This is a genomic window from Streptomyces sp. NPDC001056 (genome assembly GCF_053598955.1).
In genome coordinates, this window is the sequence record NZ_JBSFLI010000019.1 from 55,315 (window position 1) to 111,307 (window position 55,993).

52 protein-coding genes, 1 other RNA gene, 6 pseudogenes and 1 riboswitch (2 of these 60 running past the window's edge) are annotated in these 55,993 nt (G+C 72.0%); of the genes and pseudogenes, 34 read left to right on the plus strand and 25 right to left on the minus strand.

Annotated features, from left to right (window positions below; all coding sequences use genetic code 11):
* Positions 1 to 19, plus strand: partial view of a bifunctional glycosyltransferase 87/phosphatase PAP2 family protein gene (locus ACWDD7_RS22475; protein ID WP_450458635.1) — the end only. The gene continues 2,009 nt to the left of window position 1, outside the view; the window shows 19 of its 2,028 coding nt (coding positions 2,010-2,028); its start codon lies beyond the left edge, outside the window; its stop codon occupies positions 17 to 19.
* A 48-nt stretch (positions 20 to 67) separates the two neighbouring features.
* Here ACWDD7_RS22475 and ACWDD7_RS22480 read toward each other — a convergent pair whose 3' ends face one another.
* Positions 68 to 1,237, minus strand: a complete 1,170-nt coding sequence (locus tag ACWDD7_RS22480; protein WP_450458636.1) for a steroid 3-ketoacyl-CoA thiolase — start codon at positions 1,235 to 1,237, stop codon at positions 68 to 70.
* Between the two features lie 247 nt (positions 1,238 to 1,484).
* Here ACWDD7_RS22480 and ACWDD7_RS22485 point away from each other — a divergent pair.
* Positions 1,485 to 1,705 (plus strand): annotated as a pseudogene (locus ACWDD7_RS22485) (steroid C27-monooxygenase); the annotation flags it as partial.
* Positions 1,706 to 1,709: 4 nt separating this feature from the next.
* On the opposite strand, the gene ACWDD7_RS22490 reads toward ACWDD7_RS22485, so the two are convergent.
* The 7 genes from ACWDD7_RS22490 to ACWDD7_RS22520 form a co-directional block, all read right to left on the minus strand.
* On the minus strand, positions 1,710 to 2,423 hold the full coding sequence (locus ACWDD7_RS22490) for a YoaK family protein (protein WP_450458637.1): 714 nt from the start codon (positions 2,421 to 2,423) through the stop codon (positions 1,710 to 1,712).
* A gap of 149 nt (positions 2,424 to 2,572) precedes the next feature.
* Complete coding sequence (locus tag ACWDD7_RS22495) at positions 2,573 to 2,986, minus strand: lytic transglycosylase domain-containing protein (protein ID WP_450458638.1); 414 nt, start codon at positions 2,984 to 2,986, stop codon at positions 2,573 to 2,575.
* 295 nt (positions 2,987 to 3,281) lie between these two features.
* Complete coding sequence (locus tag ACWDD7_RS22500) at positions 3,282 to 4,118, minus strand: ECF transporter S component (protein WP_450458639.1); 837 nt, start codon at positions 4,116 to 4,118, stop codon at positions 3,282 to 3,284.
* Entirely contained in the window at positions 4,115 to 5,806 is a 1,692-nt protein-coding gene (locus tag ACWDD7_RS22505) for an ABC transporter ATP-binding protein (protein WP_450458640.1), read from the minus strand. Before ACWDD7_RS22505 ends, ACWDD7_RS22500 begins: the two co-directional genes overlap by 4 nt.
* The gene (locus ACWDD7_RS22510; protein WP_450458641.1) at positions 5,803 to 6,966 is read right to left on the minus strand and encodes an energy-coupling factor transporter transmembrane component T; all 1,164 of its coding nucleotides are present in this window, start codon (positions 6,964 to 6,966) and stop codon (positions 5,803 to 5,805) included. Before ACWDD7_RS22510 ends, ACWDD7_RS22505 begins: the two co-directional genes overlap by 4 nt.
* Positions 6,963 to 7,616 (minus strand): SCO2322 family protein, encoded by a 654-nt coding sequence (locus ACWDD7_RS22515; protein ID WP_351868912.1) that lies wholly within the window; start codon positions 7,614 to 7,616, stop codon positions 6,963 to 6,965. The genes ACWDD7_RS22510 and ACWDD7_RS22515 overlap by 4 nt, the downstream gene beginning before the upstream one ends.
* Positions 7,613 to 8,818, minus strand: coding sequence for a prenyltransferase/squalene oxidase repeat-containing protein (locus tag ACWDD7_RS22520; protein WP_450458643.1), 1,206 nt, complete (start codon positions 8,816 to 8,818; stop codon positions 7,613 to 7,615). Before ACWDD7_RS22520 ends, ACWDD7_RS22515 begins: the two co-directional genes overlap by 4 nt.
* A gap of 133 nt (positions 8,819 to 8,951) precedes the next feature.
* Positions 8,952 to 9,027, minus strand: a riboswitch (cobalamin riboswitch).
* A gap of 365 nt (positions 9,028 to 9,392) precedes the next feature.
* Between ACWDD7_RS22520 and ACWDD7_RS22525 the strand changes: the two genes are divergently transcribed.
* The 5 genes from ACWDD7_RS22525 to ACWDD7_RS22545 all read left to right on the plus strand — a co-directional run bounded on the left by ACWDD7_RS22525 (position 9,393) and on the right by ACWDD7_RS22545 (position 14,090).
* Complete coding sequence (locus tag ACWDD7_RS22525; protein ID WP_351868927.1) at positions 9,393 to 9,941, plus strand: toxin; 549 nt, start codon at positions 9,393 to 9,395, stop codon at positions 9,939 to 9,941.
* On the plus strand, positions 9,938 to 11,074 hold the full coding sequence (locus ACWDD7_RS22530; protein WP_351868907.1) for a DUF6545 domain-containing protein: 1,137 nt from the start codon (positions 9,938 to 9,940) through the stop codon (positions 11,072 to 11,074). Before ACWDD7_RS22525 ends, ACWDD7_RS22530 begins: the two co-directional genes overlap by 4 nt.
* 16 nt (positions 11,075 to 11,090) lie before the next feature.
* Positions 11,091 to 12,272: an MAB_1171c family putative transporter gene (locus tag ACWDD7_RS22535; protein WP_450458644.1), complete on the plus strand. Its 1,182-nt coding sequence runs from the start codon at positions 11,091 to 11,093 to the stop codon at positions 12,270 to 12,272.
* A gap of 90 nt (positions 12,273 to 12,362) precedes the next feature.
* On the plus strand, positions 12,363 to 13,769 hold the full coding sequence (locus ACWDD7_RS22540; RefSeq protein WP_450458645.1) for an FAD-dependent monooxygenase: 1,407 nt from the start codon (positions 12,363 to 12,365) through the stop codon (positions 13,767 to 13,769).
* Positions 13,770 to 13,811: 42 nt separating this feature from the next.
* On the plus strand, positions 13,812 to 14,090 hold the full coding sequence (locus tag ACWDD7_RS22545) for a hypothetical protein (protein WP_450458710.1): 279 nt from the start codon (positions 13,812 to 13,814) through the stop codon (positions 14,088 to 14,090).
* Positions 14,091 to 14,102: 12 nt separating this feature from the next.
* Here ACWDD7_RS22545 and ACWDD7_RS22550 read toward each other — a convergent pair whose 3' ends face one another.
* Positions 14,103 to 14,717, minus strand: coding sequence for a TetR family transcriptional regulator (locus tag ACWDD7_RS22550; RefSeq protein ID WP_450458646.1), 615 nt, complete (start codon positions 14,715 to 14,717; stop codon positions 14,103 to 14,105).
* 220 nt (positions 14,718 to 14,937) lie between these two features.
* On the opposite strand from ACWDD7_RS22550, the gene ACWDD7_RS22555 reads away from it, so the two are divergent.
* The 4 genes from ACWDD7_RS22555 (at position 14,938) to ACWDD7_RS22570 (ending at position 18,865) form a co-directional block, all read left to right on the plus strand.
* Positions 14,938 to 16,368, plus strand: a complete 1,431-nt coding sequence (locus ACWDD7_RS22555; protein ID WP_450458647.1) for a glycosyltransferase family 4 protein — start codon at positions 14,938 to 14,940, stop codon at positions 16,366 to 16,368.
* Positions 16,362 to 17,108: a class I SAM-dependent methyltransferase gene (locus tag ACWDD7_RS22560; protein WP_285554296.1), complete on the plus strand. Its 747-nt coding sequence runs from the start codon at positions 16,362 to 16,364 to the stop codon at positions 17,106 to 17,108. The genes ACWDD7_RS22555 and ACWDD7_RS22560 overlap by 7 nt, the downstream gene beginning before the upstream one ends.
* The gene (locus ACWDD7_RS22565; RefSeq protein ID WP_450458648.1) at positions 17,105 to 18,175 is read left to right on the plus strand and encodes a prenyltransferase; all 1,071 of its coding nucleotides are present in this window, start codon (positions 17,105 to 17,107) and stop codon (positions 18,173 to 18,175) included. The genes ACWDD7_RS22560 and ACWDD7_RS22565 overlap by 4 nt, the downstream gene beginning before the upstream one ends.
* Before the next feature lie 102 nt (positions 18,176 to 18,277).
* A complete protein-coding gene (locus tag ACWDD7_RS22570) occupies positions 18,278 to 18,865 on the plus strand; it encodes a hypothetical protein (RefSeq protein WP_450458649.1) in 588 nt (195 codons plus the stop codon).
* A 14-nt stretch (positions 18,866 to 18,879) separates the two neighbouring features.
* Here ACWDD7_RS22570 and ACWDD7_RS22575 read toward each other — a convergent pair.
* The 5 genes and pseudogenes from ACWDD7_RS22575 to ACWDD7_RS22595 form a co-directional block, all read right to left on the minus strand.
* Positions 18,880 to 19,062: pseudogene (locus ACWDD7_RS22575) on the minus strand (LLM class F420-dependent oxidoreductase); the annotation flags it as partial.
* A gap of 190 nt (positions 19,063 to 19,252) precedes the next feature.
* Positions 19,253 to 20,053, minus strand: coding sequence for a hypothetical protein (locus ACWDD7_RS22580; protein WP_351868888.1), 801 nt, complete (start codon positions 20,051 to 20,053; stop codon positions 19,253 to 19,255).
* 82 nt (positions 20,054 to 20,135) lie between these two features.
* Positions 20,136 to 21,050, minus strand: a complete 915-nt coding sequence (locus tag ACWDD7_RS22585; RefSeq protein WP_450458650.1) for an N-acetylmuramoyl-L-alanine amidase — start codon at positions 21,048 to 21,050, stop codon at positions 20,136 to 20,138.
* Between the two features lie 22 nt (positions 21,051 to 21,072).
* The gene (locus tag ACWDD7_RS22590; RefSeq protein WP_392215933.1) at positions 21,073 to 21,723 is read right to left on the minus strand and encodes a class I SAM-dependent methyltransferase; all 651 of its coding nucleotides are present in this window, start codon (positions 21,721 to 21,723) and stop codon (positions 21,073 to 21,075) included.
* A 183-nt stretch (positions 21,724 to 21,906) separates the two neighbouring features.
* Positions 21,907 to 23,649, minus strand: a complete 1,743-nt coding sequence (locus ACWDD7_RS22595; RefSeq protein WP_351868880.1) for an MFS transporter — start codon at positions 23,647 to 23,649, stop codon at positions 21,907 to 21,909.
* Between the two features lie 214 nt (positions 23,650 to 23,863).
* On the opposite strand from ACWDD7_RS22595, the gene ACWDD7_RS22600 reads away from it, so the two are divergent.
* Positions 23,864 to 25,294, plus strand: coding sequence for an MFS transporter (locus tag ACWDD7_RS22600; RefSeq protein ID WP_392215934.1), 1,431 nt, complete (start codon positions 23,864 to 23,866; stop codon positions 25,292 to 25,294).
* Between the two features lie 38 nt (positions 25,295 to 25,332).
* On the opposite strand, the gene ACWDD7_RS22605 is transcribed toward ACWDD7_RS22600, so the two are convergent.
* Genes ACWDD7_RS22605 through ACWDD7_RS22615 form a run of 3 tightly spaced genes read right to left on the minus strand, consistent with a single transcriptional unit; the run spans position 25,333 to position 27,884 of the window.
* On the minus strand, positions 25,333 to 25,959 hold the full coding sequence (locus tag ACWDD7_RS22605; protein WP_392215935.1) for a response regulator: 627 nt from the start codon (positions 25,957 to 25,959) through the stop codon (positions 25,333 to 25,335).
* Between the two features lie 25 nt (positions 25,960 to 25,984).
* Complete coding sequence (locus ACWDD7_RS22610; RefSeq protein ID WP_450458651.1) at positions 25,985 to 27,280, minus strand: sensor histidine kinase; 1,296 nt, start codon at positions 27,278 to 27,280, stop codon at positions 25,985 to 25,987.
* Positions 27,281 to 27,296: 16 nt separating this feature from the next.
* Positions 27,297 to 27,884, minus strand: coding sequence for an ATP-binding cassette domain-containing protein (locus ACWDD7_RS22615; protein ID WP_450458652.1), 588 nt, complete (start codon positions 27,882 to 27,884; stop codon positions 27,297 to 27,299).
* A gap of 172 nt (positions 27,885 to 28,056) precedes the next feature.
* On the opposite strand from ACWDD7_RS22615, the gene ACWDD7_RS22620 reads away from it, so the two are divergent.
* The 3 genes and pseudogenes from ACWDD7_RS22620 to ACWDD7_RS22630 form a co-directional block, all read left to right on the plus strand.
* On the plus strand, positions 28,057 to 28,926 hold the full coding sequence (locus tag ACWDD7_RS22620) for a MaoC/PaaZ C-terminal domain-containing protein (RefSeq protein ID WP_450458653.1): 870 nt from the start codon (positions 28,057 to 28,059) through the stop codon (positions 28,924 to 28,926).
* Between the two features lie 27 nt (positions 28,927 to 28,953).
* On the plus strand, positions 28,954 to 30,030 hold the full coding sequence (locus ACWDD7_RS22625; RefSeq protein WP_351868861.1) for a Zn-dependent alcohol dehydrogenase: 1,077 nt from the start codon (positions 28,954 to 28,956) through the stop codon (positions 30,028 to 30,030).
* An 18-nt stretch (positions 30,031 to 30,048) separates the two neighbouring features.
* A pseudogene (locus ACWDD7_RS22630) lies at positions 30,049 to 30,369 on the plus strand (SDR family NAD(P)-dependent oxidoreductase); the annotation flags it as partial.
* A 179-nt stretch (positions 30,370 to 30,548) separates the two neighbouring features.
* On the opposite strand, the gene ACWDD7_RS22635 reads toward ACWDD7_RS22630, so the two are convergent.
* Both ACWDD7_RS22635 and ACWDD7_RS22640 read right to left on the minus strand, forming a co-directional pair.
* Positions 30,549 to 30,707 carry a hypothetical protein gene (locus ACWDD7_RS22635; RefSeq protein ID WP_450458655.1) on the minus strand — a complete coding sequence of 53 codons (159 nt, stop codon included), beginning with the start codon at positions 30,705 to 30,707 and terminating at the stop codon, positions 30,549 to 30,551.
* A gap of 96 nt (positions 30,708 to 30,803) precedes the next feature.
* Positions 30,804 to 32,015: a hypothetical protein gene (locus ACWDD7_RS22640; RefSeq protein WP_450458656.1), complete on the minus strand. Its 1,212-nt coding sequence runs from the start codon at positions 32,013 to 32,015 to the stop codon at positions 30,804 to 30,806.
* A gap of 186 nt (positions 32,016 to 32,201) precedes the next feature.
* On the opposite strand from ACWDD7_RS22640, the gene ACWDD7_RS22645 reads away from it, so the two are divergent.
* The 3 genes from ACWDD7_RS22645 to ACWDD7_RS22655 are packed head-to-tail and all read left to right on the plus strand — an operon-like array spanning position 32,202 to position 35,013.
* Complete coding sequence (locus ACWDD7_RS22645) at positions 32,202 to 33,041, plus strand: Nif3-like dinuclear metal center hexameric protein (RefSeq protein ID WP_351868854.1); 840 nt, start codon at positions 32,202 to 32,204, stop codon at positions 33,039 to 33,041.
* Positions 33,042 to 33,054: 13 nt separating this feature from the next.
* Entirely contained in the window at positions 33,055 to 33,798 is a 744-nt protein-coding gene (locus ACWDD7_RS22650) for a zinc ribbon domain-containing protein (protein ID WP_351868924.1), read from the plus strand.
* Between the two features lie 12 nt (positions 33,799 to 33,810).
* A complete protein-coding gene (locus ACWDD7_RS22655; protein ID WP_450458657.1) occupies positions 33,811 to 35,013 on the plus strand; it encodes a bifunctional RNase H/acid phosphatase in 1,203 nt (400 codons plus the stop codon).
* Between the two features lie 106 nt (positions 35,014 to 35,119).
* On the opposite strand, the gene ACWDD7_RS22660 is transcribed toward ACWDD7_RS22655, so the two are convergent.
* Positions 35,120 to 35,800 carry a hypothetical protein gene (locus ACWDD7_RS22660; protein ID WP_450458658.1) on the minus strand — a complete coding sequence of 227 codons (681 nt, stop codon included), beginning with the start codon at positions 35,798 to 35,800 and terminating at the stop codon, positions 35,120 to 35,122.
* Between the two features lie 238 nt (positions 35,801 to 36,038).
* On the minus strand, positions 36,039 to 36,821 hold the full coding sequence (yaaA, locus tag ACWDD7_RS22665; protein ID WP_450458708.1) for a peroxide stress protein YaaA: 783 nt from the start codon (positions 36,819 to 36,821) through the stop codon (positions 36,039 to 36,041).
* 277 nt (positions 36,822 to 37,098) lie between these two features.
* On the opposite strand from yaaA, the gene ACWDD7_RS22670 reads away from it, so the two are divergent.
* The 3 genes and pseudogenes from ACWDD7_RS22670 to rnpB all read left to right on the plus strand — a co-directional run bounded on the left by ACWDD7_RS22670 (position 37,099) and on the right by rnpB (position 39,264).
* Positions 37,099 to 37,944 carry a helix-turn-helix domain-containing protein gene (locus ACWDD7_RS22670; RefSeq protein ID WP_351868843.1) on the plus strand — a complete coding sequence of 282 codons (846 nt, stop codon included), beginning with the start codon at positions 37,099 to 37,101 and terminating at the stop codon, positions 37,942 to 37,944.
* A 55-nt stretch (positions 37,945 to 37,999) separates the two neighbouring features.
* A pseudogene (locus ACWDD7_RS22675) lies at positions 38,000 to 38,743 on the plus strand (DMT family transporter); the annotation flags it as partial.
* A gap of 118 nt (positions 38,744 to 38,861) precedes the next feature.
* Positions 38,862 to 39,264: RNase P RNA component class A (rnpB, locus tag ACWDD7_RS22680), an RNA gene on the plus strand.
* Positions 39,265 to 39,364: 100 nt separating this feature from the next.
* Here the strand turns inward: rnpB and ACWDD7_RS22685 are convergent.
* The 4 genes from ACWDD7_RS22685 to ACWDD7_RS22700 form a co-directional block, all read right to left on the minus strand.
* On the minus strand, positions 39,365 to 40,843 hold the full coding sequence (locus ACWDD7_RS22685; RefSeq protein ID WP_450458659.1) for a CoA transferase: 1,479 nt from the start codon (positions 40,841 to 40,843) through the stop codon (positions 39,365 to 39,367).
* A gap of 114 nt (positions 40,844 to 40,957) precedes the next feature.
* Positions 40,958 to 42,544, minus strand: coding sequence for a long-chain-fatty-acid--CoA ligase (locus ACWDD7_RS22690; RefSeq protein ID WP_450458660.1), 1,587 nt, complete (start codon positions 42,542 to 42,544; stop codon positions 40,958 to 40,960).
* Entirely contained in the window at positions 42,541 to 45,648 is a 3,108-nt protein-coding gene (locus ACWDD7_RS22695) for a type I polyketide synthase (protein WP_450458661.1), read from the minus strand. The genes ACWDD7_RS22690 and ACWDD7_RS22695 overlap by 4 nt, the downstream gene beginning before the upstream one ends.
* A gap of 90 nt (positions 45,649 to 45,738) precedes the next feature.
* Positions 45,739 to 46,167 carry an acyl carrier protein gene (locus tag ACWDD7_RS22700; protein WP_450458662.1) on the minus strand — a complete coding sequence of 143 codons (429 nt, stop codon included), beginning with the start codon at positions 46,165 to 46,167 and terminating at the stop codon, positions 45,739 to 45,741.
* 610 nt (positions 46,168 to 46,777) lie between these two features.
* Between ACWDD7_RS22700 and ACWDD7_RS22705 the strand changes: the two genes are divergently transcribed.
* From ACWDD7_RS22705 to ACWDD7_RS22765, 13 genes and pseudogenes are all read left to right on the plus strand, one after another.
* Positions 46,778 to 47,707, plus strand: coding sequence for a diacylglycerol kinase family protein (locus tag ACWDD7_RS22705; RefSeq protein WP_450458663.1), 930 nt, complete (start codon positions 46,778 to 46,780; stop codon positions 47,705 to 47,707).
* A 61-nt stretch (positions 47,708 to 47,768) separates the two neighbouring features.
* Positions 47,769 to 48,623 (plus strand): maleylpyruvate isomerase N-terminal domain-containing protein, encoded by an 855-nt coding sequence (locus ACWDD7_RS22710; protein ID WP_450458664.1) that lies wholly within the window; start codon positions 47,769 to 47,771, stop codon positions 48,621 to 48,623.
* A gap of 177 nt (positions 48,624 to 48,800) precedes the next feature.
* Positions 48,801 to 49,571, plus strand: coding sequence for a thioesterase II family protein (locus tag ACWDD7_RS22715; RefSeq protein ID WP_450458665.1), 771 nt, complete (start codon positions 48,801 to 48,803; stop codon positions 49,569 to 49,571).
* A 161-nt stretch (positions 49,572 to 49,732) separates the two neighbouring features.
* Entirely contained in the window at positions 49,733 to 50,626 is an 894-nt protein-coding gene (locus ACWDD7_RS22720) for an SAM-dependent methyltransferase (RefSeq protein ID WP_450458666.1), read from the plus strand.
* A gap of 142 nt (positions 50,627 to 50,768) precedes the next feature.
* A pseudogene (locus ACWDD7_RS22725) lies at positions 50,769 to 51,085 on the plus strand (transposase); the annotation flags it as partial.
* Positions 51,062 to 51,535, plus strand: a complete 474-nt coding sequence (locus tag ACWDD7_RS22730) for an MmyB family transcriptional regulator (RefSeq protein WP_450458709.1) — start codon at positions 51,062 to 51,064, stop codon at positions 51,533 to 51,535. The pseudogene ACWDD7_RS22725 and the gene ACWDD7_RS22730, both read left to right, overlap by 24 nt.
* Positions 51,536 to 51,873: 338 nt before the next feature.
* Positions 51,874 to 52,299 (plus strand): WXG100 family type VII secretion target, encoded by a 426-nt coding sequence (locus tag ACWDD7_RS22735; protein WP_450458667.1) that lies wholly within the window; start codon positions 51,874 to 51,876, stop codon positions 52,297 to 52,299.
* Positions 52,300 to 52,356: 57 nt separating this feature from the next.
* Positions 52,357 to 52,668, plus strand: a complete 312-nt coding sequence (locus tag ACWDD7_RS22740) for a WXG100 family type VII secretion target (RefSeq protein ID WP_392219040.1) — start codon at positions 52,357 to 52,359, stop codon at positions 52,666 to 52,668.
* Complete coding sequence (locus ACWDD7_RS22745) at positions 52,668 to 54,362, plus strand: RNase A-like domain-containing protein (protein WP_450458668.1); 1,695 nt, start codon at positions 52,668 to 52,670, stop codon at positions 54,360 to 54,362. The genes ACWDD7_RS22740 and ACWDD7_RS22745 overlap by 1 nt, the downstream gene beginning before the upstream one ends.
* Positions 54,363 to 54,381: 19 nt before the next feature.
* Positions 54,382 to 54,870: a hypothetical protein gene (locus ACWDD7_RS22750; protein ID WP_450458669.1), complete on the plus strand. Its 489-nt coding sequence runs from the start codon at positions 54,382 to 54,384 to the stop codon at positions 54,868 to 54,870.
* Between the two features lie 51 nt (positions 54,871 to 54,921).
* Positions 54,922 to 55,065: pseudogene (locus ACWDD7_RS22755) on the plus strand (RNase A-like domain-containing protein); the annotation flags it as partial.
* A gap of 190 nt (positions 55,066 to 55,255) precedes the next feature.
* Complete coding sequence (locus tag ACWDD7_RS22760; protein WP_450458670.1) at positions 55,256 to 55,852, plus strand: hypothetical protein; 597 nt, start codon at positions 55,256 to 55,258, stop codon at positions 55,850 to 55,852.
* Positions 55,853 to 55,993, plus strand: the 5' end (the start) of a protein-coding gene (locus ACWDD7_RS22765) for an RNase A-like domain-containing protein (RefSeq protein ID WP_450458671.1). It continues 159 nt past the right edge of the window; the window shows 141 of its 300 coding nt (coding positions 1-141); it begins with the start codon at positions 55,853 to 55,855; the stop codon falls past the right edge of the window.

The window sequence follows — 55,993 nt, forward strand, 5'->3', positions numbered from 1 at the left end:
ACCGGTGCCGGTGAAGTAGCGGGCCGGTGGGCACCCGCCGGCCCCGTCGGCGGTGCCCGCCGGTCCGCTACAGGCGCTGGATGATCGTGCCCGTTGCCAGGCCGCCGCCCGCGCACATCGTGATCAGGGCGAACTCCTTGTCCGTGCGCTCCAGTTCGTGCAGGGCCGTGGTGATCAGGCGGGCGCCCGTCGAGCCGACCGGGTGGCCGAGGGCGATCGCCCCGCCGTTGACGTTGACCTTGGAGAGGTCCTGCTCGAAGACCTGGGCCCAGCTCAGGACCACGGACGCGAACGCCTCGTTGATCTCCACGAGGTCGATGTCCCCGAGGGACATCCCCGCCTTGCCCAGCACCGCGCGTGTCGCGTCGATCGGGCCGTCGAGGTGGAAGTGCGGGTCGGCGCCGACCAGTGCCTGGGCGACGATGCGGGCCCGGGGCCTGAGCTTCAGCGCGCGGGCCATCCGCTTGGAGGTCCACATGATCGCCGAGGAACCGTCGGAGATCTGCGACGAGTTGCCCGCCGTGTGCACCGCCGACGGCATCACCGGCTTGAGCCGGGCCAGCGCCTCCATGGACGTGTCCCGGAGCCCCTCGTCCCTGTCGACCAGGCGCCACATGCCCTGACCGGCGTACTGCTCCTCCTCCGTCGTGGGCACCTGCACCGCGAACGTCTCCCGCTTGAACCGCTCCTCCGCCCACGCGAGCGCCGCCCGCTCCTGGGACCGCAGTCCGAACGCGTCGACGTCCTCGCGTGTCAGCCCCCGATGGCGCGCGATCCGCTCCGCCGCCTCGAACTGGTTGGGCAGGTCGACGTTCCACTCGTCGGGGAAGGGCTTCCCGGGCCCGTGCTTGGACCCGGACCCGAGCGGCACCCGGGACATCGCCTCCACGCCGCAGCTGATCCCGACGTCGATGACGCCCGCCGCGACCATGTTGGCCACCATGTGCGACGCCTGCTGCGAGGACCCGCACTGGCAGTCCACGGTCGTCGCGGCGGTCTCGTACGGCAGCCCCACGGTCAGCCACGCGGTGCGCGCGGGGTTCATGGACTGCTCGCCGGCGTGGGTCACCGTGCCGCCGACGATCTGCTCGACCGCGTCGGCGGGGATACCGGTACGGCCGAGGAGTTCACGGTAGGTCTCGCCCAGCAGACAGGCGGGGTGCAGGTCGGCGAGCGCGCCGCCGCGCTTGCCGATCGGGGTACGGACGGCTTCGACGATCACGGGTTCCGCGGCCATGCGTGCGGGTCCTCTCCGAGAGGGCTCTCCTCCAGAACTAGAACGCGTACTAGTTCTGTGGTGCAGTCTGCGGACGTGGCGTCCGTCACCGCAAGGGTCTTGCAGTCGCCGAAGTCGTGATCTGCACGAATTCCGCACGGATTGGCCGGACCCCGCCCCTCGTCGGTCCTGGAACCCGTTATTACGTTCGAGCCTCGGCTGATGGCCCGTCAGATGGCTGGAGTCGCCGATGCCCTGCCCCGCGCTGCCCGACGTCTTCGACATCACCCGCGATCCAACCCCCACCTCGGCTTCGGCGGCGGTGGTCCCCACTACTGCGTCGGCAAGTCACTCGCGGTGCTGGAGATCGACCTCGTCTTCGGCGCCATAGCCGACGCCCTGCCCGGTCTGAGGCTCGTCGACGCCCCGTGCCGGCTGTGCTCGGCCTGGATCAACGGCGTCAAAGAGCTTCGGGTGACCGCCGGTTGAGGGGCTACTCCGCGCCGGAGGCGGCGACCGCCAGCACCGCCGAGGCGGCGGCCGCGATCAGCAGCGGGATGCCCAGGCCGTGGTGCAGCACCAGCCACGCGCCGAGGGACGCGCCGCCGAGCATGGCGACCACCGAGGCCGTACGGCGCGGGGAGCGGTGCCCGGTGCCGTTGCCGAGCCGGGAGTCGGCGGCCAGGCCCGTCAGGGTCATCGTCAGCACCGTGGTCGTCAGATCGGGCACCCCGAGCCTGCGGACCGTCGCGTTGCGCACACCCATCGCGAAGGCCGTGAGGGCGATGAGGGCGTAGACCGTGCCGGCCCGGCCCGGCCAGGCGAAGGCGGCCGCCGCCGACAGCCCCACCAGGGCCGCCTCGGCCGCCAGGGTCAGCCGCGCCCACCGGCGCCGGGACCCGCCCCCGAACCGTGCCGCCGCCCGGCCGCCCACCACCGCGCCGGCGAGGAAGGAGGCCAGCGAGGTGGCGGTGTGCGGCACGGAGAACCCGGGCGCCCCGGCCGCCGCGAAGCCCAGCACCACCACGTTGCCGGTCATGTTCGCCGTGAAGACCCTGCCCAGGCCCAGATAGCTGACGGCGTCGATCAGGCCGCTCACCACGGTCAGCGAGAGCAGGACGAGCACCAGGCGCAGCCCGCGCGCCTCCGGGTCCGGCGCGGCGGCCACTGGTTCGGGCGTCGTCGGCGGGGTCGGCGGTGTCGTCACGGTTCCTCCGGTTCGCCGGACGGGCGGGGTGGGACAACTCCACCACGAGTCCGGCGGCACGACCCGGAAACGCGGACGCACCCTCGCCGTGTGGGGCGAGGGTGCGTCCGCTCGGTCCGGGGGCCGCCGCCCCCGGGAGTCCGGCCGGCTCAGTACCAGCCGTTGGCCTGCCAGAAGGACCAGGCCTTGGCCGGGCTGCCGTAGCGGGAGTTCATGTAGTCCAGGCCCCACTTGATCTGGGTGGCCGGGTTGGTCTTCCAGTCGGAGCCGGCCGACGCCATCTTGGAGCCCGGCAGCGCCTGGACCAGGCCGTAGGCGCCGGAAGAGCTGTTGGTGGCGGTCGGGTTCCAGCCGCTCTCGTGCTGGACGATCTTGCTGAACGCGTTGAACTGCGCGGCGTCCGGGATCATCCTGTGCGCGATCGCCTGAGCCGAGGAGGCCGAGGCCGGGGCGGCCTGGGCCGGCGCCGCGGACAGCGCCATACCCGCGGTGGCGGCGGCCACGGCGGCGACGGTGAGGGCCTTCTTCGGGGACGCGATGCGACGGATGAAGGAGACGGACACGGAGCACCTCTTGCGTCGGGGACGGGGGGATCACCGGCGCGAACCCCTGAGGGCTCGTCGTGCCCGGCGACGGCGTCCAGACAAGCAGCCCGGGAATCCGTCCGCAATCACCCCTTTTACTAGTTGTGGCCGGAAGGGTCGGTCATGCTCCCTTTGTGACGTGGGTCGCAAAGCGCAGGTCGGAAGGGGTGCCCGAAGGTGCGTATCGGACAAAAGGAGCTACGATCCCGGTTCGTAGGTGAGCTGCGTCATGTGGGGGGCCTCACCGGCCCGCTCACCGTGTGGGTACGGCCCCTCACGCCATGGGACCGTCGAACGTGACCGGCGTCTCGAAGGCGGCCCGCCGGGTGGCCCGGCGCAGGGCGCGCAGCACCGCGGGGCCGAGCGCGCAGGTCAGCACCACCGTGCACAGGGCCCGGCCCAGGTCCCAGCCGAGGGAGGTGGCGAGGCAGTAGGCGACGAAGCGGGCCAGGTTGGCGGCCACCGAGGCGTGCGGATGGAAGGAGATGCCGGAGGCGGTGGCACTCATGAAGGGCCAGCCGGCCAGGTTCATGACCGTGCCGTAGGCGAGGGCGGCGAGGAAGCCGTACCCGGCCAGCAGCAGCATCTCGGCCCGGCCGCGCAGCCGCACCGGGCCCGGCAGCAGGCCCGCGCCCATCGCGAACCAGCCCATCGACAGCATCTGGAACGGCAGCCAGGGGCCGACGCCGCCGGTCAGCAGCGCGGACGCGAACATCGTCACCGAGCCCAGCGCGAAGCCGAAGCCGGGGCCGAGGACGCGGCCGCTGAGCACCAGCAGGAAGAACATCGGCTCGATCCCGGCGGTGCCCGCGCCGATCGGGCGCAGCGCGGCACCGGTGGCGGCGAGCACGCCCAGCATCGCCACCGCCTTCGGGCCGAGGTCCGACTCCGAGATCGTCGCCGCGACCACCGCCACCAGCAGGATCAGCAAACCCGCGAACAGCCAGGGCGCGTCCTGGGAGTGCGCGCTGAGCCGGGAGGCGGGCGGGGCGAGGAAGGGCCAGCCGAACGCGACCACACCGACCGCGGTGACGAGGGCGAGCGCGGCGACGGAGCGGGGGCCGAGGCGGACGGCGCGGACGCGGGGGGACGCGGGCGGGGGCGGGGTCATCGCAGGGCCTCCCGGACCTCGGCCACGGTCAGCCACTGCTGGGGGGCCAGGATCTTGGTCACCTGCGGGGCGAAGGAGGGGGAGGAGACCACGATCTCCGCCGTCGGGCCGTCCGCGATCACCTCGCCCTCGGCCAGCAGCACCACCCGGTCGGCGATCTCCGCGGCCAGCTCCACGTCGTGCGTGGCCAGCACGATCGCGTGCCCCTCGGCGGCGAGTTCGCGCAGCGCGGTCACCAGGCGGGCCTTCGCGGCGTAGTCCAGGCCGCGGGTCGGCTCGTCCAGGAGGAGCAGGGGCGGGCGGGCGGTCAGTACGACGGCCAGCGCGAGCGCGAGGCACTGGCCCTCGGAGAGGTCGCGGGGATGGGTGTCGTCGGCGATGCCCGGCAGGAGCCGGGAGAGGAGGGCGCGGCAGGTGCCGGGGGGCGCGTCGGCGTCCTGGTCGGCGGCGGCGCACTCCGTCGCCACGGTGTCGGCGTAGAGCAGGTCCCTCGGTTCCTGGGGGACCAGGCCGACGTGGCGGATCAGTTCGCGGGGCGGGGTGCGGTGGGGGGTGGCGCCGCCGACGGTCACCGTGCCGGCGGTGGGTTCGAGGAGGCCGACGAAGGTGTTGAGGAGGGTGGACTTGCCGGCGCCGTTGCGGCCCATGAGGGCGATGGTCTCGCCGGGGGCGACGGTCAGATGCACGCGGTGCAGGGCGGTGACGCGGTCGCGGCGCACGGTGAGGGCGCGGGCGTCGGCCGTGTGCGGCTGCCGGGGTTCGGGGGCGGGGCGGCGTCGGAACAGGCGCCCGGTGCCGCGGCCGGCCGCGGGCGGGGTGGCTCGCCGGCGGTCACCGGGCACTCCCGCGCCCGGCCTCGGTCGCGCGGGGGTGGCCGCGAGGCGCTCACGCAGGGGTGCTGCCTTGCGGCGGGCGTCCCGGACGGTCAGGGGCAGCGGGGACCAGTCGGCCAGGCGGCCCAGGGCGACGACCGGGGGGTAGACCGGGGAGACGGCCATGACCTCGGTGGGGGTGCCGGTGACGGGGGGTGCGCCGGGGGCGGGGAGGAGGACCACGCGGTCGGCGTACTGGATGACGCGTTCGAGGCGGTGCTCGGCCATGAGGACCGTGGTGCCGAGGTCGTGGACGAGGCGCTGGAGGACGGCGAGGACCTCCTCCGCGGCGGCGGGGTCCAGGGCGGAGGTCGGTTCGTCGAGGACGAGGACCCGGGGGTGGGGGGTGAGGACGGAGCCGATGGCGACGCGCTGGCGCTGGCCGCCGGAGAGGGTGGCGATGGGGCGGTCGCGCAGGCCGGCGAGGCCCAGCAGATCGAGGGTCTCCTCCACGCGGCGGCGCATCACTTCGGGGGCGAGGCCCAACGACTCCATGCCGTAGGCGAGTTCGTCCTCCACGGTGTCGGTGACGAAGTGGGCGAGCGGGTCCTGGCCCACCGTGCCGACGACGTCGGCGAGTTCGCGCGGCTTGTGGGCGCGGGTGTCGCGCCCGGCCACGGTCACCCGGCCGCCGAGGGTGCCGCCGGTGAAGTGCGGGACGAGTCCGCTGACCGCGCCGAGCACGGTGGACTTGCCGACCCCGGACGGACCGACGAGCAGCACCAGTTCGCCCTCCGGCACCTCGAAGTCGACGTCGCGGACGCTGGGTCCGGGGGCACCGTCGTACGTGACGCTGACCTTCTCGAAGCGGATCACGGGCGCTCCCTGGGGACGACGAGGGCGGGCAGCAGGGCGAGGAGGACCGACGCGGCGGGCCACAGGGGGAGGGCGGGGGCGGTCAGCGGGACCACGCCGGGGTGCAGCGCCTCGGGGGCGCGGGCCGAGGCGAGGGTCAGCAGCGCGGCCACGGCGACGCCGGAGCCGGTGACCAGCCAGGCGCGCAGGTCCCAGGGGTCGGGGCGGTACCGGGTGCGCGGCGAACGGCGGCCGCCGAGGCGCAGCCCGGCGAGGGCGGCGGCGATCCCGGCGAGGAGCAGCGGGGCGCCGTAGCTTCCGCCCTCGGCGGTGAGCAGCCCGTACGTGCCCGCGCAGATGCCGAGCAGGCCGCCGAGGGTGAGGGCGGCGGTGGTACGGCGCACTCGTGCGGGGACCTCGGCGGTGCGGCCGTAGCCGCGGGACTCCATGGCGGCGGCGAGGGCGACGGAGCGTTCCAACGCGCCCTCCAGGACCGGGAGTCCGACCTGGAGCAGGCCCCTGATGCCGCGGTCCGGGCGGCCGCGCAGCCGACGGGCGGCGCGCAGGCGCTGGACGTCGGCGATGAGGTGCGGGGCGAAGGTGAGGGCGACGACGACGGCGACGCCCGTCTCGTACAGGGCGCCGGGGAGGGACTTCAGCAGGCGGGAGGGGCTGGCCAGGGCGTTCGCGGCGCCGACGCAGACCAGCAGGGTGGCCAGCTTCAGACCGTCGTAGACGGCGAAGACGAGGGCCTCCGCGGTGACCTCGCCGCCGAGGCGGATGCCCTGGGCCCAGTGCGGCAGGGGGATCTCGGGGAGGGTGAGGAGGGTGTGGGTGCCGGGGATCGGGGAGCCGAGGACCGTCGCGAAGACCAGGCGGATGAGGAGGACCGCGAGGGCGAGCTTGGCGAAGGCGGTGTAGGAGCGGGCCCAGGGGGCGGGGGAGCGGTGCGTCGCCACGACGTACGCCGAGGCGGCGACGAGGAGGGCGAGCAGGAGGGGGTTGGTGGTGCGGGTGGCGGCCGTACCGAGCGATATCGCCCACAGCCACCAGGCACCGGGGTGCACGGTGGCCCGGCGCCGGGCGAGGACGCCTTCACCCACGGGTGCGGTCGACCGCGGTTCCCCGGGGACGCGGGGAACCGCGCGAGCGGCCACGGGCGGGCCGTCCGGCGACGTCATACGCGTCGCCGTCGCGACTGCCACACCGCCGCGCCCGCCAGGAGAACGACGACGCCCGCACCGATCGGCAGCCCCAGGGACGGGCCGTCGGAGGAAGCGGTCCGCTTCTCCGTGCTGCCCGGGGTCGTCGACGCGCCGCTCCCCGACACCTGCTCGCCGCACCCCTTGCGCGGATACCCGGAGATCGCGCACAGCAGGGCGTTCGTGTCGTACCGCAGCGGCTTGGCCACGGCGGCCAGCGCCTCCGCGGCGGACGCCGAGGGCGAGACCCGGGCGCACGCGGTGCGGCGGGCCGGAGGGGTCTCGCCCGGGGGCGCGTCGGCCGGGACGCCGAAGTCGATGACCAGGGCCACCCGCTTCGTGCCGGACTCGGCGGGCGTACCCGAACAGATCGCGGCGAAGTCCGCCGTACCGCGCGGCTTGCTCGCGTCGCCGGAGTCCGCGCTCACGGAGAAGCGGAAGCCCTCCACGGCGCCGTCGTCGGGGCGGGCGAGCGAGGGGCCCTGGGTGGCGTACGTCCAGTGGCCACCGGAGCGTTCCCAGAACGACCAGTAGCGGTACCCCGTGGCGTGCGCCTGCCCGGCACCGGCACCGAGCAGCAGGGCGAGGACGGCCGACAGGACCGGCGCCGTACGGCGGACCGCGTTCACGACTGCTTCTTCTTCCGGGTGCTGAGCAGGAAGCCGATGCCGATGCCCGCGACGAGGCAGATGCCGACGCTCCACCAGACCCCGGCGTGCGAGCCGCCGTCGGACGCCTTGGCCGGCTTCGTGGCCGCAGTCTGCGTCTTCGGGGCCGGGCCGAGGGCGTTGAGGGCGGTCACGAGGCTGGTGCCGCCGAAGTCGCCGGGCTGGGCGCCGACGGAGTGCGCGGCGAGGATCAGCTGGGCGTACGCCGCCGGGCCGGTCTGGGCCGCCCAGGGGCCGGCGTGCTTCTCCAGGAAGGCGTACGCCTTCATCGCCGGCGCGGTGCGTCCGTCCGCGGCGAGGGCCACGACGGTGTCGGCGGTGTTGCCGTAGTCGGGCTGGTTCTCGGCACCGGGCATCACGGAGAGGAGGTGGCCGGTCCTGGCGACCGCGGCCGCCAGGTACGCGCCGCCGTTGTCGGCGATCCGGGCGGGGCCGCCGCCCTTGGCGCAGGCGTCCGCGGCGGGGGCCTTGCCGGCCCCGGCCACGAAGCCCTTGCCGAGCGCGGCCAGCACACCGGCCGCGGTGGCGTCGGCGTTGGCGGCCAACTTGCCCTTCTTGTCCGGCTGGTAGGCGAGCGCGCCGCCACCGTCCTGGTCGCACGGGATGGACCAGGAGGCCAGCGCGTCGTACGGGGACCTGCCGGACGTGCGGACGCTCGCCGGGTCGGCGCCGGTCGCGGCCAGCGCGCCGACGACGACGGAGGTGGAGTTGGTGTCGCTGGGACTGCCGGGGTTGTAGCCCCAGCCGCCGTCCTTGTTCTGCACGGACTTCAGCCAGTCCACGGCCTTGGTGACGGCGGCGTCGTGGCCGCCGGTCGCGTGCAGGGCCTGGACGGCGGCGGCCGTGCTGTTGGTGTCCACCATGGTCTTGGCGTCGCAGGCCTTGGCGGGGGTGGCGCGGAAGGCGGCGAAGGAGCCGTCGGCGCACTGCTGGCCGGTGAGCCAGTCGACGGCGGCGGTGGCCGGGCGGTAGCCGAGCGTGCGCTGGGCGACGAGGGTGAGCGACTGGCGCCACACGCCGTCGTAGGTGGGGTCCGACGTGCCGTACAGGCCGGCCGGGGCGGCGACCTTGGGGGAAGGGGACGGGCCGGCGGCCGTGGCGGGCGCGGCTGCGGCCAGCACGCCTATGGCGGCGAGAGCCGCGGCGTTGCGGCGGACGTTCATGGTCGGCGACTGCCTCTCCCTGCGGGGAGCCGGGCAGCGCACGGGAGGAGCCCCGGGCGGCTCGACTCCGTATACCTCGACGGTGCCGTGCGCGACGGGCGGCCGGCGCACGCGAGCCGGTCACGTCCGTCCGGGGCATTCCGGCTCGCCGCTTCCTGACGGAACGGCTCACGGCTGCGGGTCAGCGCCGGAATTGCACCGGCTTCCCCCCGTACGGGTTGTGATGACGACCCCGCCACTTTACCGGCAGCCCCATGGGCGCCGGGGAGTGCCCGTGAGCACACTGTGACGGTGACGAGGGTCACGGTGGATTCCGGTGCCGGTTCCGGGGGCGCGGGGAGTCGGCGCGGGACGTGGCGCGCGCGTTTTCGTGTTGGCTGAAAGCGGCGGTGTGCCGACATGGCGCGGACGGGCGTGGAGCGTCTGTTTCGGCCAGGAGGCGGGGTGGGAGCTGTCCCGATTCCGGGATATGCCCTCTTTGTGTGGTCCGGGTCGCGGAAGTGAAGGTGGCCCGAGCGGCGGGGAGTTGGCATATTGCGGTCAGACGTGACCGCTCGCAGCCTCCGGGGGAATGGTGCGTACGACCAGGAAGATGCGCCGGTTCGCCAACGAGCTGATCGACCCCCTCCGCGTGCCGATCCCCGCCGACCCCGACGACCTGCTGGACGCGCTGGTCGAGTCCGCGATCCGCTGGCGCGGTCGCCCCATCGTCGTCCATCAGGCGAACTTTCCGCCGCAGACCTCCGCGACCGGGCTGTGGATCGAGCGCGGCGGCCGGGACGACATCGTCATCGAGGCCGACGCCCCGCCCTGGATGAAGCTCGTGATCCTGGGCCACGAGCTGTGGCACATGGCCGACGACGACCCCGCCCACCGCGCCGCGCACGCCGGGGGCGCCCCCGCGCCCGCCGGCGCCGACGGCACGGTGGCGACCGCCGCCCGCACCCGTTTCCTGGAGGCCGCGGAACAGCGGGCCGACCTGTTCGGCATGCTGATCGGCGACCGGCTGCGGCCCTGGCTGAAAGCGTCCCCCGACTCCGTGTACGCGGCGCACACCTCCGGCCACGACGACCTCGCGGGACGCATCGGCGCGGCCCTCAACTACCGCGGGGCCCGAAGGTGAGCGACCTGATCAACTACGCCAGCTGCGGGCTGCTGTGGCTCGGCCTGCTGACCAAGGCTCCCGACCTGGCGCGCCGCCCGCGGGACCCGTTCCTGCTCACCCTCAGCGCCCTGCTCGCCCTCTCCTCGCTGTGCTTCCTGCTCGGCGCCCCCGGCACCGTCGGGTTCGTCAACGGCGCCAGCGGCGTGCCCAACCTCGCCGCCCCGCTGACGTACGGGGCCATCACCGCGTACGGCGCCGCCTCCCTCGCGCTCGTCACGCGCTGGCGCGGCGGCCCCGGCACCGCCCGCGCGATCCGCCGCTGGACCCTCGGCTACACCGCCGTACTCGCCTGCATCGGCGCCCTGTTCGCCCTCGGCGACGCGTCCGTGGAGCGCCGTACGGACTTCGACACCTACTACGCCACCACGCCGTACATCGCCGAGATGATCGTCCTGTACCTCGGGGCGCATCTGACCGCCGTCGTCGTCACCGCGTGCCGGTCCCTGTGCTGGGCCCGGCGGTTGCGCGGCTCGCTGCGCGCGGGACTGGTGACCCTGGGGGTCGGCACCCTGATCGGCGGTGGGTACAGCGTCTCCAAACTCCTCGCGGTGGGCGCCCGTTGGTGGGACCGGGACTGGTCCGTGCTCGGCACGACGTTCCCCTCGGCCTGCGCCGGGATCAGTGCCGCGATCACCGTCGTCGGCATCGTGATCCCGCTGCTCGCCCCCTTCCTGGCCGTCCGGGCGCGCTGCTGGCGGGCGTACGCGCGGCTCGGCCCGCTGGAGCGGACGCTGACCGGCCTGCTCACCCGGGAAAGCCTGCGCGTGCCCCGCCCGTTGTGGCCGTCGGCCACCCGCTGGCTGACCTGGCGGCAGAGCTCCATCTACAACGGGCTGCACTACCTGGGGCGTTACCTGGACGAGGGACTGTACCGGCAGGCGTACGCCGACCGGCTGCGGACCGGCGGGGACCCGTGCCAGGCCGAGGCCGCCGCGTGGGCCGCGGTCATCGCCGCCGCCACCCGGGCCCTGCACGAGGAGCGGGAGGACGCGGCCGTACCGCTCGCCGGCCGGCCCGACCTCCCGGCGCTGCTGCGCATCTCCGACGCCCTCGCCGCGGGCACCGGCGACCGCGCCCTGGCCGTGTGCTGAGGGGGGCCGCCGCGCCATGAGCCTGATCGTGTACACGGTGGCGAGCCTGTTCACCCTGACCGCCCTGCTGATCTTCCGCCGGCCGCGCCTCGCCCTGCGGGACCCGCTCACCGCCTCCACCTGTGTGTCGATCTTCCTCGGCGGCCTCTGCTTCTTCTGCTCGGCCCCCGTCACCCTGGGCGCGGTCAACGACATCACCCGCGTCCCCAACTTCGGCGCCCCGATGACCTACAGCGTCATCTCCGCCTACAGCGCCTCTCTGCTGATCCTGCTGATCAACTGGCGCGGCGGGCCCGCCGAGCGGGTGCGCGGCCAGGTCGTGCGGGTCGCCACGGTGTACACCCTGGTGATCACCGCCGTCATCACGCTGTTCGCGCTCGCCCACGCGCCCGTCGAACGGCTGCGGGACCTCGACACCTACTACGCGAACACGCCGTACATGCGCGAGATGATCGTGCTCTATCTCGTCGGGCACGGCGCCTGCGCGCTGATCACGATCTATGTGTGTCTGCGCTGGTCCCGGGAGGTGACCGGGATCCTGCGGGTGGGGCTGCGGCTGATCATGGCGGGCCTCGCGGTGGACGTGCTCGGCTTCGAGGGCGCCAAGCTGACCGCGGTGGCGGCCCGTTGGACGGGACACGACCTGGACCGGCTGTCCACCGGTCTCGCCCCGCGCGCCGCCGCGCTCGGCGCGCTGCTGTGCGCCGCGGGGTTCGTGCTGCCCCGGCTGCTGCCCGCGACCCTCGCCCAGTGGCACAGCATCTGGGACTACCGGGCCCTCGCGCCCCTGTGGGCGGAGCTGCGGAACGTGCCGACCGCCCCCAAACCCGCGCCTCCCCGCTGGCAGTTGCCGCGCGGCCGGCTGTACTACCGCGAGCTGCGCATCCTCGACGCGCTGCTCGCCCTCCAGTCCCGCTGCGACGGCCGGGTGCGCGAGACGGCGTACCGGCAGGCCCGCGGCCAGGGCAGTCCGCCCGGCGAGGCACACTTCATCGCGGCGGCCGCGATGGTCGTGGACGCCGCGCACCAGGCCGGCCGGCCGCGGCCGGCCGAGAGCCCGGAGCCGGAGGGCGGCTCCCGGCTGCACACCGCCCTCTTCTCCGACACCGACGGACTGGTGCGGCTGGCACGGGCGTTGGCGGACTCGCCGGTCGTCAGGGCGGCTCGGGAGGGCGCGGCGCGGACCGCCCGGAGCTGATGGACGCCGACAGCAGCGGGCGGAGAACGACGCCGGAGCGGACGTCCGCGCACACGTGTCACCGGACGTCTCAGCGAAGAATGGAGAACCGTGAACGCACGAAGAGCCGTTGTCATCGGAGCCGGCCCGGCCGGTCTGCTCGCCGCCGCGGCGCTGTCGCCCGCCGTGGACGAGGTCGTCGTGCTCGACCGCGACGAGCTGCCCGAGGGGCCCGAGCACCGCAGGGGGGTGCCCCAGTCCCGGCACGCCCATCTGCTGATGCCCGGCGGCCTGGAGGCGATGGAGGAACTGCTGCCCGGGGCGGACCTGCGGGGGAGGCTGGTGGCGGCCGGGGCCCGGGAGACGGCACTGAGTTCGGACCTGCTGGCGCTCGCCCCGGTGGGCTGGTTCCGGCGCTGGCGGCACCGCGCCTTCGTGACCATGACCGCCGGCAGGCCGCTCCTGGAGTGGGGCGTGCGCCGTGCGGTGCTGGACGGCAGCCGCAACGTGGTGGTGCGCCGCGCCCGGGCCACCGGGCTGCGCGGCGGCGCCCGCCGGGTGACCGGCGTCCACCTGGCCGACGCCGACGGCGGCCCGCTGGAGGACCTGGACGCCGACTGGGTGGTGGACGCGAGCGGCCGCGGCACCCGGCTGCTGCCCTGGCTCGAAGCCCTCGGCGCGGGTGGCGTCCGTGAGCGCACCGTCGACAGCGGACTGACCAACGCCACCCGCGTCTACCGCACCCCGCCCGGCGCCCGGGACTGGCCGATGACCCTGGTGCAGGCCGACCCCTGGAGCGGGCGGCCCGGACGCAGCGGCATGATCGTGCCGATCGAGGACGGCGCGTGGATGGTGAGTCTCGGCGGGATGCGCGGCAGCGAGCCCCCGAAGGACCCGGACGCCTTCGTCGCGTACGCGCTGAACCTGCCGAGTCCCCTGGTGGGGCGCCTGATCGCGGCCGCCGAGCCGCTCGGCCCGGTGCATGTCAGCCGCAGCACCAGCAACTCCCGCCGGTACCTGGAGAAGGCGCGCCGCTGGCCGGAGGGGCTGGTCGCGCTCGGGGACGCGGCGGCCACGTTCAACCCGGTCTACGGGCAGGGCATGTCGGCCGCCGCGCTCGGTGCCCGCGCCCTGGCCCAGGCGGTGCGCGAGCACGGGATCGAGGCGCCGGGGCTGGCCCGGCGGGTGCAGCGGGCGGTGGCCCGCGCGGCGGAGGGCGCCTGGTCGGCGGCCGTCGGCACGGACGTCCTCTACCCCGGGGTGGAGGGCGGCCGCGTGACGCTCGGGGACCGGGTGGCCGCCGCCTACTCCCGGCGGCTGTACCACGCGGCCACCGGTTCCTACGCCGCGGCCGCCGCCCTCTGGGACGTCACCACCCTGCGCACCCCGCCCTCCCGCCTCTTCCGCCCCGACGCGCTCCTGCACGCCCTCACCGGGCCGCCCCTGCCCGCCCTGTCGGGTCCGCCGCTCACGGCCGCCGAACGGGACTTCCTGGCCGGCCTCGAACCCTCGGCGTAGAAAACGGCGGAGGGCGGGCGGAGCACCCGGGAGGCGGGTGGGGTGAGCAGCTCGGCCACCTGCGGGTTCACCCGGGCCGGGGCGGTGGAACTCAGACCGCCGCCTGACGAGGATCCCGACGACGCCACCGTGACCGATCCGCTCGGCGACTACCTCGACTCCCTGGAGCGGGTGGGCCGACGCCGCCCGCCGGTCCCGCCCGACGACCCGGACACCGACGCGGCCGAACCCGTCCTCACGGCGGCCGGGACCTGTCCGGCGGAGGCCGTCTCCCTCACCCTGCGCGGCAGCGGGGAGCCGGTGTTCCCGCCCGAGGAGTGAGCGGGCCCGATGTCATTCCCGCGGGGTGGTCAGGTCGATCAGGCGGCAGACCGTCTCGATGTCCATCTTCACCTGGGCGATGGAGGCACGGCCGGAGAGCCAGGTGACGAGGGCCGAGTGCCAGGTGTGCTCGATGACGCGGACGGCGGAGAGCTGCTCGGGGGTCGGGTCGTCCAGGCCCATGGCGTCCAGGATGATCGCCGTGGTCTGGCGGGACACCTGGTCCACCTCGGGGCTGACGCTGCGGTCGGCGAAGGTCAGCGCGCGGACCATCGCGTCGGCCAGGTGCGGCTCGCGCTGAAGGGCGCGGAAGGCGCGCATCAGGGTCTCGGCGACCCGTTCGGCGGGGGTGTCACCGGCCGGCGGCTTGCGGCGCAGGGTGCCGTGCATGCGCTCCAGCTGGTCCTGCATGGTGGCCACCAACAGGTGGACCTTGGACGGGAAATAGCGGTACAGCGTGCCGAGGGCCACCTGGGAGGACTCGGCCACCTCGCGCATCTGCACCGCGTCGAAACCGCCCCGGCCCGCCAACTGTGCGCTCGCGTGCAGGATGCGGCGACGGCGGGCTTCCTGACGCGCCGTGAGCGGTGAAGCGGCGGGGCGCGACGTACTGGCTTCCGCAGGCATGGGTCCCGTTCCGTGACGATCGGTGAGGGTGTCGGCAGGGCATGTGATCGGACGGCACGGCAGGGCCGCTCGCCGTGGCGTGAATCACCTGATCCACTGGTCACAGCACCCCTACCTGCCGGTAGATTCAGAGCCTCCTGAACGATCAAGTCTGAAACTTGTTCTAGATTAGCGTCCCGTCGTAGTCTCGCGGGACAGTGCTGGCAGAAGGGGGCACGCAGTGACCGCTGAGGCCCGGGAAGCGGGTGCCCGTGAGGACTCGCTCCGCATCGCGCTCCTCACCTACAAGGGGAACCCGTTCTGCGGCGGTCAGGGCGTCTACGTACGACACCTCTCGCGCGAGCTGGCCCGCCTCGGACACCGCGTGGAGGTCATCGGCTCCCAGCCCTACCCGGTGCTCGACGAGGGGTACCCCGGGCTCACCCTGACCGAGCTGCCCAGCCTCGACCTCTACCGCCAGCCCGATCCCTTCCGCACCCCCGGCCGCGACGAGTACCGGGACTGGATCGACGCCCTCGAAGTGGGCACGATGTGGACCGGCGGCTTCCCCGAGCCGCTCACCTTCTCGCTGCGCGCCCGCCGGATGCTGCGGGCCCGGCGCGGCGACTTCGACGTCGTCCACGACAACCAGACCCTCGGCTACGGCCTCCTCGGCGACGTCGGCGCGCCGCTGGTCACCACCATCCACCACCCCATCACCGTGGACCGGCAGCTGGAGCTGGACGCGGCGGAGGGCTGGCAGCGGCGGTACTCGGTGCGCCGGTGGTACGCCTTCACGCGGATGCAGAAGCGGGTCGCGCGCCGGCTGCCCTCGGTGCTCACCGTCTCCGGCAGCTCCCGCCAGGAGATCGTGGACCATCTCGGGGTCCGGCCGGACCGCGTCCACGTGGTGCACATCGGTGCCGACACCGACCTCTTCGCGCCGGATCCGGCCGTGCCCGAGGTGCCGGGGCGGATCGTCACCACCTCCAGCGCCGATGTGCCGCTCAAGGGGCTGGTGTTCCTCGTGGAGGCGCTGGCCAAGGTGCGCACGGAGCATCCGGCCGCGCATCTCGTCGTCGTCGGCAAGCGGCCCGAGGAGGGGCCGGTCGCGCAGGCGATCGAGCGGTACGGCCTCGACGGCGCCGTCGAGTTCGTCAAGGGCATCTCCGACGCCGAGCTGGTCGATCTGATCCGGTCCGCCGAGGTGGCCTGCGTGCCCTCGCTGTACGAGGGGTTCTCCCTGCCCGCGGCCGAGGCCATGGCCACGGGCACGCCGCTGGTCGCGACGACCGGCGGCGCGATCCCCGAGGTCGCGGGCCGCGACGGCGAGACGTGCCTGGCGGTGCCGCCCGGCGACGCGGGGGCGCTGGCCGCCGGGCTCGGCCGGCTCCTGGGCGACGCCGAGCTGCGCGCCCGGCTCGGCGGGGCGGGCCGTAAGCGGGTACTGGCCAACTTCACCTGGGCCCGCGCGGCGGAGGGCACGGTCGCCCAGTACCGCGAGGCGATGGCCGCCGGCGGCCGCGGGCCCGTCCCCGGCGGCTCCGCCACCGGCCCGCGCCGCTCCGCGCCCCAGTCTCCCGGCCGCTCCTCGGCCCCGGCCGAGGTCGCCGTCTCCGCAACCCCCCCAAGTGACACCAGCGTCTCTCCCGAAAGCAGGGCCACGTGCTGACCGTCGACTTCTCCCGGTTCCCGCTCGCCCCGGGGGACCGTGTCCTGGACCTCGGCTGCGGGGCCGGCCGGCACGCGTTCGAGTGTTATCGGCGCGGTGCCCAGGTCGTGGCGCTCGACCAGAACGGCGAGGAGATCCGCGAGGTCGCGAAGTGGTTCGCGGCGATGAAGGAGGCCGGCGAGGCCCCCGAGGGCGCCACCGCGACCGCGATGGAGGGCGACGCGCTGGCGCTGCCGTTCCCGGACGAGTCGTTCGACGTGGTGATCATCTCCGAGGTGATGGAGCACATCCCCGACGACAAGGGCGTGCTCGCCGAGATGGTGCGCGTGCTCAGGCCCGGCGGCCGGATCGCGATCACCGTGCCCCGCTACGGTCCGGAGAAGGTCTGCTGGGCGCTGTCCGACGCCTACCACGAGGTCGAGGGCGGCCACATCCGCATCTACAAGGCCGACGAGTTGGTGGCGAAGGTCCGGGAGGCCGGCCTGAAGCCGTACGGCAGCCACCACGCGCACGCCCTGCACGCCCCCTACTGGTGGCTGAAGTGCGCCTTCGGCGTCGACAACGACAAGGCGCTGCCGGTACGCGCGTACCACAAGCTGCTGGTCTGGGACATCATGAAGAAGCCGCTGGCCACCCGGCTCGCCGAGCGGACGCTCAACCCGGTGATGGGCAAGAGCTTCGTGGTCTACGCGACCAAGCCCCACCTGCCCCGGCTCGCCGAGGAGGCGGCCGCCCAGTGACCACCCCCCGGACAGAACACCTCGTCCTGCCCGGGGTCCTCACCGCCGAGCAGGCCGCCGCGACCGTCCGCGGCATCCTCGCCGTTCAGCGGGAGGACGGTGCGATCCCGTGGTTCCGGGGTCACCACCTGGACCCCTGGGACCACACCGAGGCCGCCATGGCCCTGGACGCGGCCGGTGAGCACGAGGCGGCGGAGCGCGCCTACCTGTGGCTCGCCCGGCACCAGAACGAGGACGGCTCCTGGTACGCGGCCTACGCCGACGGAGCCCACGACGAGGTCACCGACCGCGCCCGCGAGTCCAACTTCGTGGCGTACATAGCCGTCGGCGTCTGGCACCACTACCTGTCCACCGGCGACGACACGTTCCTGGACCGCCTGTGGCCGTGCGTCTACGCGGCCGTGGAGTGGGTGCTCGCCCTTCAGCAGCCCGGCGGGCAGATCGGCTGGCGGCGCGACGAGGACGGGGCGCCGACCACGGACGCGCTGCTGACCGGCAGTTCCTCCATCCACCACGCGCTGCGCTGTGCGCTCGCCATCGCCGAGCAGCGCGAAGAGGCGCAGCCGGACTGGGAGTTGGCGGCCGGCGCGCTGCGGCACGCGATCCGTCGGCACCCGGAGCGGTTCCTGGACAAGGAGCGCTACTCGATGGACTGGTACTACCCGGTCCTCGGTGGCGCCCTGACCGGGGCGGAGGCCGAGGCGCGGATAGCCGGGTCCTGGGACCGGTTCGTCGTCCCCGGGCTCGGGGTGCGCTGTGTCGTGCCCAATCCGTGGGTGACCGGCGGCGAGTCCTGCGAACTGGCGCTCGCGCTGTGGGCGGTGGGGGAGTCGGACCGGGCCCTGGAGATCCTCAAGTCGATCCAGCATCTGCGCGACCCCGAGTCCGGCCTGTACTGGACGGGTTACGTCTTCGACGACGACGCCGTATGGCCGCGCGAACTGACCAGCTGGACCGCCGGATCCCTGCTGCTCGCGGTCGCCGCGCTCGGCGGCCACGAGGCCACCTGCGCGGTCTTCGGCGGCGCGTACCTCCCGGCGGGCCTCGACCCGGACTGCTGCCGCTGACCGCCGCCGACCCGACGTGTCCCCCGAGTGGCGTAACCATCCGCCCGGAGTGACGGTGGAGAAGGAAGCCCCCCACTCGGAAAGACACGTCGGGAGGACCTCGTGCCTGTACCGATACGGCGTCTGTGCGTGGCGCTGACCCTGTGCTGTGCCCTGGTGGCCGGTGCGACGGCCTGCGGAAGCAGCAACGCCGGTTCCCGCGCCGACACCGGGGCGACGGTCGCCGCAGCGGCTGTGGACCAGCCCGCGGCCGAGCCCAGCCCCACCACGTCCGCCGAGAAACAGAGGTTCGCCAAGACCAGGTTCGTGGCGAACGCGGGCCTCGCGGCCGGTGCCACCTACCAGTGGATCGTGAAGCCCTGGAAGGCGGGCAAGTTCAAGAAGGGTGCCCATGGCCGCAAGCTGGCCCTGGTGAAGGCGGGCGTCGCCGGGCTCTTCGCCTACAACCGGCTGAAGGCGGCCGAGCGCAACGCCAAGGGCGACCCGCTGCTCTCCAAGGCACTCGCACCGCTGAGCAAGAGCATCGAGAACCTGAAGAACCTGCCGGCCAAGCTGCGCCACGGTGACACCGGCGCGGCGAGCGACTTCAACGACGTCATCAACAACGTGAAGGACGCGGGGAAGAGCGCCGGCGCCCCGGTCAAGAACAAGGTGCCGACGGCGGGTCAGCTCCGCAGTGGCGGGCAGTAAGACCCCGGAGCTTCCTAGGAGTTCAGCTCCGCGAGCACGCGGAGGGTGTACGGGTCCGGTGACAGGGCCGGCAGGTCCGTCACCGGACCCGCGCGCCATGACTCCAGCCGTTCCGCGGTCCGCGCGCGCGGACCGACGAGCGAGATCTCGTCGGCGAAGGCGTCCGGTACGGCGAGTACCGCCTCCTCCCGTCGCCCCGCCCCCGAGCCGTTCCGCCTCCCGGGCGAGCGGCACATGACCGGCGTCCGGGCCGCGTCCCCGGTAGCCGAGTGCGAGACCGAGCCGCATGTCCCTGCCTCCTGACATACCGTCAGACGCCAGCCGGGGGGCGACTGTACGGCAACGGCCCCCCGCCCGGAAGGGCGAGGGGCCGTTGCCGTCACGGGATCAGCCGCGCTGAATGCCCGAGGTGTCCTGCAGTACGCCGCGACGGCCGTCCTGGGTCTGCGCCACCAGCGCGGCACCGCGCTGTTCGACCGCCAAGTACCAGGTGCCCGGCGCCAGTTCGGCGATCGGGGTCGGCGAGCCGTCCTCCGCGAACAGCGGACGGGTCACCGGCACCGCGAACCAGAACGGCGAGAAGTCCGCCGGAGCGGGCTGCTGCGGCGCGGCACCCTGCGTGGGCGCCGGCTGCGGCTGGCCGTACGGCTGGCCCTGCTGCGGCTGGGCGCCGTACGGCTGCTGCGGGGCACCCTGAGCGCCCGGGTAGCCGTAACCGGCGGGCGGCTGGGCGCCGTAGGGCTGCGGAGCGACCGGCTTGGGGGCCGGGAGCAGCGCGCCCTGGAGCGCCGGAACCAGCGGACCGGCGACGGCCGCGGCGGCGAGGACGAGGGCGGCGATGAACCCGAGCACGAGGCCGGAGCCCGCGTCGATGTGGTCCGGCACGTCCACCAGCGTCCAGAACAGGGTCCACGCGGAAAGGATCGTGAACCCGGTGCCCACCATGCCGAGATCCAGGCCCAGCACCTTGCGCTGCTGCGGCATGCAGCGGTTGAGGACGATCAGCGCGGCACCGATGACGGCCCCCATGTACGTGCCGAGGCCCGTCCCAAGGTTGTCCCATACGCCCTGGCTGTCCGAGAAGCCGGAGGCCGAGTAGGAGTAGAGATCGAGGAACGACGCGATGAACAGCAACACCGCTGCTCCGATCACCACGCCGTCGCCTCTAGTGAGGGAGCGGATGTTCACTTCAGGTCCTTCGTGAGTCGTCTCGTCGTCGGTAGACACTACCGTCCGCAAGATCCGGCTGTCCGGCCGGTTGCCGCCCCGGTCAGGACTCGCGCAGGAAACTCACGATTCCCTCAGACATTCCCTGCGCGGCCTTCTGCCGCCAGGATTCGCTGGTCAGCAGTGCCGCGTCCGTGGCGTCGCGCATGTTGCCGCACTCGATGAACACCTTGGGAACCGTTGACAGATTGAGACCGCCGAGGTCCGTGCGGGTATCGAGAGCGGTGCCGTGACCGATGTAGTTGGACGGCGGCTCACCGGTCACCCGCAGGAAGCCCGCCGCGACGCGCTTGCCCAGATCGCGCGAGGGCCCGACGATCGGCCGGGTGTCGGCGGCACCCGCGTGCACCGTGCCCGGCAGGATCACATGGAAGCCCCGGTCCCCCGCCGGCGCCCCGTCGGCGTGGATCGAGATCGCCGCGTCCGCGTGCGCCTTGTTGCCGATCCCGGCCCGCTCGTCCACGCACGGACCCCAGTCCGGGCCCTTGTCGTCATGGGTCAGCCGCACGGTGACGCCCTGCCGCTCAAGGAGCGTCCGCAGTCGGTGCGCCACGTCGAGGGTGAACCGGGCCTCCGGGTAACCGTCATCGGTGGAGGTGCCGGTGGTGTCGCACTCCTTCCGGCCGTTCCCGACGTCCACCTCGCGGTTGATCTCGGCCGTGTGCCGGAAGTTGCCGACGTTGTGCCCCGGGTCGATGACGACGACCTTGCCCCTGAGCGGGGCGTCACCCTTGCCGTCGGCACCCGCGGAGGGGGACGGCGAGGCGTGCGAGGCCGGGGCGGACGACGCGTCGGCGTGCCGCGCGCCGCCGGACCCGCCGGCGCCCACCGCCTCGTACACCAGCCAGCCGATCAGCGCTCCGGGCACCAGCGCGGCGAGCGCCACGACGAACGGTGCGCGCCAGGGCCGGCGGCGCTGCTGCCGCGGGGGTTCGGACTCCGGACCTGTGTATGACACGTCAGCGACTCTAACCGGGACCTCAGATCCCCGCCCCCGTGCGCCGCAGGACCCGCAGTGAGCCGGTGGCCGCCGTCTCGGTGAACGCTCCGGAGGCGAGGGCCCGCAGGTAGACCCGGTAGGGAGCCTGCCCGGTGAACTCGTCCTCGGGCTCCGGGAACACGTCGTGGATGACGAGCAGTCCGCCGTCGGCCACGTGCGGGGCCCAGCCCTCGTAGTCGGCGTTCGCGTGTTCGTCGGTGTGCCCGCCGTCGATGAACACGAACCCCAGCGGGCTGCCCCACACGGCCGCGACCTGCGGTGAGCGTCCGACCAGCGCGATCACGTGCTCTTCCAGCCCCGCCTTGAACAGCGTCCGCCGGAAGGCGGGCAGCGTGTCCATGAGTCCGACCTCGGGGTCCACGGTGTCCGGGTCGTGGTAGTCCCAGCCCGGCTGCTGCTCCTCGCTGCCCCGGTGGTGGTCCACGGTCAGCGCGGTCACCCCGGCCGCCCGCGCCGCGTCGGCCAGCAGCACGGTCGACCGCCCGCAGTACGTGCCCACCTCCAGCAAGGGCAACCCGAGCCCCCCGGCCTCCACCGCCGCCGCGTACAGGGCCAGCCCCTCGTCCACGGGCATGAACCCCTTGGCCGCCTCGAACGCGGCGAGGATCTCGGACTTGGGAGCGGTGGCCATAGGACGCCTTTCGGTGGTACGGCTGTTCGGGCCCCATGCTGCCGCACACCTGTCGACGGCGTCACGTGGGGCGCCCCCTCAGGGGCGCGGGGCCGTGTCCGGACGCGGCCCGCCGCGCGGGCGCGACCGGCCGCAGCGAACCCGAAAGCCGCGGGACCACAGCCCCCCGCTCCCCGGTGGGCGCTACACACTCACCGCTTCACCGGGCAGGGAGAGGTCCACCTCGACCGCCCTCTCCTCGCCGTGGTGCGTCGCGGCCGAGGCCAGCGGCCCGTGCCCGGCCGCGCGCGCGGCCAGCACATACGCGCCCTGCCCCGGCACCGCGATCGCATACCCCCCGTCCTCACCGGAGACGGCCGCCCCGGCCTGCCGCCCCCGCCGGTCGATGAGCGTCACCTTGGCACGGGCGACGGGAACACCGGCGGCGTCCAGCACCCGCCCCCGGAACCCCCGCAGCACTTCCTCCGCCCGCTCCAGCACGGCGTCCTCCTCGCTGCTGGCCCGAAGCTGGACGTGCCGCTGAGCCGGGCCGCCCTTCGGCAGGAACAGCGCCAGCACCAACCCCGCCGCCACCGCACCCGTCGCGATGAGGAACGACACCCGGAACCCGTGCATCGTCGGAATCGCCATACCCCCGACGGAGTGCGCCGTGTTGGCGAGCACCATCCCGATGACGGCGCTCGACACCGACGTACCGATGGACCGCATCAGCGTGTTGAGCCCGTTCGCGGCGCCCGTCTCCGACGCCGGCACCGCGCCGACGATCAGCGCGGGCAGCGAGGAGTACGCGAGCCCGATGCCCGCGCCGAGGATCACGGACGTGAGGATCGTCTCCCAGGCCGCCTGCATGAGACCGAGCCCGCCGCCGTACCCGATCGCGATGACCAGGAGGCCGATGATGAGCGTGGTCTTGGGGCCGTAGCGGGCGGAGAGGCGGGCGTACACCGGCGCGGTGAACATCATCGTCAGGCCCAGCGGCGCCACGCACAGACCGGCGACGACCATCGACTGGCCGAGCCCGTACCCCGTGGCCTTCGGCAGCTGGAGCAGCTGGGGCAGGACGAGCGAGACGACGTAGAACGCGACGCCGACCATGATCGACGCCAGGTTGGTGAAGAGCACGGCGGGCCGGGCGGTGGTGCGCAGGTCGACCAGCGGCGCGCCGGCACGCAGCTCGTACAGGCCCCACAGCAGCAGTACGACGACGGCCGCGCCGAACAGGCCGAGGGTCGTGCCCGAGGCCCAGCCCCAGTCGCTGCCCTTGGTGATGGGCAGCAGGAGCAGCACCAGACCGGCGGACAGACCGAGTGCGCCGGGCAGGTCGAAGGAGCCCTCGGCGCGCATCGGCGACTCGGACACGGTGAGCAGGGTGAGGGCGATGGCGAGCACACCGAGGCCCGCGGCGCCGTAGAACAGCGCGTGCCAGTCGGTGTGCTGGGCGACCAGCGCGGCGGCGGGCAGGGCGAGGCCGCCGCCCACGCCTATGGAGGAGCTCATCAGCGCCATGGCGGAGCCGAGCCGTTCGCGCGGCAGCGTGTCGCGCATCAGGCCGATGCCGAGGGGGATCGCGCCCATCGCGAAGCCCTGGAGGGTGCGGCCCACGATCATGGTGAGCAGCTGGCTGGTGAGCGCGCTGACCAGGGCGCCGATCACCATCACGGCGAGGCTGGTGACCAGCATCCGCCGCTTGCCGTACAGATCGCCGAGCCGGCCCATGATCGGGGTGGCGACGGCACCGGACAGCAGGGTCGAGGTGAGCACCCAGGTGGCGTTGCTGGGCGCGGTGTGCAGCAGCTGCGGCAGGTCTTTGATGACCGGCACCAGCAGGGTCTGCATCACCGCGACCACGATGCCCGCGAAGGCGAGCACCGGGACGACGGCCCCGCTCGCCTTCCGCTGCGGTTCGTCGGTCGTCGTGTGGGTCATTGAGTGCGGCCTCCCGTAAGACATAAGTGCCGGGTAAACCTCATATGCGCGCGCAACTATTCCGTTGCTTCGGGCCCCTAATGATTATTTGACCATCCTATGGGTTTCTGAATCGCCGTCAGGAACGTTCCCCGCGGGCCGGGTGGCGTAGTCCGCGCGGAGGAGGCCCCCTGGTCCGAAATGCCGATGCAAGGACCGCAACCGGCCTGAGACCATGACATCCATGCTGGAGACCGCCGACACCCCGCCCCTCATATCCCGTCGTACGGCACCTCCGACCTGGTTGGTGGTGGCTCTGGCCTGTGCCGGGCAGTTCCTGGTGGTGCTGGACGTGTCCGTGGTGAACGTCGCGCTGCCGTCGATACGCACGGACCTCGGCCTCGGCGCGTCCGGCCTGCAATGGGTGGTGAACGCGTACGCGATCGCCTTCGCCGGGTTCATGCTCCTCGGCGGCCGGGCCGGGGACCTCTTCGGCCGCAAGCGGATGTTCCTGGTCGGCCTCGGCCTGTTCACCCTGGCCTCGCTGGGCGGCGGACTCGCCCAGGACGGCTGGCAGTTGCTGCTCGCCCGCGCGGCGCAGGGACTCGGCGCGGCCGTCCTCGCGCCCTCCACGCTCACCCTGCTGACGGCGGCGGTGCCGGAGGGCGCCGCGCGTGCCCGGGCCATCGCCACCTGGGCCGCGGTGGGTGCGGGCGGCGGCGCCGCGGGCGGACTCGTCGGCGGCGTGCTGGTGGACGTGCTGTCCTGGCGCTGGGTACTGCTGATCAACGTGCCGGTGGGCGCGGTGGTGCTGGCCGGCTCGCTGCGCTGGCTGGTGGAGAGCCGCGCCGGGGACGGCCGCCGCCTCGACCTGCCGGGCGCGCTGCTGGTCACCGCCGGTCTGGGCACGCTGGCGTACGGCATCTCGCGCACCCAGGAGAAGGGCTGGACCGCCGCGGCCACCCTCGTGCCGCTGGCCGCCGGGGTGCTGCTGGTCTGTCTGTTCCTGCTGGTCGAGGCGCGGACCCCGGCCCCGCTGATGCCGCTCGGGCTGCTGCGCAGGCGCCCGGTGGCGTCGGCGAACGCGGCGATGCTGGTGTCCGGCTCCGCGATGTTCTGCATGTGGTACTTCATGACGCTGTACGCCCAGAACGTGCTCGGCTACTCCCCGCTGGCGGCCGGCGCCGCGCTCGTGCCCAGTTCGCTCGCCGTCGTCGTCGGCTCCAAGGTGGCGCCGCGGCTGATGCGCACGGCGGGGGCGCGGAGCGTGGCCGTGCTGGGCACGCTGGTGGCCGCGGGCGGGTTCGCCTGGCAGTCGACCATGAGCGCGCACGAGGCGTACGTCACCGCGATCATGTGTCCGGGCATCCTGATGATGCTGGGCGGCGGCCTGGCCATGACCCCGCTGGCCGCCCTCGCGACCTCGGGGGCGGCGCACCACGAGGCCGGTGTGGTCTCGGGACTGGTCAACACCTCGCGCACGATGGGCGGTTCGCTCGGCCTCGCGGTGATGTCGACCATCGCCGCGACCGGCACGGGCACCGGCACCGGCCCCCAGGCCCTGACCGACGGCTACGCCCTGGCCTTCCGCGCCTCCACGGCGGTGCTGCTGGGCGGGGCGGCGCTGATGCTGCTGTGGCTGCCGCGCCGCGTCTCGGCACACTGACCCCGGCTCGGAGCCGGCCCCGCCGGACCCGGCCCGGCTCAGAGCCACCCCTGCTGCCGCGCCTCCCGCACCGCCTCCGCGCGGTTGCGGGTGCCGGTCTTCCCGATGGCCGAGGACAGGTAGTTCCGCACGGTGGACTCGGACAGGTGCAGCCGGCCCGCGACATCGGCGACGGTCGCCCCGTCCACGGACGCCTTCAGCACCTCGCGCTCCCGGGGCGTGAGCGGATTCGGCCCCGCGCTCAGCGCGGCCGCCGCCAGCGCCGGATCGACCACGGTCTCCCCGGCCAGCACCCGCCGGATCGCCGCCGCCAGCTCCTCCACCGGTCCGTCCTTGACCAGGAACCCGGCCGCCCCCGCCTCCAGCGCCCGCCGCAGATACCCCGGCCGGCCGAACGTCGTGAGGATGAGCACCCGGCACCCCGGCGCCCGCGACCGCAGCTCCTCCGCCGCGTCCAGCCCGCTCGTCCCGGGCAGCTCGATGTCCAACAGGGCCACGTCCGGCCGGTGTCGGAGCACACTCGCCACGATGGCGTCGCCCGTGGCCACCTGCGCCACGACCTCGATGTCCTCCTCAAGACCGAGCAGGAGGGCGAGCGCGCCGCGCATCATGCCCTGGTCCTCGGCGAGCAGGACCCGGATCGCCGCCCGGGGTGTCTCGTTCATGGGGCTCAGCGTACGGCCGCCCGTCTCACCCGGGGTCCGGTGTCCGTGCGAGGGCCGGCGCCGGTTCCTCGGCGGTCAGCGGGAGTTCCGCGCTCACCGTGAAGCCGCCGTGCGGCGCCGGGCCGGCCGTGAGGGAGCCGCCCGCCGCGGCCAGGCGCTCGGTGAGGCCCTTCAGACCGGTGCCGCCGATGCCCGGGGCGGGGCGGCTGACCGGGCTGCCGGTGCCGTCGTCGGTGACCGTCAGCCTGACGCGCTCCGCGGTGCCGGTCACGGCGATCTCGCAGCGGTTCGCGTCGCTGTGCCGGACCACGTTGGTGACCGCCTCGCGGACCACCCAGCCCAGCAGGGCCTCCGTCTGCGGGGCGAGGGGTGTGCCGGACCGGCGGAAGACCGGCTCGATGTCCGCCGCGGACAGGGCCGAGCGGGCGCGGTCGATCTCGGTGGTGAGGCTGCCCTCGCGGTAGCCGGTGACCGCCTCGCGGATCTCGGTCAGGGCCTGGCGGCCCACCGACTCGATGTCCGTGATCTGGCTCAGGGCCGCGGCCATGTCGCGCGGGGCCAGGCGGCGGGCCGCCTCCGACTTGACCACGATCACGGAGAGGGTGTGGCCGAGCAGGTCGTGCAGGTCGCGGGAGAAGCGCAGCCGCTCCTTCTCCACCGCGCGCCGGGCCAGTTCCTCCCGCGCGGCGCGCAACTCCCTTACCGCTTCGGACAGTCCGAGGATCGCGGCGGTCACCATGGTGGACAGGAAGGTGGCGTAGCCGATGTTCGTCGCGTCCGACCAGTCGCCGCGCACCCCGGAGAGCGCGGCCGAGTAGGCCGCCAGCAGGATTCCCGTGCGGCCCAGCCACGGCCCGCGCAGGGCGGCGCCCGTGGCCAGGCCCAGCAGCGGGAAGAACATCAGCCAGCTGCCGCCGTAGCCGAGCGCCAGGCCCGTGGTCAGCAGGCCCATCAGCAGCAGCGCCGTCCGCGTGCGCGGCGACTCGCGAGCCGCCCGGTCGAACGAGCGGAACGTGACATAGACGTACAGGGAGTTGAAGGCGAACAGCCCCAGCCCGCCGACCAACGGGTTCGGGGTCCGCCCCTGGAGCAGATTGGAGAAGGCGCCCATCCCCAGCAGCAGCCAGGGCAGCAGCGCGAAGCCGGTGGGCGGCGGCCCGGGATCGCCGGCGGCCGGCGTCTCGCCCCGCTTGCGTGCGGCGCGCGAGGCGGCCTTGAACCGCTCGTTCTCGGCCTTCCAGCGCTCCAGCTCCGCCTTCCACTCCAGCCGCGCCGCGCGCCAGGCCCGCGCCCGGCACCGTACCTTCCCCCACCCCGACATGTCCTGTTCCCCCTGGTCAGACGGTCCCCGCCCGGCGGCGGTACGACAGCACAGCGTACGATCCGAACACCAGCAGCCAGCCCGTCAGCACGAGGACCGCACCGGCCCCGGGGGCGTGTCCCCGCGCGACGGCGCCGCCCAGCTCGGCGAACCGGTTGGTCGGGGTGTACGCCGAGACCGAGCGCAGCCAGCCCGGGAACAGCGCGGTCGGGAACCACAGCCCGCCCAGCACCGCGAGCCCCAGATTGCACACCATGTTGGCCACGCCGGTGGCGGGACCGGACAGCCGGTAGCCGTTGCCGAGGCCCAGCAGCGTGAACGGCACCGAGCCCAGCCACAGCAGCAGCGCGATCGTGGTCGACTTGCCGGCGCCGTTGCGGCCCAGCAGGGCCACGGTCTCGCCGCGCCCGATCCGCAGGTCCACCCCGTCCACGGCACGCACGGACCCGAATGTCCTGACCGCCCCCGTGAACGACACGGCGGCGATCTCCTCGTCCCTCTGTGTCATGCCTACGACGTTAGAAGCCGGGCGCGCCTCTCCGGCAGGTGTGCTTGTACGGACTCGGGCAGTACGAATGTCACGGGTCCCATGATGAGCTGACATGCCGTCAGGAGCCTTCACAACTACGGGGGGCTGGGCTATACAGGGGGCGCCGGTCTGGAACGCGTTCTAGGGCCGTGACCGTAGGGCGTTCCCCGTCCGCCCCGTGGACGACCTCGGCGCGGCCGACGGTGCGGACGACCGCGCCGAGGTCTCGATACCTCCCAGGAGCCCCATGCCCATCGACGCAGCCAAGGCCCTCGCCGCCGAACCCCGGTCGGGTGAGATCACCTGGACCGCGAAGGACGTCCAGCTCTACCACCTCGGCATCGGCGCGGGCCGCCCCGCCACCGACCCGGACGAGCTGCGCTACACGCTGGAGTCCCGGCTGCACGTCCTGCCGAGCTTCGCCACCGTCGCGGGCGCGGGCTCGCCCGGAGTGATCAGCGGGCTGTCCATGCCGGGCATCGACGTCGACCTGGCCAGGGTGCTGCACGGCGGACAGAGCCTGCGCGTGCACCGGCCCATCCCGGTCCGGGGCACCGCCACCGCCACCTCCCGCATCGCCGCCGTGTACGACAAGGGCAAGGCCGCCGTCCTGGTGCTGCGCACCGAAGCGGCCGACGCGGAGGGCCCGTTGTGGACCGACGACGCCCGGATCTTCGTCCGCGGCGAAGGCGGCTGGGGCGGCGACCGGGGCCCCTCGGCCCGTCCGGCGGAGCCGGGCGGCGAGCCGGACCGGATCGCCGAGCGCCCGATCCGCCCCGACCAGGCCCTGCTCTACCGCCTCTCCGGCGACTACAACCCCCTGCACGCCGACCCCGAGTTCGCCGAGCTCGCCGGCTTCGACCGGCCCATCCTGCACGGGCTGTGCATCTACGGGATGACCCTCAAGGCGGTGGTCGACACCCTCCTCGGCGGCGATGTGGGCCGGGTGCGGTCGTACACCACCCGGTTCGCGGGCGTCGTCTATCCGGGCGAGACCCTGCGCATCCGCATGTGGCGGGAAGAAGAGGGGGAAGCACGGCGGGTACGGGTCGCCGTGTCCGCCGCCGAGCGGGACGACGCTCCCGTGCTCGCGGACACCGTCGTGGAGCACTCCTGAATCCAGTAACGCGAGGGGAGTTACGGCATGCGCGCAGCCGTACTGCACGAGATCGGCCAGGACGAGCTCGACGTCCTCGACGACGTCGAGGCGGCGGGTTTCGGACCGGGAAAGGTCCGGGTCCGGGTGCGGGCCACCGGGCTGTGCCACTCGGACCTGTCCGCGATGAGCGGCGTACTGCCCCAGCCGGCACCCTTCGTGCCGGGCCACGAGGGCGCGGGTGACGTGCTCGAAGTGGGCGACGGCGTACGGCACGTGAAGCCGGGCGACCGGGTCGTCATCTGCTGGCTGCCCGCCTGCGGCGCCTGCCCGGCGTGCCGGCGCGGCCAGACCGAGCTGTGCCTGGCCGGTTTCATGAACGCGGGCACCCCCAACTTCCGCCGCCCCGGCGGCGACGTCTTCGGCTTCGCGGGCACCGGCACCTTCGCCGAGGAGATCGTGGTGGACGCCGGCTGCGCCGTCCCGATCCCCGAGGACGTGCCGTACGACATCGCCGCGCTGATCGGCTGCGGTGTCACCACGGGACTCGGGGCCGCCCTCAACACCGCCGGTCTGGAGGCCGGTTCCTCGGTCGCCGTCATCGGCTGCGGGGGTGTCGGTATCTCCGCCGTCCAGGGGGCGCGGCTGAAGGGCGCCGCCGAGATCGTCGCCGTCGACCCGGTGCCCGCCCGACGCGAGGCCGCCCTCACGTTCGGCGCCACCAGGGCGGTTCCGCCCGACGGACTCGCCGACGCCAGGCAGCAGGTCACCGGCGGCGAGGGCTTCGACTGCGTCTTCGAGGTCGTCGGCCGGTCCGCCACCGCCCGCACCGCCTACGAGAACACCCGGCGCGGCGGCACCCTCGTCGTGGTCGGCGCGGGCGCCATGGACGACTACCTCCGGCTCAACATGTTCGAGCTGTTCTTCGACGAGAAGCGCATCCTGCCGTCCCTCTACGGCGGCGGGGACGTGGTCCGTTCCTACGAGCGCGCCATCGCCCTGTGGCGGGCCGGCCGCATCGACCTGGCCGGGCTGATCACCCACCGGGTACCGCTCGCCGCGATCAACGAGGCACTGGACCAGATGCGTACCGGGACCGCCCTGCGTACGTGCGTCGAGATCTGAGGACCGCCGCCCACGACACTGCCGCTTCAGGGGCTGACCGCCGTCGTCACCGGCGCCGGGCGCGGGCTCGGCCGGGCCGCCGAGGCCCTCGAACTCGCCCGCCTCGGCGCGTCCGTCGTCGTCAACGACTACGGCAGGCCGGGCCGCGACGGAACGGGGGACGCCTCGGCCGGACCCGCCGCCCAGGTCGTCGCCGAGATCCGCGACAGCCTGGGCGGTGCGGCCGTCGCCCACACCGGAGACGTCGCCGACTTCGGCAGGCGCGGGACCTCGTCCGGTCGGCGATCGGCACGTTCGGCAAGCTGGTGCGTCCACCTCAAGGGGCACTTCAACACCACCCCCGGAGGAGGGCCTCGACCCGCTCGCCCCGGAGCATGTCGCCCCGCTCGTCGGCTACGTGGCCGCACCGGCCGTCGCCGGGGGAGACGTTCGCGGCGGCGGAGGTGCTCAACTCAGGCGGGGCTGAAAAGAAGCAGGGGGCACCCGGTGGGTGCCCCCTGCCTCCGTCACCACTACCCTCAGGCAGCCGCCTCGGCGGTCTCCTCGGCGGGCCTGCGGTGTCGGCCGTGCGGAGTCGTGTCGCTCTCCTGAGCCGAGATCGGGCCGCGGTGCTTACCGTGGCCGGTGTTCTCCAGAGAGTCGGCAGACAGCTGGTTCGTCGTGCTGGTGTCGCTCATCGGACGTATTCACCCCGTCAACATCATCTTTCGTACAGCCGGAGGAGTGTAACCGGCACACCACGGGCCGAATCCAGGCGTACACGCCGACCGGCACTAGTTCGTTACAAGACGTCCCAGAGGCGCCTGCTGCAACGGCACCGGACGCGGCGGCGCCGGTTCCGCGGGCTCCGGTTCCGCCGCTCCCGGGGGCACTTCGTCGGGTGTTTCGGCGGCCGCGCCGTCCCGGTCCCGACCCTCTCCCGCCGGAGCCGCCGGAGCCGCCGGAGCCGCCGTCCCCGGTTCCCCCGCGGGTGCCCGCAACTCGGCGACCCCGCACGGGGTTTCCTCGGTGGCGTACGGCAGCCGCAGCACCCCGTCCCGGGTCCACAGCCCCGACCCGGTCAACCAGCCCTGGGGTGCCGCGAGATGCCGTACCCGCCGCTCGGCCGGCCGCCACAGGCCCACCCAGGTGCCCACCGGCCCCTCGATGCGCAGCGCCACCGCGCAGTTCTCCGGCTCCAGCACCTGCCCCGGCTGGATCGCGAACGGCACCGCCGTGCACTCCGGCAGCCGCAGCGAGGTGGGGAAGCGCACCGGCAGGGTGGAGCCGAGGACGCCCCAGCCCAGCCGTTCCCGTCCCGGCGAGGGCGCGTCGGAGGAGATCAGCAGCAGCCCGCTGTCCAGGTCGGCCATCAGCAGCCGGTCGTCACTGGCCGGCGTGATCTGGAGCAGCGGCGAGACCTCGCCCAGTTCCAGGTCCACCACGACCGTCTTGGTGCAGCCCTCCAGCTCCCGGTCCAGCGCCAGCAACCGGCCGGCGCGGTCCAGCCACACCCCGCCCGAGCAGCGACCCGGAACCTCCACGAGCCGCTCGGGCCCGGACGGCCCGCCCGCCACCTGCCACACCGCGCTGGTGCGGGCGCCGACGGCGACGCCGTACGCCCGTGTGCCCCCCGGCACCGGCGGCAGCAGCGCGAGCCGGGCGCCGGGCTCGGCGCACTCCACGGCGCCCAGCGGCAGCTCCCCGGTGCCCGGCCCGGTCGGATACAGCAGCGCGAAGAGGTGCCGTACCCCCGCCCGCCGGTGGATCAGGACCCGCCCGTCGCCCAGCGGCTGAAGCTCGGTGCCGGGTTCCTCGGGCTGGTTGCCGGGCAGCGGCACCGCGTACGGCTCCGGGCCGTCCAGCGTCCAGCGCTCCGGGAACCAGGAGTCACCGTCCCGCGTGAGCCGCGCGGCGTACGCGCCGTCCGCCGTGAGCACGCAACCGCGCTCCGGGGAGCGGTCGTCCGTACCGACGGACGGGGATTCGATAGCACAGGCCGTCATCGTTCGGTCACCTCCGGCGACGAAGCTAGTTTTGCACGCACGGCCGTGCGGGGAGCCGACCCGCGCTTCACACATACGGGTGGCGCAGAAGCGATTCCTCTGAGGAAGCGGACATGACTGTGCTGCGCGTGACCGGGAGAGGCGGATGCGGTACGGCCCCGCCGAACAGCCAGGTAGCCTTTTCCCGTGCCCCGTCTGTCTGAAGTCATCGCCGCGCTGGAGAACCTGTGGCCCGCCGAGCGGGCCGAGTCCTGGGACGCGGTCGGCACGGTCGTGGGCGACCCCGACCAGGAGGTCACCCGGGTCCTGTTCGCCGTCGACCCCGTCCAGGAGATCGTCGACGAGGCCGTACGGCTCGGCGCCGACCTGCTGGTCACCCACCACCCGCTCTACCTGCGCGGCACGACCACGGTCGCGGCCTCGCACTTCAAGGGCCGGGTCGTGCACACGCTGATCAAGAACGACATCGCGCTGCACGTCGCCCACACCAACGCCGACACCGCCGACCCGGGCGTATCGGACGCCCTCGCGGGCGCGCTCGACCTCCGCGTCGTACGCCCCCTCGTGCCGGACCCCACCGACCCGAACGGCCGTCGGGGACTCGGCCGGGTGTGCGCGCTCGACCACCCCCTCACCCTGCGGGAGCTGGCCGCGCGTGCCGCCGAGCGGCTGCCCGCCACCGCGCAGGGCATCCGGGTGGCCGGCGACCCCGAGACCGTCATCCGCACCCTCGCGGTCAGCGGCGGCTCCGGCGACAGCCTCTTCGACCAGGTGCGCGCGGCCGGTGTGGACGCCTTCCTCACCGCCGACCTGCGCCACCACCCGGCCTCCGAGGCCGTCGCGCAGAGCCCGCTCGCGCTGCTCGACGCGGCACACTGGGCCACCGAGTGGCCCTGGTGCGAACTGGCCGCGGGACAGCTCGACGAGATCTCCGACCGCCACGGCTGGGACCTGCGGGTCCACGTCTCCAAGACGGTCACCGACCCCTGGACCGCCCACGCGGCGTCCTCCGCCACCACTAGCTAATGGGAGCCCCCAACTGAACGCCGCGCCCGCCGACCAGATCCGACTCCTCGACGTCCAGGGCCTCGATGTCCGCCTGCAGCAGCTCGCGCACAAGCGGAGGTCCCTGCCCGAGCACGCCGAGATCGAGTCGCTGAACAAGGACCTCACCCAGCTGCGCGACCTGCTCGTGGCCGCGCAGACCGAGGAGAGCGACTGTGCCCGCGAGCAGACCAAGGCCGAGCAGGACGTCGACCAGGTGCGTCAGCGCGCCACCCGCGACCAGCAGCGCCTCGACTCCGGCGCGGTCACCTCGCCGAAGGACCTGGCGAACCTCCAGCACGAGATCACCTCGCTCGCCAAGCGGCAGGGCGACCTGGAGGACGTCGTCCTGGAGGTCATGGAGCGCCGCGAGTCCGCGCAGGAGCGGGTGAACGAGCTGACCGAGCGCGTCGGTTCCGTCCAGTCGAGGATCGACGACGCGACCGGCCGCCGGGACGCCGCGTTCGAGGAGATCGACCGCGAGGCCGCGTCCGTCACCAAGGAGCGCGAGGTCGTCGCGGCCTCCGTCCCCGCGGACCTGCTCAAGCTGTACGACAAGCTGCGCGAGCAGCAGGGCGGCATCGGCGCGGCCAAGCTGTACGCCGGCACCTGCCAGGGCTGCCGCCAGGAACTGGCCATCACCGAGCTGAACGAGGTCCGCGCGGCCGCCCCCGACACGGTGGTGCGCTGCGAGAACTGCCGCCGGATCCTGGTGCGTACGGCCGAGTCCGGGCTCTAGGAGGCGTACGGCGTGCGGGAGTTCATCGTCGAGGCGGACGGCGGTTCACGGGGCAACCCCGGCCCCGCGGGCTACGGCGCGGTCGTCCGCGACGCGGCCACGGGCGCGACGCTGCTGGAGGCGGCCGAGTACCTCGGCGTCACCACCAACAACGTCGCCGAGTACCGCGGCCTCCTGGCCGGCCTGCACGCCGCCCGCACCCTGGACCCCGCCGCCGAGGTCCACGTCCGCATGGACTCCAGACTGGTCGTCGAGCAGATGTCGGGCCGCTGGCAGATCAAACACCCCGCGATGAAGCCCCTGGCCCTGGAGGCGCGCGGGGTGTTCCCCCCGGACCGGGTGACGTACGAGTGGATCCCCCGCGCCGAGAACAAGCACGCCGACCGTCTGGCCAACGAGGCGATGGACGCGGGGGCACGGGGGGAGCGGTGGTCGGCGGAGGGGTCGACCGCGGACCTGGAGGCCGGTGCCCCGGGTGCGGGGGAGGCGCCCGGCGCCGAGCCGCGGCTCGGCGCTCCCGGCCGGCAGCAGTCTCGCGGCCCAGGTGAGCGGCGGTCCGCCGCCCGCGGCTGGTCCGCCGCCCCCGACCTCGGCGCGCCTGCCACCCTCGTCCTCCTCCGGCACGGGGAGACCCCGCTGACCCCCCAGAAGCGGTTCTCCGGCAGCGGTGGCACCAACCCGCCCCTGTCCGAGGTCGGCCGGGAGCAGGCCCACCGCGTGGCCGAGGCGCTGGCCGAGCGCGGCACCGTCCAGGCCGTCCTCGCCTCCCCCCTCACCCGCACCCGCGAGACCGCCGAGATCGTCGCCGCCCGCCTGAACCTGGACGTCGTCGTCGAGGAAGGACTGCGCGAAACGGACTTCGGCGCCTGGGAGGGCCTCACCTTCGGTGAGGTCCGCGACCGCTACCCGGACGACCTGAACGCCTGGCTCGCCGACCCCGCCGCCCGCCCCACCGGCGGCGGCGAGAGCTTCGCCGAGACCGCCGTCCGCGTCGCCGCCACGAAGGACGAGCTGGTCACCGCCCACGCGGGCCGCACCGTCCTGCTCGTCACCCACGTCACCCCGATCAAGACCTTCGTCCGCCTGGCCCTCGGCGCCCCACCCGAGTCCCTGTTCCGCATGGAACTCTCGGCCGCCTCCCTCTCCGCCGTGGCGTACTACGCCGACGGCAACGCGAGCGTCCGCCTCTTCAACGACACCTCCCACCTGCGCTGAACCGCGGAGCCCCGCCGTCCGCGGGCGTCCCGACCCGCCCCGGTCCCCGGCGGCCACCGTGCCCGCCGGCACCGTCCGGCTCCCGCCCGCGGCCGACGCCGGGCGGTCAGTCCGTGCTCCGTGCAGGGGGTGTACCGGCCCCTCGGGGCGGGCTGGTCGGACCGGGGGCCTTGGGAGGAGCACCGGACGACTCGCCCCGGTAGCACGATCGGTCGCCCTCGGCCGAGGGGTTCGCCGGCCAGTCCTTCCGGACCGGCATGAAGTTGGCGGGGTGGGCCCTGATCTGTGCGACCCCTTCGGCGGTCAGGACGAGACACCAGCGGACCGTGAGCGGCCGGGAGTCCGTCGCCCGGCGCACCGTCAGCGTCGCCCGGTAGGTGCCCGGCGCGAAGAGCCAGTGCTCGGCCCGGAAGTCCATGAGGGACAACGACGGCTTGTCCCTGGTCACCAGGAAGGGCGAGGAGTCGCTCTCCTCGACGAAGCCGTACCGGCCCGTGGTCACGTCACCCTGCCAGTGCCCGCTTGCGTACCACAGGAAGTCGGCCTGGCCGCCGGGCGGCTTCGCCGGCCCCTCGCGCCGCAGCCGCATGTCGATCCCGGTGACCGTCTCCGCGCGCTGGGTCTCGCCCAGGACGGCGATGACCGGCTGCATGAGGATCTTCGAGTAGGTGCCCCTGCTGTCGACGGCGAGGCGGATCGTGTCCGGCATCACCACGGTGATGCCCGGGGCGGAACGCACCGCGACGAAGCTGTACAGGGAGATGACCAGGGCGGTCAGCGAAGCCACCAGGGGCACCCACGTGCCGGCCGCCTCCGCGTACTTCCTCGCTCCGCGGCTCGCGCCTGGTCCGCCCTCCTCAGCCCGTGACCGGGGGCCCTGTCCGTCCTGCTCGTCCGGCACCGGGACCTCCCGCCCACGTCTTTCGACCAGAACGGTCAAAGGGTCGAGCGCCGCTGACCCGACCCTGCTCGATGCGGCCGGAAGTGGGCGCGTCGACGAAGCACCCAGGTCCCCCGGGGATGCCCTAGTGGACCTCCTCCACCAGCACGTCCAGCCCCCAGGGCTTCCCCGCCCGCCCCGGCGCCTCCGCCTCCACCACGTACCCCAGCTCCCGCAGCGCCTCCACCAGCTCCGCGGGGTCCCGCGGCGCGGTGCCGGCCGACAGCAGGGCCCGTACGATCCGCCCCTTCGTCGCCTTGTTGAAGTGGCTGACGACCTTACGGGTCGGCGCGTGCAGCACCCGTACCGTCGCCGTCCGCTCCGCCACCTCGCCCTTCGGCTTCCACGCCGCCGCGTACGCCGCCGAGCGCAGATCCAGCACCAGCCCGTCCCCGGCCGCCTCCGGCAGCACCTCGGCCATCGGCGCCCGCCAGTGCCCGGCCAGCGCGCCGATCCCCGGCAGCCTGATCCCCATCGAGCAGCGGTAGGAGGGGATCCGGTCGGTCACCCGCACCGCGCCCCACAGCCCGGAGAAGACCAGCAGTGAGCGCGCCGCCCGCCGCTTCGCCGCCGCGTCCAGGGAGGCCAGGCCGAGGGCGTCGTACAGGACCCCGGTGTAGATCTCCCCGGCGGGGCGGGCGCCGGCGGTGCGCAGGGCCGCGTTCTTGGCGACCTCGCCGCGCAGCCCCTCGCTGAGCCCGAGCACCTCGCGCGCCTTCTCCTCGTCGGCCGCGCACAGCCCGACCAGTTCCCCGAGCACGGCCTCCCGCGCACCGGCCAGCCCCGGCAGGGACAGCGACTCGGGCCGCAGCGGGGCACCCTTGCCCGAGTCGGCCTTACCTTCCGAGGGCGGCAGCAGGACCAGCAACACGTACTCCTTCTCTTGCGCTCGAACGCCAGCGTACGGGGTACTGCCCGCGCCCCCTTTCACCCCCGCGTGAGCGCCCCTACGAGCGGTGTCCGCACGTCCACACGCATCCCGTACCGCACCCGCGACGCGCCCCCTGCCCCCGCGCACGCCCGGACCCGGCCCCGCGCCGACCCCGTACCGCCGCCCGCAACCGCGACCTGCGCGGAAGGCGGCGGGCCCCGGCAGGTGTTGCACCGGCGGGCGGGGTGACCGCCGTGTGGCGAGGGGGCGTCCGATGACAGAAGCAGTGACCGCGTCCGGGGCGGAACGGGCCCTGTGGCGGCGGGCCAGACTCGGCCACGGCGGGCCGCCGCTCGATCTGCTCACCGCGAGCTTCCGGCGGCACACGTACGCCCCACACGCCCATGACGAGTACACGATCGGCGTCTGCGTGGGCGGGTACGAGGTGATCGACTACCGGGGTGGGCGCATCCGCACCGGCGCCGGGACGATCGTCGTACTGGACCCCGGGGAGGTGCACACCGGTGGGCCCGGGAACGCCACCGACGGATACGCGTACCGGGCCCTGTACGCCGAACCGTCCCTCCTCGGGGAAGGTACCGCCGGGGGAGCCCCGCACTTCTCCGAGCCCCTCCTGGACGACCCCGAACTGGCCATGGCGCTGGCCCGCGCGCACGCCGAACTCAGCGCCTGCCCGGACCCGTTGGAGGCCGAGTCCCGGCTGCCCTGGCTGCTCACCGCGCTCGCCCGGCGGCACTCCACCGCCCGCCCGGTCCACGACCGCGTACCCGGCGCGGCCGCCATCGCCCGGACCGTCCGGGACCGGCTGGCCGACGAGCTGACCGCCCCGCCCACGCTCGCCTCGCTCGCCGCCGACCTGGGCCTTTCCCGGTACCAGCTGCTGCGCGCCTTCCGCACGGCGACGGGCATACCGCCGTACGCCTGGCTCGCCCAGTACCGGGTGGCCAGGGCGCGGGTCCTGCTGGAGGCGGGGCTGCGGCCGGCGGAGGTCGCGGGGCTCGTCGGCTTCGCGGACCAGGCGCATCTGACCCGCTGGTTCCGCAGGGTGGTCGGGGTGACCCCGGCGGCGTACCGCAACAGCGTTCAAGACACCCCCTGAGGGCATGGCCGAGACTCGCCCCATGACTGCACGTGGCTGGTTCCTGTTCTCCCTGATGGGAGTGGTCTGGGGCATTCCCTATCTGCTGATCAAGGTGGCGGTGGCCGAGGTGTCACCGCCCGTCCTGGTGTTCACCCGCTGCGCGTTGGGCGCGGCCCTGCTGCTGCCGTTCGCCCTGCGCCAGGGCGGCCTGCCCCGCACGATCCGTACCCACTGGCGCCCCATGCTGGCCTTCGCGGTCCTGGAGATCGTCGTCCCCTGGTTCACCCTCACCGACGCCGAACGCCACCTGTCCAGCTCGACGTCCGGCCTGCTGATCGCGGGCGTGCCGATCGTGGGTCTCCTCGCGGCCCGCTTCCTCGGCACCACCGAACACCTCGGCGCCCGGCGGCTGGCCGGGCTCGCCCTCGGCCTCGCCGGGGTCGCGGTGCTGGCGCTGCCCCACCTCACCGGCGGCGACGCCCGCTCCCTCGCCGAGGTCCTGCTCACCGTCGTGGGCTACGCCACGGCACCCCTGATAGCCGCCCGCCACCTGGGCGACGTCCCCTCCCTGCACCTGACGGCCCCCTGCCTCACCCTGGCCGCCCTGGTCTACGCCCCCGCCGCCGTCCTCACCCACCCGACCGCCGTCCCCTCCCCGCAGGCGCTGGCCGCGCTCGCCGCGCTGGGCGTGATCTGCACGGCCCTGGCGTTCGTGGCGTTCCTGGAACTGATCAAGGAGGCGGGCCCCAGCCGCGCCACGGTCATCACCTACGTGAACCCGGCCGTGGCGGTGGCCGCGGGCGCGGCCTTCCTGCACGAGCCCCTGACCCTTCCCGTGCTCCTGGCCTTCGCGTTCATCCTGGCGGGCTCGGTGCTGGGGACGGCTGCGGGTCCGCGGCGCCGCACACGACCGGTACCATGGTCGGCACGGCAGACGAGCCGGGCGGACGGCCGCGTGGAGTCCCCCTAGGGGGCTTCCCGAGGAACGTCCGGGCTCCACAGGGCAGGGTGGTGGCTAACGGCCACCCGGGGTGACCCGCGGGACAGTGCCACAGAAAGCAGACCGCCGGGGATCTCGGTCCTCGGTAAGGGTGAAACGGTGGTGTAAGAGACCACCAGTGCCCAGGGTGACCTGGGCAGCTAGGTAAACCCCACCCGGAGCAAGGTCAAAAGGAAACACCCCGGTGTTTCTGCGCGGACGTTCGAGGGCTGCCCGCCCGAGTCCGCGGGTAGACCGCACGAGGCCGGTGGCAACACCGGCCCTAGATGGATGGCCGTCGCCCCGGGCCCCGCGAGGGACCTGGGGAACAGAACCCGGCGTACAGCCCGACTCGTCTGCCGCTACCTGCGGCTTTGCCTGGAAAAGGGCCTCTGACCTGCGCCGGGGGCCCTTTCCGATCTTTCAGGGGCTTGCCGTGTCCGGACGGTTTGTCGACGCTCACGGGATGGAGCGGGCCGCCGCGGCTCCGTCGGCGCGCCAGACGGGGGCGGAGGACCCTCGGGGTACGAGGACGGGCCCGTGGCGCCAGTCGGCGGGGGTCTCGCTCAGCCGGACCGGAGGAGCGATGTGCTGGAACTCGCCCAGCGGGGTCTGATGGACCAACCACTCGGGCTCGGGTGGAGCGGCCGTCGTGCCGATCTGCGCGGCGACTTCCGACTTGTCCAGTGTGCCGAGCTCCCACGCCCAGTTGGCGCAGCCGGCGAGGGAGACACGGACGAGGTAACTGCCCCCCTCCCGCGCCTGTTTCAGGGTTGCGGCCATCACGCCGGCCGCTGCGAAATAGGCCGCGAGGTAGTCATTGAGCATGCGGCCCGGGGGCATTTGCGGCCTCCCGTCCTCCCCCTCGTTCCAGTTGACGCCGACCAACGCCTGCGCCTGGTGGTCGAAGCCGCCTCGTTCACCCCATGGGCCCGAATGGCCGTAGCAGCGGATGGAGCAGTAGATCAGCCCTTCGGAGATCTCCGCGCACTCCTCTGGGGTCAGCCCTAGCCGGGCCAGCTTCGAGGCCCGGTGATTGTGCACGAAGACATCGGTTTCGCGGAGCAGCTGGTCGAATATGCGGCGGCCGCCGCTGTCCTCGCGCAGTTCCAGCCGGGTGGAGCGGATGCCCACAGCTGTTTCATTCCAGCACAGATCGTGTTCGAAGGCGTTCGGCTCGCACACGTGGAGCACATCAGCGCCATATTCGGCCAGCGTACGCCCCATCGCGGTGCCGGCGAAGATGTGGGTGAACTGCAGGCAGCGCAGCGCCGACAGTGGCTGATCGCCGGCGGGCAGCGGTTTTATGGGCGCGTCGCCGATCTTCTCGATCGACACCAGCGGTTCTGTTCGGATCGCCTGGCTCTGCGGATGGGCCAGGAACTCCTCGCGGCTGCGCACCACCGCGAGCGGAATTCCTCGCTCAGCGGCGGCCTCTTCGAGGTCCCAGGATTTCCAGGAGGCGATGGCGCTCCGGACATGCTCCTGCGTATGCGCGGTGCCGAGGAGCGACAGTAACTCATCACTCGGCCGCGGGTAGCAGGCGATGGGGATGACCCAGCGATCGTCGGCCGTCTGGTAGAAGTCGAAGACCGCGGGCGCGAGACCGCCATCGAGGCCCTGCAGCGAACCCATGTTGGATCCGTAGCCGTTGAGGCGGTTCCCCGCGCCCAGATAGGGCGTGAGAGAGTGGAGCGCCTGCGGTAGGTCAAGGCTGAGCCGCTGGCTGCGGCCGGTCGCCTCGTGCCAGATCTGCGCCGCTCCAGCGGCCGCCGACAGGAGAGGAACGCCTATGGCGGTCCCGAGTTTGAGGGTGGAGTTGAGCAACGGGTCTGCGCCGGTCACCGAAAGCTCGCTGACCGCGTTCTCGAGCGACAGGCCGATCATGTCGAGAGAGGCATTCAGCTGACTCGTGAAATCAGGTTTGTTTTCCCTCATGGATACACACTTCCAGGAACTCGGCAAAACGCTGAACGCTTCTGCCTTTTGTGGACACCGAAATGCGCCGGTCACGCGCCATGGAGGGCGCCGACGAGGATGTACCGGCGGTGCTCAGCGGCCGACCCGCGGCGTCTTCTCCGCGAGTTCGCCGCGCACCATCCTGCGCAGGACCTTGCCGCTCGGATTCCTCGGCAGGGCCGCGGCGAAGTCGTAACTGGTGGGCACCTTGAAGTCGGCGATGCGGCCGCGCAGAGACAGCATCAGCTCGCGGGGGGTGACGCGCCGGCCCGGCTCAAGGACCACTCGGGCGTGCACCGATTCACCCCACCTGGGGTGCGGAATGCCCACGACCGCGACTTCGAGGACCGCCGGGTGGGCGCACAGCGCGGCCTCGATCTCGGCGGGATATACGTTTTCTCCCGCCACGATGATCATGTCGTTGACGCGGTCGCTGACGAACAGGTAGCCGTCCTCGTCGAGGTAGCCCGCGTCGCCCATGCGGATCCATCCGTCGACCAGGGTCTCGGCCGTGGCGTCGGGGCGACGCCAGTACTCCAGCATCCGGGCGGGCGAGCGCACGCAGACCTCGCCGACCGTGCCAGGTGGCACCGGTTTGCCGTCCCGGTCGATGATCCGCAGCGTGATGCCCGGGTACGCCCGGCCGGCGGCCAGCAGCCGGGGGTTGCCCTGCCTGTGGTCCTCGGGTGGCAGACAGGCCGCGAAGTTACCTGTCTCGCTGCTCCCGTAGATCTGCAGGAAGTCGCAGTCGATCATCTTCATGCACTGCTCAAGCAGTGGCGCCGAGATGGGGGAGCCACCGTAGACGACTTTGCGCAACGACTGGAAGCACGCGGGGTTGGCATCCGGCTCGTTGAAGAGCAGTTGCAGCATGGCGGGCGCCACGATCGCGGTGGTGATCCGCAGTTCTCTGATGAGTCTGAGAGCTGACGAGCTGACGAACATGGGCATGGAGACGATCGTCGCCCCGGCGTTGAAGCCCTGCATCGCGTAGGAGAAGCCGCCTATGTGGAAGCCCGGCAGGCCGATCAGGCTGCGGTCGCCCGGCAGCCAGTCGAACCAGTCGAGACTGTGCTGCTCCATGGCCTCGGCCACGTTGAAGAAGCTGCGGTGCGGCAGCACGACACCCTTGGGCCGCCCGCTGGTGCCGCTCGTGTAGATCTGCACCACCGCGCTTTCCCGGTCGCCACCCGATTGCGGGTCGGTGTCCGGGTGCGGTGCGGTCCAGCCCACCCAGCCCGCGCCCCCGTCTTCGGAGTCGTCGGCGAGAACAACGGTCTTCAGGCGGTCGAGCCGGTCGCGCACATCTTCCGCAACGGCTCGACAGCCTTCGTCGACCACCAGCAGCTCCGTGCCCGAGTCCGCCAGGATGTGATGGACCTCGTCCAGAGTCAGCCGCCAGTTGACGGGCACCAGCACCGCGCCGGTCTTCGCACAGGCGAAGGCGAGCTCCCAGTAGCGTTCCGACTCCTTGCCCAGGTACGCCACCCGGGAGTCGCGGCCGACCTGTGAGGCGAGCAACGCCTGTGCCACCCGGTTGCTCTCCTGGTGGAGCGCCTGGTAGGTGAGACTGCGGCCTTCGCACAGGATGGCCGGGTGATCCGGCTGACGGGCCGCCTGGTGTGCCAGAGCCGCGTGGAGCGTGTCGGTCTTCTTCGCGTCCATCATGGCGCCCTTCATCGCGACGACGGGATCAGCAGACTGCGGATGGAGCCGGCCAGGAGATCGATACGTGATTGCTCGAACGCCACGGCCGTCGGAAGCGAAACGGCGAACACCTGCTCAAGCCGATTCTTCAGACTGACGGCCGTGAGCGAATCAAGGCCCAAGGAGGCGAAATCCGCATCAGGTTCGATGTCCTCGACGTCCTGGTAGCGGAGAATCGCCGCCAGCTCGCGGCGTATCGCTTCGTTGATCGCCCCGTTGCTCGCGTCCGCCGGCCACCCGGCCGACTCGGGCGCCACAGCCTTGCTCTCCTCTTCGAGGGCTGCGGCGGGCGGCGCCTCGGGCAGCGGACCGGGAGAGGCACTCGGTGCCGGACCGGTGCCGGCCGGCAGCCAGTACCGTTTTCGATCGAACGTGTACGTCGGCAAGTCCACGCGCCGGTGGGTAGTGCCCCGGTGGTACGCGGCCCAGTCGACGGACAGCCCTGCCGTGTACAGGCTGGCGACAGCCTGGTCGATGGTCGCACCGTCCTCGTCGCCCGCACGGCTGCTGGCGGCCCACACGTGGTCGTTCCTGGTGACGCACCGGCGTGCGAGCGAGATCAGGGAGGCCGAGGGGCCGATCTCCACGAACGCGTGCGTACCGCGGCGCTCGACCGCTTGTACCGCGCCCAGGAAATCGACGGGTTCGAGCAGATGGCGCACCCAGAAGGCCGGATCGGCGAATTCCGAGGCCCGGACCACCTTTCCGGTCAGTGCCGATACCACGGGCAAGCGCGGGGCACGGCAGTGGATGCCTTCGAACAGGGCGCGGAACTCGTCGGCCACCTCCGCCATCAGCGGTGAGTGGAAGGCGTGCGAGACGGGGAGCCGCTTGACGCGGATGTCCCGTCGGCGCGCATCCTCCAGCAGGGCTTCCAGCGAACGCGAACCGCCCGAGACGACGCACTGGTCGGGAGCGTTGATCGCCGCCAGCGCGAGATCGTCGTACGGGCGGAGCAGCGGGCCGATCTCCTCCGCCGCCACCGCCGCGGCCGCCATGGCGCCCGGGGTGCTGACCGACTGCATGAGCCGGCCGCGTTCCGCGGCGATCCGGGCACCGTCCTCCAGGGAGAAGACGCCGGCCACCGTCGCCGCGACAAGCTCACCGATGCTGTGCCCGACCAGCACGCTGGGCCGCACTCCCCAGTCCGTCCACAGCTCCGCCAGCGCGTACTCCAGGCAGAACAGGGCCGGTTGGCTGTACCGGGTCTGATGGATGTCGTCGCCGTGGTCGTCGGCGCCGACCAGCATGTCCCGCATCGAACGCCCTGTCAGGGGGCGGAGTATCCGGTCGCATTCGTCGACGCGCTCCCTGAAGACAGGAAAGCGCCGGTAGAGCGCCGCCGCCATTCCCGAGAACTGCGAACCCTGCCCCGAGAAGAGGAAGGCCGCTTTACGCGCGCCGCCGACGGGCGACGCTCCGGCGGAGTGCAGGCGCCGATCCAGCAGCTGCGCCAGCTCTTCCCGGCTGGCGACCGCTCCTGCCAGACGCACCTTGTGGTGAGCCCGCCCGGTGTTGGAAGTGAAGCAGATGTCGGCCAGGGACGGCGGTGCGTCGGCGGTGAGGAACTGCTGGTACCGCCGGATCTGCGAGCGCAAGGAGCGGTCGTTCTTCGCCGACAAGGTGAAGACATGGCCCCGCTCCCCGTCGGTCCCCGGATGACGATCGGACGACTCGGCGTGCCCGTCCGGGGCGGGTCCGGCACAGTGAGCCGGAGCTTGTTCGAGCACGGCCGTGGCAATCGTCCCGGCGAAGCCGAAACCGTTCACCAGCGCTCGGCGGGGGGTGCCCTCCCACGTGAGCTCGCCCGTGGGCACCGTGACCGGGTATTTTTCCCAGGGTATGCGCCCCGAGGGGCGCTCGAAATTGAGGTGCGGGTAGAACTTGCCGGCCCGCAACTGCAGAACGGTCTTGACCAGACCGGCCATTCCCGCGGCACCCTCCAGGTGCCCGATGTTGGTCTTCACAGAACCGACCGTCACCGGTGCGGCTTTGTCGTGCGATGCCGCGAAGAGTGCGGCGATCGAGCCCATCTCGATCGGGTCGCCCAATGGCGTGCCGGTGCCGTGCGCCTCGACGTACTGGATGTGCCCCGGTTCGAGACCGGCCGCGGCCAGCGCGGCCCCCATCACCTGCTCCTGGGCCTGTCCGTTGGGCACGGTCAGGCCCGCGCTCTCGCCGTCCTGGCGCACCGCGGTGCCACGCACGAGCGCGAGAACGGCGTCCCCGTCGCGTTCGGCGTCCGACAGACGCTTCAGGACGAGCACGCCGCATCCCTCGCCGCGGGCGTACCCGTCAGCCGAGTCGTCGAAGGTTTTGCACCGGCCGTCGGGAGACAACATGTTGGCCGCCCGTAACGCACCGTTGCTCACCGCGTTGTGTATCAGGTTCACGCCGCCGCACAGGGCGATGCCGCACTCCTTGTTGCGCAGTCCCTGCACGGCCAGGTGCAGCGCGACCAGTGAGGAGGAGCACGCGGTGTCGACACTGATGCTCGGCCCCCGCCAGCCCAGTAAGTAACTGAGCCGGCCCGGCACGCTGCTGTGCGACAAACCGGTGCCTATGTAGCTGTCCACCTCCTCGGCGCGCACGCCCGCGGTGTCCAGTGCGTAGTCGAAGGAGCTGACGCCCATATAGACACCGCCTTCACGGTGCCGCCACGCCCCCGGAGGTATGGAGGCGTTCTCCAGCGCCTGCCATGTGGTCTCCAGGACCATCCGCTGTTGCGGGTCGAGGTAGGCCGCCTCACGAGGAGAGATGTTGAAGAAGGCAGCGTCGAAACGGTCGATCTCGTCCAGGAAGCCGCCGATGACCGGCTGTGCGTCCTCGGGATCCGAGCCGGTGAGCATGTGCCGTCGGCTCTCCGGCAGGGGGCGGATGCCTGACTGGCCCTTGGCGAGGAACTCGTCGAAATCCCGCAGGCTTTCGTTACCACCGGGAAACCTGAGTCCGGCTCCCACGATGGCGATCGGTTCGTGCTTCTCCAGCAACAGCTCACGGATCACGGCGTCCTGCTCGTCGATCTTCCGCAGCAGGTCGCGCGGGGTCGCTTCGGAAAGCTCAGAGTTTTTTGACAACGTCCCGTCTCCGTGTCGGGTTGGGCCACGCCCCGTGGGGCTCTTTGGGTCAGGGCGCCCAGAGATCGCGTGTGGGCTGACGGCGACGCTTCAACGGTGGAGGTCCGCATCGGGATCGGCGAAAGCCTCGGCGATGACATGCTCGGACAGATAAGAGACGAGCTGCTCGACCGTCGGCCTGTTGAAAAGCTGTGCGACCTCAAGTTCGCATCCGAGCACCTTGTCCAGAGTGTATTTGATCTCGGACAACTGCAGAGATGTCAGACCCAGTTCGAAAAAAACAGAGTCGGGCGCAAGGTATTCGTCGTCTTCCATCAGCAAGGCTGACTTCAGTTCGTGTGTCACCAGCTCTTCCAGAGCTTCGCGCCGGTCGTAGAGCGGAATCTCCAGTAGATCACTTATTTCCGTGATGCGTCGATCTGCCATCACGAGATGGGACCACACCGAACTGACCTGCCGCTGACGCGCGCCTGACACCCCCAGCCGGAGTCCGCCGGGCGTGAAGGGCGGGGATGCCACGTGGGGCGGGACTGGAGCCAGGCCCCGTGCCCGCGACACAGGTGGCCACGTTGTGCGGCACTCTCCTGGCCTGCTCGCCGGAGCGGCGGGGTGCTGGTCGGAGGTCGCGGACGAACGAGTGCACACCCCGAACCTCCAGTCGAGGGTGAACGGCGCCCGGTCGGTCATGGCCAGAAGCACGTGCCGGGCTCCCGGGGCCGGCGGCGCCGGAGCGAGGCAGGCGCCGCGGCCGGCATTCGCCGGCCCCGCCCGCCACGGACCCGATCCGGGGCTTTGCCGTGAGCGCTGCGCCCCTCTCCCGCGGTGTGCAGCGCGCCGCCCCTCATCGGCGTCAGCGCCGTGTCAGCCGCGTGTCAGTGCCGTCTCAGGGCTGCCTGGCAGGATTGGCCGCGAACCGCCCGGAACGGTCGTCACGTCGCATTTCGCGCCACACACGAGCAAGTGCCGTGTCACGGTGACTCGGGTCCTCCTTCCGGGGCCCTCGCGGAGACGGGGTTCCGCGGGTCCGGGCAACAGGGCGCGTTCCGTTCTCTCCATCGTCCCGATATGGAGCTCGCTTTCATGGCAGTACAGGCAACCTCCACTTCCAGGCGCGCCCTGGGGGTCACCAATGCGATGGCGGGAACCGGGCGACGCCGAAAAGGCGGTTGGGGTGGTGGGCGGTGACGGTGCGGTGCGAGAAGTTACGGCGGGATTGATCGGCCACGACGGTCCCGCAGCCGCCGACATGGCGATCGTCCCAGCCGGTACGGGGGACTCCGCCTGCGGGATGCCGCGGGGCGAGCGTCCGTGGGCGGCATCCTCGGCGGAAGTCGTCCGTACCGGTGGCGACGCGCCACCTCTTCTACGGCTCGGCCTCGCTCGCGTACGCGAGACGGGCGCCCACGTCCTTCCGGGCTGCTGCTCCGGTGTCACCGCCGAGACACTGGTCAAGGTCCGCTCAGTACCACTGACCGGCACGGCTCGCTGTGCGCCGGCCCGTGCTGAGACCGCCGCCTCGTTCACCCCCTGCTCGGGCCGGGTGACGGTCGACGGCGTCGTGCTCCGTGAGGGACCGGCCGTGCCGACGGACTCGGGGTGCGGGCAGTACCGGGTGCCGCCGTACTCACGGCTGGACGACGGGCTGCCCGACCTCCGCGTGATCGAGGGGGAAGTGCCGCCCGGCGACGTCCCTGCGCTCGCGGCTGACGCGAGCCGCACGGGTGCGCCCGCACAGCACGGGCGCTGCCAGAGCGGCGCGGCGGAGCGGCTGGACGGTGAGGCTCCCTGCTTCGAGCGCGACGGCGAGCTGCGGCGGCCGGGCCCGCGGAGGATCTCTTCGACGCGTGTCCCCACGCCCTGCCCGTCCGGGGCACGCCCGCCGAGGTTCTGTTCGCCCGTGCCGCGCACGAACCGCAGGGCGCGCCTGTCCCAGCCGTTCACCGGCCGCTCCGCCGGCCTGCGGTCCGGCTGTGCACCAGCAGCCCTCGTCCCGGTCCCGCGATTCCGGGAGTCTCGCCACCAAGTCGGTATCCGCACCGGTGGTGCGGGACCGACATGACGTCATCACGATCAAAAGCCAGCGTCGCGACTCGGCGGTGCGTAAATGGGGGAGTCATTCAGTGTCATCGATCGACTTCGTACGCCTGTGTGAGGGCGTGTTCTCGGAGACCGAAAGCTTCGTGGCCGCCCTGGACGGTGTGCCCCTGGAGCAACCGGTGCCGACCTGCCCTGGATGGACCGCCGGTCAGCTCATGGTGCACGTGCACCAGGCCCAGGAGTGGGCGGCGGTCATTGTCGAGACCCGGGCCACCCAGAGGGTGTCGCTGCTGGAGATCGGTGGCGGCGACGGCGACCTCTCCGGCGACTGGAGCGAGCAGATCCACCAGCTGACGCTCCGCGCGCTCGACAGCTTCGGCGATCCGGTGGATCGAAGGCGTCTGTCGCAGTGGATCACCGACGGGGCCCGGAGGCTGACCTCCGCGCTCCTTGAGGCCGGACCGGACACGGCCGTCTGGCGGGAGTTCTGCCCTCCGCGTGTGAGGACCTGGGCCCGCTGGGCGTTGCTCGAGACATCGCTGCACCGGGCGGACGCGGAAGTGCTCGCCGCCCGGCAGCTCCGCATCGACACCGATCTCGCGGTCGACAGCATCGACCAGTGGCTCGCTTACGTCCGTGAACCTGCCGCCGCGCCGTTCCTCGACCCCCGGTTGGCGAACATGAAGGGCAACGGCGAGCGACTGCGCTTCCAGCCCACGGACGTGGACGGTCACGAAGGGTGGCTGGCGGTGTGCACTCCCCAAGGAGTGGCCACCTCCGCCTGGCGACCGGGTGACGGCGATGACGTGGTTGTCCGCGGAACGGCTTCGGATCTCCTTCTGCTGCTCAAGCGCCGGATTCCCGAGGCGGGGTCCTCCGTGGCGGTGACCGGTGAGAGGGCCCTGCTCGAACGCTGGCTGGACAACGTTCTGTGCTGAAGCCCGCTGATGCCTCGTACGCCGACCCGCTGCTGCGCCGCGTCGCCCGGTCTACGACGGCCGGCTGCCGTTCCTGCCCACTGCCGTGTCCGCTGCCTACGGGAAGGCTTGGCGGCGCATCGAGGAACTGCACGCCGCAAACAAACGCCCCTTCACGACGACGCAGACCGAGGCCACATGTCACACGCACCCTCGCAACCCGGTGAATGGTTCCCGCCCTCAGGCCGCGCTCCTGACGACGACGCGGACGTCCAGTTGTTCCTCTTCCCGCACGCCGGTGGAACTGGCGCGATGTACCGGGAGTGGGCGGCGACGGTGCCTGCCACCGTCGAGCCGCGCGTGCTCCATCTGCCGGGCCGGTGGGGACGTGGTGACGAGGCGCCCCTCACCCGGCTCCCGCTGCTGCTGGCACGCATGGGTGAGGCGCTGGAAGCCGAACTGGACGGCCGGCCCTACGCGTTGTTCGGGCACAGCTTCGGCGCGCTTCTGGCGTATCGGCTTGCCGTTCAGTTCGAGAAGGAGGGCATGACGGCGCCCTCCGTGCTGGCCGTCTCCGGCTGGGTGCCCGGCGAAGACCTACTGGCGAAGCAGCGGGCGGTACCGGAAATGTCCGATGACGAACTCATTGCGGCGGTCAAGGAGTTGGGACTGTTGCCTACGGGGTCCGTACTGGCTGAAGAGCTCCTGAGAACGGCGCTACCGGCGCTGCGCGCCGATTTCGGGGCGGCGGCCGACTACGTGGACGACGGTGCGCAGGTCTCCTGTCCGGTGGTCGCGTTCGCCGGCCGGTCGGACCCGCTCGTCGGCGCGAGCGCGATGGGGGTGTGGGCCGATCGCACCTCGAACTTCGTCGGCGTCACGGAGTACCCAGGAGACCACTTCTACCTCTTCGACCACGCCATTTCCGTGCAGCTGAGCCTTCAGCAACTTCTGCAGCTCCCGACGTAGCCGATTTGGCGCGTGCAGGGACCCGCGCGTATGGGCGGCTTCAGGACGGACCGACCTGCGGGACAGCCTGAGTACCGTCCACAGATTCTCCACTCTTCTTTCAAGGCGCGCAGCGTCCCCGACATCGCTTTCGCCGAACACCGCACAGAGAGGACGAAATTGTGTCCGACATCAAACCGCCCAGTGGAATCGGATGGACCGCACTGCTCACCGCATATTGCAGGTCGGTCGAATCCGAACGGCCGGACCGCATTTTCAACGATCCGCTGGGGGCCGTGTTCGCTTCCGGAGCGGCTGAGACGAGCACGCCCGACGCTGAAAGGCCCCGGCTCGGGCCGGCGAACGGTGACCACGCAACCGGGATGTGGCATTTCTACTGCACCTACATCGCGATGCGGACACCGTTCTACGACCAGCGCCTCACGCATGCTGTCGCGTCCGGCCACAGGCAGGTCGTTCTTCTCGCGGCGGGACTGGACAGCCGCGCCTACAGGCTTGATCTGCCCGACGACACCACGGTTTTCGAACTGGACCAGGACGCTGTTCTGGACTACAAGCAACGCGTGCTCGACCGGGAGCAGGCGCAGCCGTCCTGCCGCCGCGTCCCGATCGCCGTCGACCTGCGCGAGGAGTGGACCGGGCCGCTGCTCGCTGCGGGCTTCGACCCGAAAAAAGCGACCGTGTGGATCGTGGAGGGCTTGTTGATGTACCTCTCCGACAGCGACTGCTCCCAGCTGTTGAAAACGGTTGGCTCGCTGTCGGCACCGGGCAGCCGACTGGTCACGGAGTATTACAGTCGGCAACCGCGGGTCGAGGACATGCGAAGTGGTTCGAAGGACGAACAGGAACAGGCCTCCTGGGCGCTGGCCATGGAACAGTTCGACACCGGTCCCACGTCTTCTCCCGCCACCTGGCTGGCGGATCACCGATGGGAGCTCACGGGTCTCACGCACGTGGCTGCGGAGACCCATCGATGGAATCGTCCACTACCGACCGAACTCGACCAGAGCGACATCATCCTCTGGCTCCTCGAAGGAGAGTTCAAGGCGACCTGAGAGCAACCCCGGCCGGGGCCCGTCCCCGAGCGGAGACGGCCCGGCTCGCGGCATCCGGCGGCGTCGTGCGCGCCGAGTGCGCGATGTCCGCCGGGGAGGTGCGGCCGGTCCGGGTGTGGTTCAGCGCGCCCCTCGTGACGCGCTGGGCGAGCGTCCCAGGGGATGGATCGTTCCCGACGGTTTGTGGGATGTTGCGAAGCCGCTGCTGCCGCCGGCGCGGGTGCGGCCACAAGGGGGCGGGGTCGCGAACATCGATGATGAGGCGGTCCTCCCGCCATCATCTATGTGCCTGTCAGCGGCTGTGCCTGGCGGGCGCTGCCGCCGTGCTTCGGAGCGTCGAAGTCGACCGTGCATCGCCGTTTCGCAATCTGGTCTCGGGCGGGAGTGTGGGGGCGCCTGCATCAGAAGGTGCTGCAGCTCCTGGACGAGTGGAACTTGGTCGACCTGTCCCGGGCGGTCCCCTGCACGGACGGGTACCGGCGGCTGGCCGAACCGCTCGGCCTGCTGGACGGTGTCCGGCCCAGTCTCGCCCGCTTCGTCTTCACCGACCCGCGGGCGCGCACGGTGTACCCGGACTGGGAGACGGTCGCGGACGAGCAGGTCGCGGCCCTCAAACAGGGACCGGGCCAGACCGATGCCCATATCGGCGCCCTGATGGACGAGTTGACGGTGTCCTCCGGGGAACCGTTCGCCGGCCGGCCGCGGACGCTGCCGGGGCTGCCGCGGGCGAACGGGGTGGTGCGCATGGTCCACCCACTGGTGGGGGAGGTACGGCTGGCCTACGAAACGCTCGGCCTGCCCGCCGACGACGACCAGCAGCTCGTCGTCCACCTGCCGTCCGACGACGCGAGCGCCGCCGCACTCGACCTCCTCACGGGCCGCCGCCCCGGCGCCCTGCGGGCGGTCTGAGCGGCCGTCGACACCCACACACCGACCGCCCTCGGCCCCGCTGTGGCGGCTCTCCCCGACCGGTGGGGTGCAGGTGTCGGAGAGGCCGGGGGCGGGCTGCTCCTCGTGTCCCACCTGGTGGCCCGCCGGGGCCTGTGTCCGCGTGCCGAGGGTCCGGGCAAGACGGTGTGGGCGCATCACTCGACCGGCTGCTCGTCGGCGACCGCTGTGCTTCCAGCCCACCTGCGCAGGAGAGGAGTTGACTACCGGAAGCACCCAGAATGCCTTCCGGTGGGCCCGCCGTAGAATGGCCTCGTCGGCGGGCCACTGGTACCGCCGGTGACCGGGGGAGATACGACATGGGCATGCGAGGGACGGGGCAGGGGCACCAGCAAGGCGCCGACCTGCACGTGTCGTCCGAGGACCTCACCAAATTGGCGAACGACCTCGACCATATGCAGAACCATCTCGACCAGCAGGTCCGGCGCATGGACGAGCTGGTCGACCGCATCGAGGCCGGCTGGCGGGGGCCTGCGGCGACGGCGTACCGGGAGTTCCACCGTGCGGCGGCCGAGGACGCCGTGCGCATCCGGGAAGTGATGAAGGGTCTGGAACAGGCGGTGCGGCTGAGCCGTGACGGCTTCAGCAGTGACGATCTGCACGTGCTGGAGCAGATGCGGCGGGTCCATGTGGATGTCGCCAGTGAGGTCGACAAGCTGTCCACGCCGAACACCGCGGCCGACGACGCGCCGGTACGCCCGCACAGCAGCCTGGACGGCTTCTGACACTCACGGGACCACGTGCCTTCTCACCATCGCGGTGACCGACAACAAGGGGGAAACATGTCGACCGGTGCCGACGGCGACCACATCACCGTCTCGTTCGCCACGCTCCATGAACTCGCCATGGATCTGGAGGACATCCTCAAGAAGCTCAATGGCGAACTGGGCGATCTGTACGAACGCGTCGAACCGGTCGTGCTGTCCTGGAAGGGCGAGGCCCGCGAGATCTTCGTCGAGAAGCTGGACGAATGGGACCGCTCCGCGCAGGACCTGCAGGCGGCCCAGAAGTGGCTGCACGCGTACGTCACCACCGGGCACGCCAATTACGCGGCCGCGCACCGAGCGGTGCTGCGCGGCTGGGGAGCCGTCTGATGGCCACCCCGGCCCAGCCCGGTCAGGGGACGATCGATGTGACGCCCTCGGTCCTCCACCAGGTGTCCGCCAACGTGGCGGGTCAGCAGGACCCTCTCGACAAGGGCATCAAGGCGTTCCTCGCCGAGCTGGCGCGGTATCCGGACGGCGGTGGGAACGGATCGGCCATGGCGGGCTTCACCAAGTCCTACGTGAAGATCGCCAACCGGTTCCTCGATGTGTGGGCCAAGTCCGTGGTGAGCGTGGGCGGGGCGGGCGTCGGTTTCGCCAACACCGCCAACAACTACGCCGCGGCCGACCACGCCACACACCCCTCGCCGAGCGGCCCTCCGGCGCAGCGCCCCGCCCCACAGGTGATCGACACGCCGCCCAAGTACGGCCCGGTCACCGATTTCAAGTGGGGCGACATCGACGCCGGTCAGAGCTTCGCGCAGGAGATCCTGGAGGGTCTGGAGGGCGTGGTCCTCACCGTCATGCGGCCTCTGCTGGAGCACGAGTGCCGCTGGGGCAAGGCGGCGAAGATCCTTCCACTCCCCAACCACTTGCGCCTGTACTCGATTTCCGAGGCGTGGCGCATGCCGCAGGGCACGCTCGGCATGGTGGAGGGGATGCTGACCGGCTACATCGGAGGTATCACCGACCAGGCCAACCAGGAGTGGTACGACGCGATGCGGACGTTCTGCAGCACGCTGTGGGGAACGTCCGCCTGGGGCAAGACCCGGGATGGCTACGACTGGGCGAACGACGATGCGCGCAAGAGGGGAACCAGTCATCCCGTCTTCGCCGTCCTGTTCGACACCTGCGACACCATGGTCGACGCGGTGTACAACGTGGCCCAGGCGGCGGAGGACGTGCGCGGCGACCTGCACCGGATCTACATCCAGGCCGTGAAGGACAGCATCCGGCAGCTCGACCCGGAGAAGATGGAGATCAGCCACCCCACGAGTGTGCTCAAGGGGCTGTGGCACATGGGAAAGGGCGTGGTGACGGACATTTCGATCGGTATCGTTCTGGATATCGACGAGGGCGCCATGAACGACGCCGTCACCGCCTACGACAACCGGGTCAACCGCCAGGTCCGGCGCATCGAGGATCTGATGGCGGCGCTGGACGAGGCGTTCGCGAGCGCGCCGACCTTCATCGCGGAGTCCGCGAGAGCCGAGGCATTCGGTGCGCGAGCGCTCACCGATTTCAAGGGAGATCCCCTGTACACGGTGCCGGGGGACAGCGAATCGAATCACGCCTATCCGATCGACCTGGCGAACCAGGAGGGAATCCACGGTAGTCATGTCATCGACAAACACGTAGGCAAGACCGACGAGCAACTCGCACAGCGGCTCCGGGACCAGCCGACGATCCCCGCCGCGTCCAGCTTCACCGATCTGGCGACCGCCCAGAAATACACACAGGACACCGTGGAATACGTGGGACCGCCCGCCAATTCCGGCCAGAAGAACGAAGGTGTCGACAATCAGGAAAAAATCAAGAGATGGTTGTCCAGGCCGCGCCAGGACAATTCCATTCTGAAGCTGGATCCGGTGGAGTTCAACGCTACGACCGGGCGTACCATCTCGGCAGGAGACCCCAGGGCGAGCGCGGCACAGGATGCGCACTCGGTGGAGGTCGTACTCAAGTACAAGAACGGCCTGCACCCGCCGTACGTGGTCTATACGTCCATGCCGAGGCTGCCGTGAGCGCACACGGGGAGGAACTGTGACGGAAAGCATGGCGGGCTTGCCCACCTGCGCGCGAGGGCGCTTCGACGAACGCCAGTCCTTCGCCGCGCTCGCCGCCCGCGGGGAACCGGACTGGCATGACACGGTGATGAACACGATCCAGGGAAATCCCGTACTCAGTCAGGTCGATTCCGGAGAACTGCACGACAGCCTCCTGGAGATCTCCCCCGCCCAGGCCCTGGAGCTGGCCGGGCTGATTTCAGTCGGATCTCTTCTGTACGGCCCTCATCCGTCCCTTCGAGTACCGAACACGGAACGCGACACCTGTCTGCGGGAAGTCCTGGGGGCCGTGGGGGACGGCGCGCGTTTCTTCACCAATCACGGGCACGCGGAGGATGGTGCGGAGGCCGATTTCCTGGCCTCGTCGTTCCACGCCAATGTCCTCGCCGGCCCCACCATCGACATCTGCCTCATCGGGGTGTCGGACGAGAACGTCCTGGTGCTCTGGCGTTTCGAGGACGACTGAACCGTTCGCGATCCCCCGACCGCCGCCCATAGCCCCAGGAGAGGACCGACGGTGCGCACCCGATCCGCCACCTACCCCGACCGCGAGACCGCCCAATGGGCCACCCAGCAGGTCGTCACCGCCAATGAGCAGCTCATTCACCGTTGGCTCGCGCAGTCCACGCGGGCTCGGTTGACCGAGGATCTCGGTCCTCCCTTCACCGTGATGACCTCGATGCCGAAAGATCTGTAAGAAGTAGGATGATCGCATGACGGATGTGAGATCTGTGGATTACTGGAGCCTTGAGGGGGCTCGCGTACTCCTGGCCCCGTATGACGGGTGGAACACAAGGATTCCCGACGACTCCGCTCAGTGGCGGAGGCGGCTGTTCCCTCTCATCCGTGGAATGCGGACTGCCGAACAGGACGGCGGCCGCAATCTGCGTGAGATCGCCGCCGAACTACGTGTGGCCGCGGAGTTGTTCGAGGTCTGTCCCACGCACGAAGCGCTCGGTCGGATTCCTCGCGCGGAGACCGAGGACCGCACGCCGCAGGTCCTCCGGGAGATCGCCGAGCATCTGGAGAGCGGGAATTGGAGGTCCTCCGAAGACGTCCCGCTGAGCGCGGATGAGTTGCGTCTGCGATTCCCGCGTTTCTCCCAGATCATGCCGATCTACTGGGGCCAGGACGGCGCGGCGGTCAGCGACGACATGCAGGACTCCACCGTGGAGGAAGGAATCCGCATGTTCATCGAGGAGTCACACCCGCAGTGCCCGTGGCAGCTGCCGAGCGTCGTGTCCGAGTGCTACCAGGCTCTCGCCCTTTTCCACACCGAGGAGCAGATGGACACGTTCTTCTTCGAGGTGATGGGCGGTGGATCGGGCAGCGCGGACTTCCTCGACTTCTTCCCGCTGCTCGCCCGGCACTGCATCGAGCACCTGAAGGAAGCCCACTCACCGCTCTGGACCCCCCCTGGCGGACAGCGGAGCGGGGACGTCGGCTAAATGCGCACCCGATCCGCCACCTACCCCGACCGCGAGACCGCCCAATGGGCCACCCAGCAGGTCGTCACCGCCAATGAGCAGCTCATTCACCGTTGGCTCGCGCAGTCCACGCGGGCTCGGTTGACCATCGAGGCGGCCTGG

What these genes read in the sequence shown, in the direction of transcription:
- ACWDD7_RS22735 (WP_450458667.1), top strand. Translation starts at nt 51,874, where the DNA reads ATGGGCATGCGAGGGACGGGGCAGGGGCACCAGCAAGGCGCCGACCTG.
- ACWDD7_RS22520 (WP_450458643.1), bottom strand. Translation starts at nt 8,818, where the DNA reads ATGAACGTCCGCCGCAACGCCGCGGCTCTCGCCGCCATAGGCGTGCTG.
- ACWDD7_RS22745 (WP_450458668.1), top strand. Translation starts at nt 52,668, where the DNA reads ATGGCCACCCCGGCCCAGCCCGGTCAGGGGACGATCGATGTGACGCCC.
- ACWDD7_RS22480 (WP_450458636.1), bottom strand. Translation starts at nt 1,237, where the DNA reads ATGGCCGCGGAACCCGTGATCGTCGAAGCCGTCCGTACCCCGATCGGC.
- ACWDD7_RS22715 (WP_450458665.1), top strand. Translation starts at nt 48,801, where the DNA reads ATGTCACACGCACCCTCGCAACCCGGTGAATGGTTCCCGCCCTCAGGC.
- ACWDD7_RS22690 (WP_450458660.1), bottom strand. Translation starts at nt 42,544, where the DNA reads ATGAAGGGCGCCATGATGGACGCGAAGAAGACCGACACGCTCCACGCG.
- ACWDD7_RS22635 (WP_450458655.1), bottom strand. Translation starts at nt 30,707, where the DNA reads ATGAGCGACACCAGCACGACGAACCAGCTGTCTGCCGACTCTCTGGAG.
- ACWDD7_RS22600 (WP_392215934.1), top strand. Translation starts at nt 23,864, where the DNA reads ATGACATCCATGCTGGAGACCGCCGACACCCCGCCCCTCATATCCCGT.
- ACWDD7_RS22625 (WP_351868861.1), top strand. Translation starts at nt 28,954, where the DNA reads ATGCGCGCAGCCGTACTGCACGAGATCGGCCAGGACGAGCTCGACGTC.
- ACWDD7_RS22705 (WP_450458663.1), top strand. Translation starts at nt 46,778, where the DNA reads ATGCGATGGCGGGAACCGGGCGACGCCGAAAAGGCGGTTGGGGTGGTG.
- ACWDD7_RS22760 (WP_450458670.1), top strand. Translation starts at nt 55,256, where the DNA reads ATGCGGACTGCCGAACAGGACGGCGGCCGCAATCTGCGTGAGATCGCC.
- ACWDD7_RS22535 (WP_450458644.1), top strand. Translation starts at nt 11,091, where the DNA reads ATGAGCCTGATCGTGTACACGGTGGCGAGCCTGTTCACCCTGACCGCC.
- ACWDD7_RS22640 (WP_450458656.1), bottom strand. Translation starts at nt 32,015, where the DNA reads ATGACGGCCTGTGCTATCGAATCCCCGTCCGTCGGTACGGACGACCGC.
- ACWDD7_RS22610 (WP_450458651.1), bottom strand. Translation starts at nt 27,280, where the DNA reads ATGTCGGGGTGGGGGAAGGTACGGTGCCGGGCGCGGGCCTGGCGCGCG.
- ACWDD7_RS22670 (WP_351868843.1), top strand. Translation starts at nt 37,099, where the DNA reads ATGACAGAAGCAGTGACCGCGTCCGGGGCGGAACGGGCCCTGTGGCGG.
- ACWDD7_RS22620 (WP_450458653.1), top strand. Translation starts at nt 28,057, where the DNA reads ATGCCCATCGACGCAGCCAAGGCCCTCGCCGCCGAACCCCGGTCGGGT.
- ACWDD7_RS22615 (WP_450458652.1), bottom strand. Translation starts at nt 27,884, where the DNA reads ATGTCAGCTCATCATGGGACCCGTGACATTCGTACTGCCCGAGTCCGT.
- ACWDD7_RS22685 (WP_450458659.1), bottom strand. Translation starts at nt 40,843, where the DNA reads ATGAGGGAAAACAAACCTGATTTCACGAGTCAGCTGAATGCCTCTCTC.
- ACWDD7_RS22510 (WP_450458641.1), bottom strand. Translation starts at nt 6,966, where the DNA reads ATGACGTCGCCGGACGGCCCGCCCGTGGCCGCTCGCGCGGTTCCCCGC.
- ACWDD7_RS22500 (WP_450458639.1), bottom strand. Translation starts at nt 4,118, where the DNA reads ATGACCCCGCCCCCGCCCGCGTCCCCCCGCGTCCGCGCCGTCCGCCTC.
- ACWDD7_RS22595 (WP_351868880.1), bottom strand. Translation starts at nt 23,649, where the DNA reads ATGACCCACACGACGACCGACGAACCGCAGCGGAAGGCGAGCGGGGCC.
- ACWDD7_RS22605 (WP_392215935.1), bottom strand. Translation starts at nt 25,959, where the DNA reads ATGAACGAGACACCCCGGGCGGCGATCCGGGTCCTGCTCGCCGAGGAC.
- ACWDD7_RS22740 (WP_392219040.1), top strand. Translation starts at nt 52,357, where the DNA reads ATGTCGACCGGTGCCGACGGCGACCACATCACCGTCTCGTTCGCCACG.
- ACWDD7_RS22550 (WP_450458646.1), bottom strand. Translation starts at nt 14,717, where the DNA reads ATGCCTGCGGAAGCCAGTACGTCGCGCCCCGCCGCTTCACCGCTCACG.
- ACWDD7_RS22590 (WP_392215933.1), bottom strand. Translation starts at nt 21,723, where the DNA reads ATGGCCACCGCTCCCAAGTCCGAGATCCTCGCCGCGTTCGAGGCGGCC.